Origin of the sequence: Laedolimicola ammoniilytica (genome assembly GCF_025567165.1) — a bacterium.
GTDB lineage: Bacteria > Bacillota > Clostridia > Lachnospirales > Lachnospiraceae > Laedolimicola > Laedolimicola ammoniilytica.
Window position 1 is genome coordinate 1 of sequence record NZ_JAOQKC010000025.1, and the last position, 50914, is coordinate 50914.

General features: G+C 47.2%; 52 protein-coding genes and 1 riboswitch. Of the genes, 13 read left to right on the top strand and 39 right to left on the bottom strand.

Features of this window, described 5'->3' with window-relative positions; genetic code table 11:
* Positions 1–96 precede the first annotated feature (96 nt).
* The 4 genes from OCV63_RS14525 to OCV63_RS14540 form a co-directional block, all read right to left on the bottom strand.
* A complete protein-coding gene (locus OCV63_RS14525) occupies positions 97–306 on the bottom strand; it encodes a hypothetical protein (protein ID WP_158365028.1) in 210 nt (69 codons plus the stop codon).
* 447 nt (positions 307–753) lie between these two features.
* Positions 754–1935 carry a MalY/PatB family protein gene (locus OCV63_RS14530; protein WP_158365029.1) on the bottom strand — a complete coding sequence of 394 codons (1182 nt, stop codon included), beginning with the start codon at positions 1933–1935 and terminating at the stop codon, positions 754–756.
* A 12-nt stretch (positions 1936–1947) separates the two neighbouring features.
* The gene (locus OCV63_RS14535; RefSeq protein WP_158365030.1) at positions 1948–3054 is read right to left on the bottom strand and encodes a trans-sulfuration enzyme family protein; all 1107 of its coding nucleotides are present in this window, start codon (positions 3052–3054) and stop codon (positions 1948–1950) included.
* Positions 3055–3087: 33 nt separating this feature from the next.
* Entirely contained in the window at positions 3088–3690 is a 603-nt protein-coding gene (locus OCV63_RS14540) for an HD domain-containing protein (protein WP_158365031.1), read from the bottom strand.
* A gap of 196 nt (positions 3691–3886) precedes the next feature.
* On the opposite strand from OCV63_RS14540, the gene OCV63_RS14545 reads away from it, so the two are divergent.
* Both OCV63_RS14545 and OCV63_RS17680 read left to right on the top strand, forming a co-directional pair.
* Positions 3887–6142 carry a DMSO/selenate family reductase complex A subunit gene (locus OCV63_RS14545; protein ID WP_158365032.1) on the top strand — a complete coding sequence of 752 codons (2256 nt, stop codon included), beginning with the start codon at positions 3887–3889 and terminating at the stop codon, positions 6140–6142.
* Positions 6143–6619: 477 nt separating this feature from the next.
* Positions 6620–6826 carry a mobility-associated LCxxNW protein gene (locus tag OCV63_RS17680; protein ID WP_158365070.1) on the top strand — a complete coding sequence of 69 codons (207 nt, stop codon included), beginning with the start codon at positions 6620–6622 and terminating at the stop codon, positions 6824–6826.
* 243 nt (positions 6827–7069) lie between these two features.
* Here the strand turns inward: OCV63_RS17680 and OCV63_RS14555 are convergent, their stop codons facing one another.
* Entirely contained in the window at positions 7070–7939 is an 870-nt protein-coding gene (locus OCV63_RS14555; protein WP_158365033.1) for a D-psicose 3-epimerase, read from the bottom strand.
* 558 nt (positions 7940–8497) lie between these two features.
* Complete coding sequence (locus OCV63_RS14560) at positions 8498–9496, bottom strand: LacI family DNA-binding transcriptional regulator (protein ID WP_158365034.1); 999 nt, start codon at positions 9494–9496, stop codon at positions 8498–8500.
* A gap of 353 nt (positions 9497–9849) precedes the next feature.
* On the opposite strand from OCV63_RS14560, the gene OCV63_RS14565 reads away from it, so the two are divergent.
* Positions 9850–10056, top strand: coding sequence for a mobility-associated LCxxNW protein (locus tag OCV63_RS14565; protein WP_158365035.1), 207 nt, complete (start codon positions 9850–9852; stop codon positions 10054–10056).
* Positions 10057–10357: 301 nt separating this feature from the next.
* Here the strand turns inward: OCV63_RS14565 and OCV63_RS14570 are convergent, their stop codons facing one another.
* The 12 genes from OCV63_RS14570 to OCV63_RS14625 form a co-directional block, all read right to left on the bottom strand.
* On the bottom strand, positions 10358–10825 hold the full coding sequence (locus OCV63_RS14570) for a Swt1 family HEPN domain-containing protein (RefSeq protein WP_262670890.1): 468 nt from the start codon (positions 10823–10825) through the stop codon (positions 10358–10360).
* 26 nt (positions 10826–10851) lie between these two features.
* Positions 10852–11118, bottom strand: coding sequence for a DUF5343 domain-containing protein (locus tag OCV63_RS17790; RefSeq protein ID WP_262670891.1), 267 nt, complete (start codon positions 11116–11118; stop codon positions 10852–10854).
* A gap of 162 nt (positions 11119–11280) precedes the next feature.
* The gene (locus tag OCV63_RS14580) at positions 11281–12150 is read right to left on the bottom strand and encodes a KilA-N domain-containing protein (protein ID WP_158365036.1); all 870 of its coding nucleotides are present in this window, start codon (positions 12148–12150) and stop codon (positions 11281–11283) included.
* A 569-nt stretch (positions 12151–12719) separates the two neighbouring features.
* Positions 12720–13097 carry a hypothetical protein gene (locus OCV63_RS14585; RefSeq protein WP_055039029.1) on the bottom strand — a complete coding sequence of 126 codons (378 nt, stop codon included), beginning with the start codon at positions 13095–13097 and terminating at the stop codon, positions 12720–12722.
* 141 nt (positions 13098–13238) lie between these two features.
* Positions 13239–13454 carry a hypothetical protein gene (locus OCV63_RS14590; protein ID WP_158365037.1) on the bottom strand — a complete coding sequence of 72 codons (216 nt, stop codon included), beginning with the start codon at positions 13452–13454 and terminating at the stop codon, positions 13239–13241.
* An 86-nt stretch (positions 13455–13540) separates the two neighbouring features.
* On the bottom strand, positions 13541–13861 hold the full coding sequence (locus tag OCV63_RS14595) for a helix-turn-helix domain-containing protein (protein ID WP_158365038.1): 321 nt from the start codon (positions 13859–13861) through the stop codon (positions 13541–13543).
* A 244-nt stretch (positions 13862–14105) separates the two neighbouring features.
* Positions 14106–14414 (bottom strand): hypothetical protein, encoded by a 309-nt coding sequence (locus OCV63_RS14600; RefSeq protein WP_158365039.1) that lies wholly within the window; start codon positions 14412–14414, stop codon positions 14106–14108.
* 15 nt (positions 14415–14429) lie between these two features.
* The gene (locus OCV63_RS14605) at positions 14430–15770 is read right to left on the bottom strand and encodes a plasmid recombination protein (protein ID WP_158365071.1); all 1341 of its coding nucleotides are present in this window, start codon (positions 15768–15770) and stop codon (positions 14430–14432) included.
* Between the two features lie 231 nt (positions 15771–16001).
* Positions 16002–16970, bottom strand: a complete 969-nt coding sequence (locus OCV63_RS14610; protein ID WP_158365040.1) for an AAA family ATPase — start codon at positions 16968–16970, stop codon at positions 16002–16004.
* 107 nt (positions 16971–17077) lie between these two features.
* Complete coding sequence (locus OCV63_RS14615) at positions 17078–17449, bottom strand: plasmid mobilization protein (protein ID WP_158365041.1); 372 nt, start codon at positions 17447–17449, stop codon at positions 17078–17080.
* The gene (locus OCV63_RS14620; RefSeq protein ID WP_158365042.1) at positions 17450–18511 is read right to left on the bottom strand and encodes a site-specific integrase; all 1062 of its coding nucleotides are present in this window, start codon (positions 18509–18511) and stop codon (positions 17450–17452) included.
* Between the two features lie 12 nt (positions 18512–18523).
* Positions 18524–18727 (bottom strand): ICEBs1 excisionase, encoded by a 204-nt coding sequence (locus OCV63_RS14625; RefSeq protein ID WP_440322897.1) that lies wholly within the window; start codon positions 18725–18727, stop codon positions 18524–18526.
* A 154-nt stretch (positions 18728–18881) separates the two neighbouring features.
* Between OCV63_RS14625 and OCV63_RS14630 the strand changes: the two genes are divergently transcribed.
* The gene (locus OCV63_RS14630; RefSeq protein WP_158365043.1) at positions 18882–19409 is read left to right on the top strand and encodes a helix-turn-helix domain-containing protein; all 528 of its coding nucleotides are present in this window, start codon (positions 18882–18884) and stop codon (positions 19407–19409) included.
* A 146-nt stretch (positions 19410–19555) separates the two neighbouring features.
* Here OCV63_RS14630 and OCV63_RS17795 read toward each other — a convergent pair whose 3' ends face one another.
* Together OCV63_RS17795 and guaA are read right to left on the bottom strand one after the other, a co-directional pair.
* Positions 19556–19672 carry a putative holin-like toxin gene (locus OCV63_RS17795; protein WP_416862063.1) on the bottom strand — a complete coding sequence of 39 codons (117 nt, stop codon included), beginning with the start codon at positions 19670–19672 and terminating at the stop codon, positions 19556–19558.
* Between the two features lie 254 nt (positions 19673–19926).
* The gene (gene guaA, locus OCV63_RS14635) at positions 19927–21504 is read right to left on the bottom strand and encodes a glutamine-hydrolyzing GMP synthase (protein WP_158365044.1); all 1578 of its coding nucleotides are present in this window, start codon (positions 21502–21504) and stop codon (positions 19927–19929) included.
* A gap of 364 nt (positions 21505–21868) precedes the next feature.
* On the opposite strand from guaA, the gene OCV63_RS14640 reads away from it, so the two are divergent.
* Positions 21869–24409: a cation-translocating P-type ATPase gene (locus OCV63_RS14640; RefSeq protein WP_158365045.1), complete on the top strand. Its 2541-nt coding sequence runs from the start codon at positions 21869–21871 to the stop codon at positions 24407–24409.
* Here OCV63_RS14640 and OCV63_RS14645 read toward each other — a convergent pair.
* Positions 24398–24958: a manganese efflux pump gene (locus OCV63_RS14645; RefSeq protein WP_262670892.1), complete on the bottom strand. Its 561-nt coding sequence runs from the start codon at positions 24956–24958 to the stop codon at positions 24398–24400. The genes OCV63_RS14640 and OCV63_RS14645 overlap by 12 nt on opposite strands.
* 59 nt (positions 24959–25017) lie before the next feature.
* On the opposite strand from OCV63_RS14645, the gene OCV63_RS14650 reads away from it, so the two are divergent.
* On the top strand, positions 25018–26580 hold the full coding sequence (locus OCV63_RS14650) for an MATE family efflux transporter (protein ID WP_262670893.1): 1563 nt from the start codon (positions 25018–25020) through the stop codon (positions 26578–26580).
* Here the strand turns inward: OCV63_RS14650 and OCV63_RS14655 are convergent.
* The 3 genes from OCV63_RS14655 to fba form a co-directional block, all read right to left on the bottom strand.
* Positions 26577–26969, bottom strand: a complete 393-nt coding sequence (locus OCV63_RS14655) for a hypothetical protein (protein ID WP_262670894.1) — start codon at positions 26967–26969, stop codon at positions 26577–26579. The genes OCV63_RS14650 and OCV63_RS14655 overlap by 4 nt on opposite strands.
* Before the next feature lie 186 nt (positions 26970–27155).
* On the bottom strand, positions 27156–27662 hold the full coding sequence (locus tag OCV63_RS14660; protein WP_158365047.1) for a DUF2752 domain-containing protein: 507 nt from the start codon (positions 27660–27662) through the stop codon (positions 27156–27158).
* Between the two features lie 239 nt (positions 27663–27901).
* Complete coding sequence (gene fba / locus OCV63_RS14665) at positions 27902–28840, bottom strand: class II fructose-1,6-bisphosphate aldolase (RefSeq protein ID WP_158365048.1); 939 nt, start codon at positions 28838–28840, stop codon at positions 27902–27904.
* A 235-nt stretch (positions 28841–29075) separates the two neighbouring features.
* Here fba and OCV63_RS14670 point away from each other — a divergent pair, with 235 nt between their 5' ends.
* Positions 29076–30482, top strand: a complete 1407-nt coding sequence (locus OCV63_RS14670) for an amidophosphoribosyltransferase (RefSeq protein WP_158365049.1) — start codon at positions 29076–29078, stop codon at positions 30480–30482.
* Positions 30483–30768: 286 nt separating this feature from the next.
* On the opposite strand, the gene OCV63_RS14675 is transcribed toward OCV63_RS14670, so the two are convergent.
* From OCV63_RS14675 to agaV, 3 genes are all read right to left on the bottom strand, one after another.
* Entirely contained in the window at positions 30769–31590 is an 822-nt protein-coding gene (locus OCV63_RS14675) for a PTS system mannose/fructose/sorbose family transporter subunit IID (protein ID WP_158365050.1), read from the bottom strand.
* Positions 31580–32389, bottom strand: a complete 810-nt coding sequence (locus OCV63_RS14680) for a PTS mannose/fructose/sorbose/N-acetylgalactosamine transporter subunit IIC (protein WP_158365051.1) — start codon at positions 32387–32389, stop codon at positions 31580–31582. The genes OCV63_RS14675 and OCV63_RS14680 overlap by 11 nt, the downstream gene beginning before the upstream one ends.
* A 67-nt stretch (positions 32390–32456) precedes the next feature.
* Entirely contained in the window at positions 32457–32933 is a 477-nt protein-coding gene (agaV, locus tag OCV63_RS14685; protein ID WP_158365052.1) for a PTS N-acetylgalactosamine transporter subunit IIB, read from the bottom strand.
* Between the two features lie 218 nt (positions 32934–33151).
* On the opposite strand from agaV, the gene OCV63_RS14690 reads away from it, so the two are divergent.
* The gene (locus OCV63_RS14690) at positions 33152–34351 is read left to right on the top strand and encodes an AraC family transcriptional regulator (protein WP_158365053.1); all 1200 of its coding nucleotides are present in this window, start codon (positions 33152–33154) and stop codon (positions 34349–34351) included.
* Positions 34352–34425: 74 nt separating this feature from the next.
* On the opposite strand, the gene yajC is transcribed toward OCV63_RS14690, so the two are convergent.
* From yajC to OCV63_RS14705, 3 genes are read right to left on the bottom strand one after another with little or no spacing between them, the layout of a single operon-like run.
* Positions 34426–34710: a preprotein translocase subunit YajC gene (gene yajC / locus OCV63_RS14695; protein ID WP_158365054.1), complete on the bottom strand. Its 285-nt coding sequence runs from the start codon at positions 34708–34710 to the stop codon at positions 34426–34428.
* A 2-nt stretch (positions 34711–34712) separates the two neighbouring features.
* A complete protein-coding gene (locus OCV63_RS14700; RefSeq protein ID WP_158365055.1) occupies positions 34713–35147 on the bottom strand; it encodes a PTS sugar transporter subunit IIA in 435 nt (144 codons plus the stop codon).
* An 18-nt stretch (positions 35148–35165) separates the two neighbouring features.
* A complete protein-coding gene (locus tag OCV63_RS14705) occupies positions 35166–36344 on the bottom strand; it encodes an SIS domain-containing protein (protein ID WP_158365056.1) in 1179 nt (392 codons plus the stop codon).
* Between the two features lie 223 nt (positions 36345–36567).
* On the opposite strand from OCV63_RS14705, the gene nagA reads away from it, so the two are divergent.
* Both nagA and OCV63_RS14715 read left to right on the top strand, forming a co-directional pair.
* Complete coding sequence (nagA, locus tag OCV63_RS14710; RefSeq protein WP_158365057.1) at positions 36568–37707, top strand: N-acetylglucosamine-6-phosphate deacetylase; 1140 nt, start codon at positions 36568–36570, stop codon at positions 37705–37707.
* Between the two features lie 111 nt (positions 37708–37818).
* A complete protein-coding gene (locus OCV63_RS14715) occupies positions 37819–39114 on the top strand; it encodes a class II D-tagatose-bisphosphate aldolase, non-catalytic subunit (protein WP_158365058.1) in 1296 nt (431 codons plus the stop codon).
* A gap of 67 nt (positions 39115–39181) precedes the next feature.
* On the opposite strand, the gene OCV63_RS14720 is transcribed toward OCV63_RS14715, so the two are convergent.
* From OCV63_RS14720 to OCV63_RS14755, 8 genes are all read right to left on the bottom strand, one after another.
* Positions 39182–40387 (bottom strand): hypothetical protein, encoded by a 1206-nt coding sequence (locus tag OCV63_RS14720; RefSeq protein WP_158365059.1) that lies wholly within the window; start codon positions 40385–40387, stop codon positions 39182–39184.
* Between the two features lie 162 nt (positions 40388–40549).
* Positions 40550–41398 (bottom strand): C39 family peptidase, encoded by an 849-nt coding sequence (locus OCV63_RS14725; protein WP_158365060.1) that lies wholly within the window; start codon positions 41396–41398, stop codon positions 40550–40552.
* Positions 41399–41533: 135 nt separating this feature from the next.
* Entirely contained in the window at positions 41534–42439 is a 906-nt protein-coding gene (locus tag OCV63_RS14730) for an ROK family protein (protein WP_158365061.1), read from the bottom strand.
* Positions 42440–42458: 19 nt separating this feature from the next.
* A complete protein-coding gene (locus OCV63_RS14735; RefSeq protein WP_158365062.1) occupies positions 42459–43166 on the bottom strand; it encodes an N-acetylmannosamine-6-phosphate 2-epimerase in 708 nt (235 codons plus the stop codon).
* Between the two features lie 3 nt (positions 43167–43169).
* Positions 43170–44138 carry an ABC transporter permease gene (locus OCV63_RS14740; protein ID WP_262670895.1) on the bottom strand — a complete coding sequence of 323 codons (969 nt, stop codon included), beginning with the start codon at positions 44136–44138 and terminating at the stop codon, positions 43170–43172.
* 29 nt (positions 44139–44167) lie between these two features.
* Positions 44168–45646 (bottom strand): sugar ABC transporter ATP-binding protein, encoded by a 1479-nt coding sequence (locus OCV63_RS14745; protein WP_158365063.1) that lies wholly within the window; start codon positions 45644–45646, stop codon positions 44168–44170.
* A gap of 39 nt (positions 45647–45685) precedes the next feature.
* Complete coding sequence (locus tag OCV63_RS14750; RefSeq protein WP_158365064.1) at positions 45686–46681, bottom strand: sugar ABC transporter substrate-binding protein; 996 nt, start codon at positions 46679–46681, stop codon at positions 45686–45688.
* A 37-nt stretch (positions 46682–46718) separates the two neighbouring features.
* On the bottom strand, positions 46719–47435 hold the full coding sequence (locus OCV63_RS14755) for a GntR family transcriptional regulator (RefSeq protein WP_262670896.1): 717 nt from the start codon (positions 47433–47435) through the stop codon (positions 46719–46721).
* A 192-nt stretch (positions 47436–47627) separates the two neighbouring features.
* Here OCV63_RS14755 and OCV63_RS14760 point away from each other — a divergent pair, with 192 nt between their 5' ends.
* Together OCV63_RS14760 and OCV63_RS14765 are read left to right on the top strand one after the other, a co-directional pair.
* A complete protein-coding gene (locus tag OCV63_RS14760; protein ID WP_158365066.1) occupies positions 47628–49316 on the top strand; it encodes an ABC-ATPase domain-containing protein in 1689 nt (562 codons plus the stop codon).
* Positions 49317–49381: 65 nt separating this feature from the next.
* Positions 49382–49660, top strand: a complete 279-nt coding sequence (locus tag OCV63_RS14765) for a hypothetical protein (RefSeq protein ID WP_158365067.1) — start codon at positions 49382–49384, stop codon at positions 49658–49660.
* A 156-nt stretch (positions 49661–49816) separates the two neighbouring features.
* Here the strand turns inward: OCV63_RS14765 and spoIIID are convergent, their stop codons facing one another.
* Entirely contained in the window at positions 49817–50074 is a 258-nt protein-coding gene (gene spoIIID, locus OCV63_RS14770; RefSeq protein ID WP_158365068.1) for a sporulation transcriptional regulator SpoIIID, read from the bottom strand.
* A gap of 111 nt (positions 50075–50185) precedes the next feature.
* Positions 50186–50282: riboswitch (purine riboswitch) on the top strand.
* Between the two features lie 101 nt (positions 50283–50383).
* Between spoIIID and OCV63_RS14775 the strand changes: the two genes are divergently transcribed.
* On the top strand, positions 50384–50914 hold a 531-nt coding region (locus OCV63_RS14775; RefSeq protein ID WP_262670897.1), incomplete at its 3' end, for an IS607 family transposase.

Sequence of the window (50914 nt, forward strand, 5' to 3'; positions counted from 1 at the left end):
TTTTTAGAGTCAACTCCCAAAACTCTAATCAATAGTTTACATGCAACAGCCAGAAATTTCGATACACCCTCTTATTGGACGCTTACGTTAAACTCTTTATTCCGGCATTACCCAAGTCCAGTAAATTGTTCCATCTTCTGCTTTTTCTTTATCTGATGTTATACCCAGCTTTTTCTTTGCCGATAAAAGAGTATTTCTCTTAATGCTCCTCTTTGCAGCTTCCATCATTATTTCATGGGTTCGTGCTTCGGTATTGTAATCGGCATACAGCCCTCCTTTCTGGTGTCCGAAATAGCAACAGTGCATTTTCTATATTTTCCGCTTTCACTACCTGAATCTTTTTCCTGTCCTGAACTAGACTAAAAAAATCGAGCACTGCCTGAAATCCTTTATCGTTGCTGATAATCGCAATCTGTTCTTCTCCCCTCTCACTTACTATCCCGCACTCTGTCGCAATATAAAAAGTATGCTTTATTGCCCGTACTTTTCATTGTAACGTTGATTTTTTGTATGGAATTTCTGATTCCATGAACGATGATTATATCATCATTTCCCGAAATGACTCTCCGGCACTGTATACGCTTACCCATGAGATGGATAAAAACAGTGTTATGAAAAAACGCATCCTAGCTTACGCTGAAAAATTAATCGAAAACAAATCCACAGAAATCGAATAATATAACTTCGCTTTCTGCAAAAAATATAGCGGTAAGCTGATATTTACTGTACCAGCTTACCGCTATTTCTATCTTTTTATAATGCTTTTTCTATCCTCTCCAGCGCCTCCTGAAGCGTGCTTCTCTGACACGCCGCATTCATTCTCTGGAAGCCCTCGCCGGATGTGCCGAAGATACGTCCACTGTCCAGCCACAGACCGGCTTTATGAATAATCAGATCCTCCAGCTCGTCCGCACTGAGTCCCAGCTTTCGGAAATCCAGCCAGAACAGATAAGTCCCTTCCGGCAGATTCATTCTGACATCCGGAATGCGTTCATCGATAAAGTTCTTCGCGTAACATATATTTTCCCAGACATATTTTTTCATGGCCTCATACCATTCGTCGCCGTGATTATAGGCTGCCTGTGTCGCCGCGATTCCAAAGGTATTGGGTTCGTCCAGGCCGGACACCTGATACTGTCGGATAAAAGCTTTCCGGATTTTCTCATTGGGAATGAAAATATTCGACTGCTGCAGCCCGGCCAGATTGAAGGTTTTGCTGGGGGCCGTCGCCGTCATCGTAAACTCCCGAAAAGCAGAATCCACCTCCTGGAACACGTGGTGCTCCCCGCTCCAGATAAAATCGAAATGAATCTCATCGCTGAACACCAACACCTGATGTTCCCGGCAAATGGTTCCAATGCGCAGTAGCTCTTCCTTCGTCCACACCCGGCCCACCGGATTGTGCGGGTTACACAGGATGAAAAGTTTCACCTGATTCTCCACGATTTTCTGCTCAAAATCCTGAAAATCAATGGTATAGCTTCCATCTTCTCCACACACCAGATCGGAGCTGACCCGTTTTCTTCCGTTTTGCAGAATAATATTACTGAAAGGATAATAAACCGGCTGGTTAATCAGCACGGCATCGCCCGGCTCCGTCACTGCCCGAATGGCATTTGCGATAGCCACGCACACGCCCGGCGTCTTCACATGCCATTCCGGCCGGACTTCCCAGTTGTGGTGCCGTTTCATCCAGCCTGCCACCGCCTCAAAGAAGCCATCGCCGGACTGGGTATTCGTATAGCCGTAGATATTATAGTGCGCCAGCTTGGCAAGCGCGTCCTCCACATAAGAGGTGGTTCGAAAATCCATATCTGCCACCCACAGAGGCAGCACGTCCTGGGGATATCCCCGTTTCACTGCAAAATCATATTTCAGGCATTTTGTGCCCTTTCGATTTATTTTTTCATCAAAATTCAGATTTCTTTCCGACATATTTTTTATCCTTTACTTTCCCGCATTTTCAAACGCCTGTCTCAGATCCGCTATGATATCGTCCGGATTCTCGATTCCCACGGATAACCGAAGCAAGGTATCGGTAATTCCCAGTTTTTCCCTCTGCTCTTCCGGCACATCCGGATGAGTCTGCACCGCCGGATAGGTCAGCAGGCTTTCCGTGCCGCCCAGACTTTCCGCGAAAGTAATCAGACGGATATTTTTCAGAATCGCCACCGCCTTTTCCGGTGTCGTTACCGTAAAGGAAATCATGCCGCTTCCCGCATAATACACACGGGAAACCATATTCTGCTCCCGCAGCCACTGGCTGACGGCCTCTGCGTTGCTCTTATGCCGCTCCATGCGAAGAGCCAGCGTCTTCAGGCCCCGCAGGCAGAGCCAGCTTTCAAAGGGGCCCAGGGTTGCGCCTGTGGTTTTCGACAAAAGCCGGAACCGATCGGCCAGTTCCGCATTGCCACTGCACAGAAATCCGCAGACCGTGTCATTATGTCCGGCAAGGTATTTCGTACCGGAATGCACCACGATGTCCGCGCCCTCTTTCAGTGGATTTTGAAAATAAGGCGTCATAAAGGTATTGTCCACGATCGTCAGGGCGCCCGCCTGATGCGCGAGCTCTGCCACCGCCCCAATGTCCGTGATCCGCATCATCGGATTCGTCGGCGTCTCGAAATAAATTGCCTTCGTATTTTTCTTCAACGCCGCTTTCAGCAGAGCCGGATCCGTGGTATCCGCAAATTCCACCTCGTAGCCATTTTTCCGGCAGACCTGCTCGATGAGTCTTACCGCGCCCCCGTACAGATCTTCCCCGCAGATGATATGGTCTCCCGGTTGAAAATACTCAAACGCCGTGGAAATCGCTGCCATTCCGGACGAAAAAGCAATCGTATCATACGCGCCCTCCAGGGAACTCAGCGTTTCCTCCAGGTACGCCCTTGTGGGATTGGATTCCCGGGAATAATCGAAGCCGTTGGGATTGTGTCCCGGCGTCAGATGGGAAAAAGAGGCAGTCTGATAAATCGGGTAACTGATTGCGTGATTTTGATCCGGATTCCCGTGTCCCTCACCGTGAATACATCGTGTGTCCATTGCGTATGCCATAGCCTGTTCTCCTCATGTCTGTATCTATTTCGCTTACTGTTCCGCTTCCAGCTCCCGGTTGATCTCGTCCTCGCTGTCCGCCATAGCCTGAAGCGTCATGGTCAACAGCTTCTCCAGCGGCCAGCCAAGCCGTTCCGCTCCCTGCTCGATGACTTCTCTGGAGCAGCCTGCGGCGAAGCCCTTGCTCTTGTATTTCTTCTTCAGGGATTTCAACTCCATGTCCTTGGTACTCCTGGAGGGACGCATTAAGGCAGCCGCCCAGATAAGGCCAGTCAACTCGTCCGCCGCGAACAACACCTTTTCCATCTCATGCACTGGCTCTACGTCCAGGGTCACGCCGCACTCGATTGTGATGCCATAGCCATGGGACACGACCGCGTGAATGATATCCTCCGACACGCCGCCCTCCCGCAGAAGCTCCGGCGCTTTCAGGCAATGCTCCGTCGGATACAGTTCAAAATCAATATCGTGCAGCAAGCCTATGATACCCCAGTGCTCCTCTTCGGCGCCGTAGCCCAGCTCCCGCGCGTACCATTTCATCACAGCCTCTACGGTCAGCGCATGCTGGATATGGAAAGGATCCCTGTTATACTTTTTTAATAAGGCAAATGCCTCTTCTCTGGAAATATCGTCCATTTTTCTTCTCCTTGTGTTCCGTCCGGAAGCTCTGTTGGCTGTCGGAACGTTTCTTGCAACTTCTATATTTTATTCATCATATACTTATATTCCTACTTTGTCAATAGGTTTAATATATAATAAATTCCTGTCGCAGAACATCTCCGGGTATGCTATACTCACTATTAGACATTTTCAGAGAAAGGTCCTGCATCCCATGAGTGAAATAAAAATCATCCCCACCACCGGGCGCAATAACTGTGGCGGACGCTGTATCATCTACGCCCATGTCCGCGACGGCGTGATTGAAAAGCTTTCCACCGAAACCAGGGGCACGCCGGATCATCCGGTTCCTTTATGCGCCTGCGCCAAGGGATTAAACTACCATAAAACATTTTTAGGCGAGGATCGGCTACGCTATCCCATGAAGCGGATCGGGGAGCGCGGCGAGGGGAAATTTGTCCGCATCAGCTGGAAGGAAGCGCTGGATATCCTTACCGAAGAATACATCCGCATCCGCGATACCTACGGCCCCGGTTCCCGGTATATCAACGACGGCTGCGGCATCAGCGCCATCATGTGCGGCGACCGTATGATGCAGCGGCTTCTGGCATTGGACGGAGGGTATCTCGGCTGCTACAATTCCTATAGCTCCGCCTGCATCCGCAACGCCACGAAAATCACCTACGGCACCTGCGAAACCGGCACCTACCCTTCCGACTGGATGAACAGCCGCCTAATTATTCTCTGGGGCCATAACCCGGCGGAGACAAAATTTGACAGCAGCACACTGTTCTATCTGAAGAAAGCGAAGGCCGCCGGAATTCCCATCATTGTCATTGATCCGCGGAAAAATGACACGGTACTGGCCCTGGACGCCGAGTGGATTCCCATCCGTCCCGCTACGGACAGCGCCCTTGCGGACGCCATGGCTTACGTAATTCTTAGGGAAGATCTTCAGGATCAGACATTTCTGGATAACTGCTGCCTCGGCTTTGATAGCGCCCACATGCCGGAGGGCGCGGATCCGTCCCAAAACTGCCGCTCCTATCTCTTGGGCGAACATGACGGCATTCCCAAGACACCGGAGTGGGCCGAAAAAATCACCGGCATTCCAGCTGGAACCATCCGGAGCCTGGCCGTCCGCTACGCCACAGCCCGGCCTGCTGCTCTGATTCAAGGATACGGTCCCCAGCGCAATGCTTACGGTGAGCAGAGCGCCCGGGGCGCCATTTTGCTTTCCTGCCTTACAGGAAATGTGGGTGTCAGCGGCGGCTATGCCGGCGGTACCGGAGACTGTTCCACCCATGAACAGCCCTCATTTCCAGTACCGGATAATCCATACAACCGGAGACTGCCCGTATTTCTCTGGACTGACGCCGTCGATCACGGCCTGAAAATGACCGAATACGACGGCCTCCGCACCTGCCATCAGGGGATTTTTGACAATCCCACCGGCCTTACCCTGGATTCCAATATCAAAATGATTTTCAATCTGGCCAGCAATACTCTGATAAATCAGCACGGGGATATTAACCGCACCGTGAAGCTGTTAAAAGATACTTCCAAATGTGAATTTATCGTCTGTTCAGATTTATTTATGACTGCCAGCGCCAGATTTGCCGATCTGCTTCTTCCCGGCGTCTCTATGTTTGAAGAGGAAAATATCACAAAACCGTGGCGATATACGGAATTTCTCGGATTTAATAATAAGGTCATCGAGCCCCTTTCTGAATGCCGGACCGAATACGACTGGATTCGGGAGCTGGCAGGACGTATCGGTCTGGAGGATGCCTTTACGGAAGGGCGGGATTATGAGCAATGGCTGCGCTATCTCTATGAGGATCTGCGTACCCGGGAACCGGAGCTTCCGGAATATAATGTCTTCCGTGAAAAAGGCATCTATAAATACGAGGAAAAGGGCTATCCCATTCCTTTTGAAAAGGAAGTCCGGGATCCAGCTCATCACCCGTTCCCCACGCCCAGCGGCCGGATTGAGCTTTTTTCCACAAAATTATGGCACGCGCCCCTTAAGGACTTTATACCGCCTATCCCCAGATATGTGGCGCCTCCCGAAGGGCCCGAGGACCCACTGACCCGGCGGTATCCGCTGCAGTTGTCCGGCTGGCATACCAAAGCCCGCAGCCACACCGTCCACGACAATAATCCCAGACTTCGCAAGCTGGACCCCCAGCAGCTCTGGATTCACTCGGAAGACGCTGCTACCCGCGGTATCCAGGACGGTGACCTGGTCCTTATATACAACGACCGCGGCCAGATAAAAGTGCCAGCCAAAATCACAGACCGCATCGCCAAAGGCGTCACCGCCCTGTCCCAAGGCGCCTGGTATACCCCGGATGATAATGGGGTGGATGTACGCGGATCCATTAATGTGCTGACGTCACAACGGCCGACGCCCTTTGCGAGGGGAAATGGGCAGCACACGAATTTGGTGGAGGTGGAGAAGCTATAAAAAAGTTACGGGAATACGTTTTCAGTTTGTATTTCCGCAACTGATTTTATTTCAGGATTTATACTTCAAACCTATCGGATTCGATAGGTTTAAACTTGACATAATCCCCATATTCATCAACTAATTAGAGTCATTTTAGATCCAAACGCCATAAAAAGTCCCCGGAAATGCCGATTTTATCAGCATTTCCGGGGTTCTGTCTGTTACTCAAACTCGACAATCACTAATCAATTTTGTTTAGAGATTATTTATTGCCGTGTTTGCTTTTCTTTCGATTTTTTGATTTATCCATATTATCCTGCCTATATGGGCTAATGTTATCAGTTTGTTATCGCTGTTGATAACACTCGCTCCGTAACTGTGGATAATAGCAATATATTCCGACTCAGATCATAAGCGAGTTTGCTTAGGAAATCAATACCGTATCTGATTATAATCCTGTCACATATTTTGAAGAAGATGAATTTTAAGGGTTCTATGGAAAACTATTGTGCTTTTAGCAAAGATCATAAATGTATACTCTGGCTCGATTATGAACTTACAGGACAAGAATTAGAAGAATGCCACACGTTGTGCCGCGGAAACTGGATTGAGATTGAACACAAGTACAAATATATCCAAGAGCTACGACATCTCCTGGATGAACACGAAATCCCCTATCCAGAAGAATACGAAATAGACTAAATATTATTTAAGGGTCTGGTGTTATACCAGACCCTATCTCATACCCTCAAGTTAGTCCCTCATGAAAGCCCCTCTTCTCAGCCCCTCACGAAGAACCCTCAACAACTATGCTTTTTTTATGCCAAACCCTCACGAAAGACCCTCAACAAGTTTGGCAAACCCTCAAGAACTTTGATTATCCAGAAGTTCTCTCTTAGTTAACCAGTATATACTCAACGGTTAAAATTTCTATTAATCTGTTTTCTATTCCCATATTTCCCTTAAAAATCTTACCGATTCTGCCACATCCTGGTCTAGCTTTTCATCTGGACAATTATCAGATAAATCATGCCACATACGAATATCTTTTCCCACTGTTCCACCCATTCGCACAAAAGGTTCCATCACAACAGTGCCTGTATATTCTATATCATGTAGTGCTTCTCCAATCTCGTCCCACGGGATTCGTCCTCCCCGAAATGGCGGTCTTCTATTTGCCTCTCCTAAATGAAGATGACCCAGATATTTCCCCGCCATGCGTATTGCATCACCAAAAGAATCCTCTTCGATATTCATATGGAAGGTGTCTAACATTACCTTGACATTGGGTCGATCAATTTTTGATACAAAGTCCACGGCTTCTTCACAGGTATTTAGCATATACCCTTCAAAACGATTCAGCACTTCCATTCCCAGAGTAATTTCATATTCTGCTGCCATATCCGCAAGAATTCGAACATTCTCGATTCCTCTTTTCATATCTTCTTTTTTATTAAGTGGTAAGGAATAATCTACAGGCCAATAGGAATACAAGCTTCCTCCAAGCAGTTTAATTCCGGCAATATTCATTTTTTGAAAAGTCTTCTCAAATTTATCAAAAGCAGCTTTTACAATCATCGGATCTGCACCAGAAATGTTATGTGTTGAATCATTTCCATATCCGCCTGTCAAAATTATCCCTTCAGCATCAGCTGCTTCTTTTAACTGATACAGATACTCATTTTCTGTATCAGAAAAATTATGACATGCCACCTCCAGAATATCAAATCCTAATTTTTTAACTTTCCGTATATAGGGAATAAAATCTCCACCCCATTCCTTTTCCCAATAAGCATAATATATACCATATAACATATATCATCCACCTTTCCGTGAAAGTAACCACGAGATATGTGAATCCCATTATCCAACTCTCACTTTTCCATTTATTTATTTTTATACATCTTTTTTGTCATTTCTTTCCTTTCTGTATCAACTTTTGAAAACCACCCCTGTTCATAGATTGCTTTTTCATTGGAACCCTCCTTTTATTAACTCTTCGATATCTTTCATTTTATAGCAATCATCATGTTGCATTTGGGTAAACGATTACTCTATGGGTTTATTGTAATCGTTTACCCACTTCTTGTCAATATTTTTTTTCTATTTACAGTATTACTTGTAGTCATTTAATTACTTCAAAACAATTGTGCAATATGTCCTGTAAGAGTTTGCTAACTATGCAGCTTATACAATCATTTCTACAGGTAGATACCCGATATGAATATACTGACTCCTCTGAAATTCGTCTTGTACTCCAAGACATGCTTTTTATATGCATAAAATAAGATCTCCTGTGATTTATACATCTATATAATCACAGAAGATCTCCTATATCTTTAATATATTATTACATATGTTAATATTCTACTGCTATACAGTCTCCCTCTCAACTAACTCTACCGGCAAAATGTGCTTGGAATATCCCGTATCAGAATGTATCATTCGAATGATCGTATCTGCTGCCAATTCTCCAAATTCCATATAGTGTTGGTGCACGGTTGTTAAATTAGGTATCACTTGTGTACATTGCGGTATATCGTCAAAGCCTATCACCGCAATCTGCTCTGGTACCGATATTTTCCTGTCATAAAAAAACTTAAGTCCTCCAACAGCCAAACGATCCGATGAATAAAAAATGCCATCTACATCATGTATCTCTTCATAAATATAGCGAGTAGCCTGATATCCCTGTTCTTCATTTACAAAATCAACCCGTCTTACCAAGCTCTCATCATATGCCTGCCCGGCCTCTTTCAAAGCCTGAATATAACCGTTTAATCTGTATTCCTGTGTAGCAATTGCTTTATTTTGCAATACAATTGCTATCTTCTTTTTTCCAGCTTCTAACAGTCGTTTTGTTGCAATATATCCGCCTTGCCGATTATCACTCCCAATAAATGCTGCAAAATGTTGAGAATCTGCAAAATTAGGCTGACGGTCTATATATACTGCCGGAATATTTTCGATTGGTTTTATTTTTTGATCACCACTAACATATATAATGCCACCAATTTGCAGAGCTTTCAACATTTCTATATATTCTCCCTCCAGCTCTACCTCATCGTTAGTATCACAGATAATTGCCATATATCCCTTCTTTATCAGTTCATTCTCAATTTTCTTTACAATATGTGCAAAAAATTCATTTGTGATATCCGGAACAATAACCCCAATGACCTGTGCTTTATGGACGCGAAGTCCTCGTGCCAGTTCATTCGGTCTATAATTATATTGTTCTATAATATCCAATACTTTCCTTTCCGTTTCTTTTGAAAAACGGCCATTTTGATTGATCACACGAGATACTGTCGCAACAGATACTCCTGCCAGCCTTGCAATATCTTTAATAGATAATTTATTTTCTTTCATATGGGTAATCCTTTACTCATTTTTAATAATTCTACTAAAAAAAAATACGGTTGTAAATACATAATTGAATAACTGATTGTTACCCTAAATTTTTTATTTAAATTCCACCGCCCGCTTATGCGGTGGAATCTACTCTCGCACAGTCGATATTTACTCTTTCATATAAAAGTGATAGGCTTGATTATTCCGGGGCTCTCTTGAGCCACCTGTCCGGACTTTGAGAGCCACCATTCCGGAGAATGAGAGCCATATATTCCGGTAATTCATAGCCACCTTATTAGGCTCTATTACATATATTTCCTTTATACTGTAAATACACACCTTTGGTGTGAATACAGATAAAGGAGGATTCTATGGAAAACTATTGTGTTTTTAGCAAAGATCATAAATGTATACTCTGGCTCGATTATGAACTTACAAGACAAGAATTAGAAGAATGCCACACGTTATGCCACGGAAACTGGATTGAGATTGAACACAAGTACAAATATATTCAAGAGCTACGACATCTCCTGGATGAGCACGGAATCCCCTATCCGGAAGAATACGAAATAGACTAAATATTATTTAAGGGTCTGGTGTTATACCAGACCCTATCTCATCCCCTCAAGTTAGTCCCTCACGAAGAACCCTCAACAACTATGCTATTTTTTATGCCAAACCCTCACGAAAAACCATCAACAAGTTTGGCAAACCCTCAAGAACTTTGATTATCCCATGAATACAAGCTTCCGGCATTTTAATTTGTTATTCAAACTCTTGGGCGGAGAGATTTATCTGGCTGTTTCTCGGTACACATTTGTGCATTTTATTTTTCATATTCATCTTATTTCGCATTTTTGTGTACCTCATCTAAAATTTTTAGAGCCAAAATGGAGCCATATAATACCTGTATTCCAAACTCCTATGACTTATGTATAGCATAAAAGTAATTCCTTTTCGCCCCAATTCCCCACTATGCATTATTACATTTCGAGAACGCTCAATCGTTTGAAAAATCTGCCTTGCCCAATCTATGGAGACAATATGGACTTCAAAAAGTTCATAATTTTGGCTCATTATAGAGGCTAAATCTCCAAATTCAGTATAGTTAATCATGGAATCACCACGAGGTGTATGCCATCGTATTTTTTCCTCCTCTTTTTTTCGGCTATCTGCAGTTTTCCTAATCTTTTCAGATACGCACTCTTCCCACCAATTTTCGCCTTTATGCTCTAACAATACTTTAACTATAAATTGCCTAACAGTGTTTTCAAAAGCTGCAATTGCAGTATATACCGTTGCCATAAGCTTAGCTGCATTAACTTTTTCGTCATCTAGTAAATCCAATGCTAAACACTCGACATATTCCTGTGCTAACATCTCAGAAGATGAACAGCTAAAACTTTTCCCATCTCAGCTTGGTCTAAAAGTTGATGATATCTTGAAGTAGGAGAGTTATTCTCATCAAGCAACCCTAACGCCTTGAAAAGGCCGATATATAACCTATCATTCGAACTCTTAAACCCCAAATCTTCTAAAAACTTGTTCGTGAACCGCTCAGGAGCTTTCGCACTAATAACAGAATTTATAATACTATGTAAATTCTTTGTAGTCTGTAAATAAGCATTTGTAAGTGCCATCTTATTCCTTTCGTCATTTTTATTCTGAGGATTTAAACTTTTATCCCATGCGACATATACTGGTTATTACTATGCCATTACCTATATTGACAACAACACTTAATCATCATACATACCAACCATATATTCTGACAAATATCATAAACACTCTTGTTTAAATCATCAATTACCTACTTCCGTACCTTCAATAAGATTTTTCTTTAGTACCTCAATCGTATCTTGGTTCTTTTTCAAAAGTTCTAATTGTCTATACGCTTTCTCTCGTAATATTTTTAACCTTTCAATTTTAGGCACTTCCTGTCTTATCAAGTCTGCATTCGTATCTTCCAGATTGATAAGCACAACCAATTCTTCCGCTGAAGCAAAATCTCTGATATTAGGAGTTTTCCCTTTTATTTCTTTTTCGCTTCTCCATTGTGCTGCTGTTTTTCCAAACAAAGCCATATTTAAAATATCCGCTTCTGAAGCGTATGTATATGCCATTTCCTGCGGAGATAATGTGGGAGTTATTAAAAATTCTTTTACTGCATCTGTATGGATACGATAGTTTATTTTTGAAAGTTCTCTCTTTACATCCCAGCCAATCGCTAACCGATCTGCTTCATCTTTCTTTAATCGCTGATAATCTTTGATGATATAAAGCTTAAACTCCGGTGAAATCCATGAAGCAAACTCAAAAGCAATATCTGTATGTGCATAAGTACCGCCATATCGTCCTGATTTTGATACGATACCGATTGCATCTGTTGCTTTTATCCACTGTTGTGGTGTCAATGTAAAAGCATTATCTCCCGACTCTGCTTTAAACCTATCGAATTCGATAGGTTTAAAATTAGGATTGTGAATCTGTTCCCACAATCCTAAGAATGAAATTGTAGAATGGTTACGCATCCAATTGGCAACTACAATAAAAGCATTATCCGGATTTTTATACTTGGCAATATCTGTAAGAGAAATATATGCATCTTCATTAACAACATCGCCCATCACTCTGATTTCTGTCCCATTGGCATCTATTTTCATATTCTTCATATTTTCTCTTCACCCCTCCCATTCTATTTTTCAAATATGCTCTACACTTGTGCTACAAGTATATCACACACCATCTCATAAATAAATCCACAGTTAAAATTTTACGTTGATAACGAATTTCAATGTCTATTTCCTTAAAATACAACCTAATAGAAAAACAACAGGCAATCTCATAGACTGCCTGTCATCTAAAATAACCCATATAGAATTTTAATTATTCAAACTCCTCGGCGGATAGCTTGAATTGAATTATTTTCCTTGTGTTATTGTAATTTTATTCACTCTATTTTTCCAAAATCACTCTTATATTTATGCCATTCTATATTTTTAGAGCCAAAATAGAGCCATTCCCACAGCAGTGAATTTCCCCTTGTTGGTTTCTGTCACATGGTGCCAGCACCATGTTTATACAATTCCCAACTGATACCCCTATAAACTTGAATTTTATCGTTCTTTCATACAATACACATAAGTCTGTACAATATTACGCATATAAATAAACTGATTATGTTTGCTCTATTTGTTTTATAGTTTGCATTTGTCGGATTTCATTTTTTTATTTTGTTATTTCAAGTAAAATCAAATACATGCAATGGGACAATAACAATAATAAGACTAAATAGTAAAGTCACTATCTTTAATATTTTACTTTTTTTCCAGAAAAAATAGTACATTGCAAACTGCAATATTATACTTATTGTAAAATAAAGTATCCACTTTAATTCCCATTGCACAATAGCTATTATTGATTCATAATCAAATTCAGTAAAAATTATGCATACAATAAATATCCAAAGAAAAAGTAAAAATACAATAAATTCGTATCCTGCTAATGCAAGTACTTTTTTTCTTATACTTGCATTTCGCATAAAAAAAACAACCCCAATAGATAATATACACAATAAAAATGTTCTATAATAATCCGAAAAAATTATTTCTGTTATCACATTCGTGTCTCCTATAAAAACTTCTGTTAAATCAGCACAATTTTTCAAATATTGATAGCAGCAATATTCCGATTTTACGCTCTCTGCAACTTCCCGACAAATTCCGATTTGTACACCCCTATTCTACTACAAAACCGTCCTTTATGAAAGCCTCTTAATCTTCTCCCTGGCCTCATACAACTCCTTATCCTTCGTCATCAGGTATTGCAACAGAAAACTATAATCATCATCTGAAATCAAGCCACTGGCACCATATCCAATAATCAATCGAATGAATCGCTGTTCATTTTCCGGTAAGGAATCAAGGGTCTGCCAAAGCAGATATCCTTCTATTGTTAATTCTAATTCTTTTTCCATTTGTCTATCCTCCTGCTTATTTTTCCTTTGCGCCCGTTCTCTCCTCTCATACAAAAAAGAACAGCTCAATCCTAGTTGAACTGTCCTTACTTCTTTAGGCTTCTGATAAAGGATAGGAATATTTCCCGTTCCTTTGTCTCCAAGCCATCCCATATTTCAAGTATCTCGTTTTGCTCTTCTGTCAGATTTAATCTGCCGCCATCTTCGACAAAGAACTGCGCTAATGTAATGCCGAATGCTTCACAGATTCTCTCTAGTGTCACAACAGTTGGTATACTCTTCTGGTTTATAATATTTGCTAACGCTGTTTGTGACATGTCTGTAAGTTGAGATAGGCGATACTTGGTATATCCTCGTTTTTCGCATAACTCTGTTATTCTCAATGGAATATACTCTTCTACACGCAAGCAATATACACCTCTCCTCTGGTCTATGATACCTACATTGTACCGATAAACCAAAAGATTTATTAGTCGCATACTACTTCACTATATACTCTATTATACTTTAGTATATGGGTAAAAAATAAAATTCAGCTCAAACTATTCAGTTTTATGTATTATTTTACCTGTCTCCTCCTCTACTGTCAAACAGCAAATACATTGTCAGCTATAAGGCGCAGCACATACTGCCACGCCCCTGCATTCATTATTACATCGCTTTTTCTATCCGACGCTGCCGCTCTTTTAAATCATTCTGCTGTTCAAATAGATTATCCCGTTCCCTACAGACCTCTTTCATACGTTCCAGCTTCTCTCTCACCCCCTCCCTGCAGCCCGATTCTATCTGCTTATATTCCCCGGTCAGTTCCCGGATTCTATTGTTATTCTTCTTTATCTGCCCCGACACGCAAACCCAGTCTATCAGGTTCTGCATTTCCGGATCTGTCACATAAAGTTCTGTTTCCGCCACAATTTTAGTACATATCCTCATCAGGACTTTCTTTTCCATATCTGTCATACTCCCGCTTCCTCCCTATCTGCCTCTTCCATAGTAACGTTCCTTTTCTCTGTCGGCCTGCTCTTTTGACCTTGCGTATTCCACAATCCCCTCTACCTCACTTTTACCGAGGTAATCTTTCAAATACTCAAAATTCGTTTCTTTCTCCTCCAGCTCCTCGATTCTGTCTTGCTGATCTCTGTTTTTCTCCCGTAGATATCCCACCTGCGATTCCAGCGTATCTACCCGGTCTGTCAGCCTTTTCACCGTCTCTGCAAGCTGTACACTTTTGATCGTCAGGTTCTTTACCAACTCTTTCAGTTTTTCCAGCAGCGGTAACGCCTTCTTGTCCCGATAGGCCTTGGCGCTCATTAAAGCTCCCGGCTCCGGAAGCTGCCACCGCAATTCTTCATCATAAGCATGGATATTTCGTTCCATGACCTCTTTCGATTCCACCATTTTATCCAGTTCCCGTTGCAGCTTCTTCTGCTGTTTCTCCAATTCCTCATTGTCTGACAGCAACTGATTTCTGGTTTCCTTTAATGCTTCTGTATCGGAATGAAGTTCTTCACTGGTAGCAAATAGCTCGTCTATTTCATCCTCTAATCGCTCCTTTCTTTCACGTGTACGTTCTATCCGTTCTCTTGCTTCGTCCTGCCTATCATAGATGTCCAGCAGGTCTTCCCTGCTCGACGTAATCGTCTGCTGCAGCTCCCATAATTCTTTCTCCCGTTCCTGTTTTTCATAATTCAGTACCGATAAATGCTTGTTATGGGTTCCGAGCTGTTTCCACCGCACTCCGTACTGCTCCATGACCAGAGCAAGCTCCTGCTTCTCTGATTCTATCCACTGATTCCATTCCGTATCGCCCCGTGTGCCGCCCCGGAATCCCTGCTCCGCCAGTGCGCCTTTCAGTGATACTCTGATGTCAAGGCCACGCTTGCTGTTACGGATAAATGGGACAAAATCTATGTGGACATGCGGCGTCTCCTCGTCCATGTGCAGGTGTGCCGAAAACACATAGAGGTTCGGATTCCGCTCCTGAAAATCCTGCATGAAATCTACCAGTATTTCCTTTGCAAGCTGTCCCTCCTCGCTTTTCACATTGGTATCGTCCTTATTTCCAATCTGGAAAATGACCTCATGGAACAACTTTTCCTGCTTGCTCTGCCGGATTTTCTCATAATAGCTGTCTATCTTTCTATCACTCCGTTTCTGCTTTGCGTTGTACCGTTCCAGGGCTTCGTCGAAAAGTTCATGGTATACTTTTTTGATACTCTTATGGCAAAAATTCACGTTGTTGACACTCCGCTCTCTGTCCACATTCTTCGCGCTAAATGCTCTCGTATTGTGGTTGACCGAGCCTTTTCCCATCATTCCGCTGATTGTTCTCTCCAATAGGCATCTCTCCTTTTATCTGTCTTATAAGCGCCGGAAACGGCGCAGGCTTTGTTACTTTCGTCGAAAGTAACGCAAAAGCACTTTTGACAGACACAAGTGTCCATCAAAAGCTGCTGTTGCGCCCTGCCGGGGGCTTTTCTGCTTCTGCCATTCAAGATAGCAAGATCACCCTGTCTATAGAAAAGGGAATCTTGCCATCTTCCCCGGCTACAGCATCCAGTACCACTGACTTCCAACCTTTACGCTATCAATATTCAGTTCCTTTTTTGCGTTCCAGAGTGTTTTCTTTTTGATACCTTTCTCCTTTGCTGCGTCCATGATTTCATTGCAGGATTTCTGACCATCCGCCAGAATCTCCAACAAAAAAGATTTTGCGCCCTTTGTTTTCTCTCCTTTACTCGTCCCGGAAAGCAGTTCGTCCACCGTGATATCACAGGGACCTTCCCAGCGAAAGCCATTCTCCTTGTCCAACCGGAACGCAATCGAAGCTCCCTCCGGTGCAAGGCTGCTCTTGTCATGGGCGATTACACGCAGGGTCGGATCGTTCTTTACCCGGCCAACCACCAACACACTCCGGGCCATTGCCTGAAAATCTATCGAACCAAGCCCCCGGTAAGTAGATTTGCTGCCGCTGGCCTTGTTCATGTGACCGATAAGGATAATAGCGCAGTCGCATTCTTCGGCTATCCTTGCCAGCCGTTTCAGAACCGCCCGGATCTCATTTGCCCGGTGCATATCCACGTTAGCCCCCAGATAGGCCTGTATCGGATCTAAGACTACCATTTTCGCCCCTGTTTCTTTAATCGCTCTGACCAGCCTTTCATCCGTCATGGTCAGGCTCTTAAGGCTTTCGTCTATAACCATCACCCGGCTGCAGTCAGCTCCTGCCTCCAGCAGGCGGGGCTTTATGGTGTCTTCCAGGCCGTCCTCTGCGTTCTGATATATCACGTTGATAGGTTCCCTGAGATTCTGTCCCTCCTCCCCCGGAAGCGGTTCTCCCTTTGTGAGCAGCGCCGCCAGCCGCAGGATAAATGTTGTTTTTCCCTCTCCCGGATCGCCCTGCACAATCGACACTTTTCCATAAGGAATATAGGGATACCACAGCCAGTCTACCTTTCTGGCCTCCACATCATTCATATTGATTAAACGATAATTTTTCTCTCTTTTTTCTTCCATTTACACCCTCCACTAAAACATTCCATTGAGTTTCAGCAGAGCTTTTGTTATACTATATTTGCGAGATATAGTTACATAGGCTCTGCCTTTGTAGGGAAATGTCCTTGTCAATCGACAGGGACATTTTTCTCTTTATCTTCCCATAGATATCTGGCCCCATCCAGCATCCACAGAATAGCCTTTAACATGTCCAGACAATCATTTTTCATATCCTGCATCCCTTCTTCAGACAGGATAACCTCTGATTGTTCAAATTGTTCTGTCACTTCCTGAATATTTGTCTGCATATCCTTCACTTCTTCTACTAACTGATAAATCACTTCCTTTTTTCCAACCACACAGACTTGATTGTAAATACAGGAACGGACAAAATAGTCTTTCTTGGATAAACCACTGGCTAAAATTCTGGCTTCGATCTCCTCCCTCTCTCGGGGTGATACTCGAAAGCTGATGGTCGAATATTTGTGAACACCACTCATTTACATCTCCTCCTTACTGTTTTCCTCTTCCAACCTATCCGCAAGCTCTCCTTGTTTATTGGGATACAGATGGGAATAAGTGTTCAATGTTGTCTCGATTTTTTCATGCCCCAATCGCTCCGCAATCGCCAATGGTGTAAATCCCATCTCTACCAACAGTGAAGCGTGGGAATGTCGTAGATCATGAAGCCTTATTCTTTTTACCCCGGAAGCCTTAATCCCTCGAACCATCTCATGCTCCATATAAGACTTTGTAAAACGAAACATTCTTTCATTCTCCATAACTCCATACAAATGTGAAATATATTCCTCCAATTCTTCTTTCAGAAAGTTCGGTATCGTAATGATCCGTTTACTTTTCGGTGTTTTGGGCGGTGTAATAATGTCTTTGCCTTCAAGACGCTGATATGACTTGTTTACGGAAATCGTACGTTTTTCAAAATCAATATCTTTATAAGTCAACGCCAACAATTCCCCGATTCTCATACCTGTCCAGTACAGAATCAAAAAGGCCATCCTCGTTTCTGGCTTATCTTCTACTGTGGTAAGAAATTCTTTAAATTCCTGCTTCGTCCAAATTTCCCTCTCTCCTGCATGACTTTTTCCAATGGTTCCAGCCTTGCGACACGGATTGTCTTTCAGATCATAATATCGCACTGCATAGTTGAAAATGGCCGCTAACTGATTGTTGACTGTTTTCAGATATGTTTCCGAATACCCTTTCTTTATCAACATATTCTGCCAGGCACGGACATCCGAAACCTTAATATCACACACCCTCTTTTTCTTGAAATACGGAATAATCTTTAAATCAATGATAAACTTCTTTGTCCGCATGGTATTCTCACGCAATCGATGTTCCATATCCTCATAATAAATTTGAACGAAGTTCTCAAAATTGATATCCAGATTTTTCTCCTGTTGCTGTCGAAAATCCCGTTCCCACTGTTCCGCTTCTGCCTTTGTCTTAAATCCCCTCTTGTTCTTCTTATGACTGACGCCCTGCCAATCCTTATAATAGAACTGGCTGCGCCACATCTTCCCATCTCTTGTTGCCGGCATAAAACCACCTCCTTACACAGCTACCGTCAATCCGTAAAACTTTTCCTCAAAATACTTCGTAGGAACCTTACCGCTGATTGTCCTGTATCCTTTCGCTTTCAGCTCGTCATTCAACCCCCGAATGATTTTATAAGCATATCCATTAGATACTCCCAGCAGCTCCGCCGCTTCCGTTGCAGTTACATACATTTTCTTCGTATTTTCCATTCTCCTCATTCCTTTCTCCTGTTATTTTCCGGTACACTTTTGTGTTCCTTTATTCGTATTTTATAGTACACATTTGTGTCTGTCAAGTGTTTTTTAATTTTATGTGCACAAATGTGTTCTTTTGTGATAAAATAGGAATATCAAACCGAAAGGAGCCATTTCCATGACTACTGGAGAAAAGATTAAATATTTTCGGAACATGCGTGGAATCTCACAGGATATGCTTGGACAACTGTCTGGTATAAACCCTGCAACTATCAAGAAATACGAATATGGTATACGCAACCCAAAACCAGATCAGCTTCTGAAAATTGCAAATGCGCTGGGTATCAGTATCAATATTTTCATGGATTTCGACATTGAAACCGTATCTGATGTCCTGTCCCTGCTCTTTAAAATGGATGAACAGACAGATATGCATTTTGAGGCTGAAAAGGATAGGAATGGAAATTACATTCCCTCCACTCTAAAAATTTCTTTTGTTCATCCTGCCATTAACCAGAAATTATGTACATATCTTCGTGCTAAACAGGTACAAGCAGATTTTGAGAATAGTGAAGAAAAGCCCTCCATTGAAGAACGCCAGGAATTTGAAAATAACATGGAAGAAATCAGAAATCATTTGCTGGATGATAGCATGATAGTGAAAAAGGGGACTACTGGGATTTCTGTAAAACTTTATCCGAATTAAAGAAAACCCTTGAATTATCAGACATAAGATGCTAGTATTTAAGTAAACAGAAAGCACCCACTCCAATGGTGGATGCTCCGAGTTTAGGCTAAAGAAATGTCCTTACGGACACCGCCTATCCTGTGGGTCAGACAGGATAGGCATTTTTATTTTCGCTTGTTTCTCTTATCGAGAAAGGCAAGCAACGCTACAATCAAGCTTCCAAAGGACATCAATAATGCTAATATCCCAATGAAAATCGAAACGATCTCATAAGCTGTCATCGGCGCCACCTCCCTTCCTATGTATTCCGGTTGCCCGGTATCATAAACTCGGGAGGCTACCTCACCCTGTCATAGGCACTTTCTGTAGATGTATTGTAGCATGAAGATTCAGGAATAGCAATCATTCTTTGCAGGTATCATGATACCCGCCATAACCCCAGTATTCATCACCTAATTAGAGCCATTTTAGAGCCAATCCACATAAAAAGGCCCCAGAAATGCCCATTCTATCAGCATTTCCAGGGTTCTGTCCGTTACTCAAACTCAATCGTTCCAGGCGGCTTGCTGGTCAGATCATAGAATACTCTGTTCACTCCCCGCACTTCATTGATAATTCTGCTCATGACGCTCTGCAGCACCGCAAACGGTATCTCTGCTGCCTCTGCGGTCATAAAATCAATGGTATTCACCGCTCTTAACGCTACGGCATAATCATAGGTTCTCTCGTCACCCATAACGCCTACGGAACGCATATTGGTCAGAGCTGCGAAGTACTGGTTCGGCAGCCACTTCGGGTTCTCACCATGTTCCTTCTTGTAAGCTGCGGCCGCCTTGTCTACCTCGTCCCGGTAGATGAAGTCAGCGTCATGGACGATACGTACCTTCTCGGCATTGACCTCGCCGATGATACGGATACCCAGACCGGGACCCGGGAAGGGCTGACGGAATACCAGGCTTTCCGGAAGGCCAAGCTCCAGACCCGCTTTACGGACCTCGTCCTTAAACAGGTCCCGCAGAGGTTCAATGATTTCCTTGAAATCAACGAAATCCGGAAGACCGCCTACGTTATGGTGGGACTTAATCACTGCGGATTCTCCGCCAAGACCACTCTCTACCACGTCCGGGTAAATGGTTCCCTGGGCCAGGAAATCCACAGCGCCGATCTTCTTCGCCTCTTCCTCGAAAATACGGATGAATTCCTCGCCGATGATCTTACGCTTTGCCTCCGGTTCAGTCACGCCTGCCAGCTTCTTATAGTAACGCTCCTGGGCGTTGACACGGATAAAGTTCAGGTCAAACTGGCCGTTCGGTCCGAAGATCTGTTCTACCTCATCACCCTCATTTTTACGAAGGAGACCGTGATCCACAAATACACAGGTCAGCTGCTTGCCGATGGCTCTGGACAGAAGTCCTGCCGCCACAGAGGAATCCACGCCGCCGGACAGGGCCAGCAGTACACGGCCGTCGCCAACCTTCGCACGGATGTCTTTGATCGTGTTCTCTACGAAAGCGTCCATCTTCCAGTCGCCTGCGCACTGGCAGACATTCTTCACGAAGTTATTGATCATCTTCGTTCCCTCAGCGGTATGCAGCACCTCCGGATGGAACTGAATCGCATAAAGCTTATGCGCCTCGTCCTCGGCGGCTGCCACCGGGCAGTCTGCGGTGTGGGCTGTGATTTCGAAGCCGGGCGCTATCTTTGAGATATAGTCAAAATGGCTCATCCAGCAGATGGTCTTCGGGCTCACGCCCTCAAATACTTTGGATGCTGTCTTGTCGATGAGCACCTCAGTCTTACCGTATTCTCTTACGTCCGCGCGCTCCACCTTGCCGCCGAGCACATGGCTCATGAGCTGAGCGCCGTAGCACAGACCCAGAACCGGAATACCAAGCTTGAACAGCTCGTCTGTGTAAGTCGGTGAATCCGGCTCGTAGCAGCTGTTTGGTCCTCCCGTCAGGATGATTCCCTTGGGATTCATGGCTTTGATCTTCTCGATATCGGTCTTGTAAGAGTAGATTTCGCAGTATACATTACATTCTCTGACGCGGCGCGCCACCAGCTGATTGTACTGGCCGCCGAAATCGAGAACGATAACCATTTCTCTATTCAATCCGTATATCCTCCTGTTTTATGATAACGTACGTTCAGCGCGCCTTCGCAAAAAAACGTTACTGCTCACTTCGTTCGCCGTAACACGCTTCGCGATGCACAGGTATCACGCTTTCGCGTAATTTCGCATATATGCGGAGCTCCCCGCTGCTGCGCAGCTCATTTTTGCTTATATCATGGCACTTAGTGCATACTGCTATACAGCCAGATTCTTATGCAAGCATAAAATCTGGCTGCACAGCAGTATGCCTGAACTGTTTCTATTACATTATAGGCGATCAACCCACCCTTGGCAACCCCGAAATCTGGTATACCTTTGTCCTTTTTTTCATATCCTAAGACAAACAGGAAAGGATACTTGCCCTATGAAATACGCTGACAGCCCCGCCGCGCCTGGGCGCGGACAAAATATTCTCATCGACGGCCACCGGAAAACACCCATCGAAACCTTTCTGGAGCAGTTGAACGACCCGCTGATCTTCGTACTCTTCATGGCTGCAGCCATTTCCATGCTCCTTTCGGAGTTCAGCGACGCCGTCATTATCCTGACCGTTATCCTGGTAAATGCGTGCGTCGGTGTCGTGCAGGAGGGCAAGGCCCAAAAGGCCCTGGACGCCCTGAAGCAGATGACCAGCCCCACCGCCCTCATCCGGGAAAATGGGCGGATCGTGGAAATCCCGGCCCCTGATCTGATTCCCGGCGATATCGTCTGCCTGGACGCCGGACGACAGGTTCCGGCGGATCTGACCCTGACCTCCGTCACCAACCTGAAAATCGAGGAATCCGCCCTGACCGGCGAATCTGTCCCGGTGGAAAAGGATCTGGCCGACCACAGCCAGGCATTTATGTCAACCAATGTGACCTACGGCCGGGGCGAGGGCGTCGTCACAGCCATCGGCATGAACACGCAGGTGGGCCGCATCGCCCGTCTGATAGGAAATGAGCACACAGAAACCACGCCGCTTCAGCACCGCCTGGCCGACCTGGGACGCGTCTTAAGCATTGTCTCTGTGCTCCTCTGCGCCCTGCTCTTCGCCATTGCCGTCCTCCAGCAACGGGATATCCCGGAAATGCTGATTACGGCCATTTCCCTGGCTGTGGCCGCTGTTCCCGAAGGTCTGCCTGCCGTGGTAACCCTGGTGCTGGCCTTAAGTGTCTCCCGCATGGTCCGCGTCAATACCATCGTGAAGCGTCTCCCCAGTGTGGAAACCCTCGGCTGTGTCAGCGTGGTCTGCTCCGACAAGACCGGGACTCTGACCCAGAACCGCATGACCGTCACCGCCTGCTGGACCGACGGGCACATCCTGGAAGCCGCCAGACTCCATCCGGAGCGTGACTGGCTTTTTCTCACCGGACTGACCCTCTGCAACGACGCCGTCCTGGATACGGATTCCCGCCTGGGCGATCCCACCGAGCTGGCCCTTCTCGATCTGGCCGGACGCTTCGGCCTCTCCCGTCCTGCCTTAGAACAAGATCAGCCGCGCATCGGGGAAATCGCCTTTGATTCCGGGCGGAAAATGATGACGACCCTGCACCGCCGGGACAGCGGCTCCATTTCCTATACCAAAGGGTCTCCCGATGAGATCCTGCGGCGGTGTGACACCATTCTGCTGAATGGCCGCGCCGTGCCTCTGGATCCGCCCATGCGCCGGACCATCGAAGCCGCCCTGCATACCCTGTCTGCTCGGGCGCTTCGGCTGCTAGCCATCGGTATGCGCACAGGCGACCGGCGACCCAAGGAGCAAAATCTGACCTTTCTCGGCGCCGCCGGAATGATGGATCCTATCCGCCCAGAAGCCGTACAGGCTGTGCGGGATTTCCGGAAAGCGGGCGTGCGGACCGTCATGATTACCGGAGACCGACCCGATACGGCCTTTGTGATCGCCCGGGAGCTGGGAATCGCCACAAAGCCTGCGGACTGCCTGAGCGGCGCGCAGATCGACGCCCTCCCGGATCGGGAATTTGCCCGGAAGGCCGGGCGCTGCTCGGTCTTCGCCCAGGTGTCTCCGGAACATAAGATGCGCATTGTTCGGGCATTGAAGGCCTCTGGCCACATCGTGGCTATGACCGGCGATGGCGTCAATGACGCGCCCTCCCTGAAAGCCGCCGACGTGGGCATAGCCATGGGCGTCACCGGCACCGATGTGGCAAAAAATGCCGCCGATCTCATCCTGACCGACGATAATTTCGCCACCATCGCCAAAGCCATCGCCGAAGGCCGTGGCATCTACGCCAATATCAAGAAAGCTGTGCTCTTCCTGCTCTCCTCGAATTTCGGAGAAATCATGACCATGCTGGCGGCGATTCTACTGAATTTCAGCCCGCCTCTGAAGCCCAGCCACATTCTCTGGATCAATCTGATTACCGACAGCCTGCCCGCCCTGGCCCTGGGCGTGGATCCGGAGGATCCGTCTCATTTCATGCACCGGCCGCCCCGCCCGAAGGATGAGAATCTGTTCGCCGCAGGAGGACTTTCCTGCACGCTCCTCTACGGCTTTCTGATTGCCTTTATCAGCACGGCGGCCTTTCTCTGCCTGCCCGTGGCAGAGCTTCGCGGCAATGGGCTGACACTGAGCCTGACGAACCTGCGCCTGCTGCTTGCCGAGCCACAGCTTCTGACCCGCTGTCAGACCTACGCCTTCACGGTACTTGGCATCTCCCAGCTTTTCCACGCGGTGGGGATGCGGGACGTGGAAACCAGCTTTTTCCGTATGAACCATCTGGAAAATAAGCTGATGCTGGCCGCCTTCGCCATTGGCATCGGGCTGCAGGTGCTGGTGACGGAATTTCCGTATTTTGTGACAGCCTTCGGCACCTGTCGTCTGACCCCAGAAGAATGGATGCAGCTGATTCTGCTGGCGGCTGCGCCGCTGCTGGCCCATGAGCTTCTGATTTTAACAAAGTAATTTTAACACCGCCAGCACCAACAGCACCCCTCCGCCCACCTGACCTGGCCGGAACCTCATGCGGCCGCTGACGCATTTCCCGGCGTGTTCTCCCAGAAACAGAGCTGTCAGGCCGGTCAACACGCCGAATAGAAAGGCTGCCGCCAGGTATACTACTCCGCCCGTGCCTGCGCCCACGCCGCCCGCCAGACTGTCCAGTGACAAAGCTGCGCTCAGGGCCAGCGCCTCCGGACAGGTCACGAAGCGATCCTGATTTTTGTCCGCCCGGGTTACCTCCTCGTGGACGGAGCGGTCCGCCAGGTTCCAGACCCCCAGAGCTGCCAGCAGAATCGCCCCCAGAATTCGTCCGAGGATTTCCGGGAAATAACTTCCCGCTGCGCCACCAAGCCCCATGGACAGGGTCAACACCACCGCGGGCAGAGTGGTTAGAAGGAGCGCTGCCGCGGAAGACAGCCGGATCCCGCCCGCTCCATATGTGAAACCGGCGGCAAAGATATCGGCCGACAGGGCCGCCGCCAGTAGAAATATCTGTGCCAGAACAGAAAACATACTTCCACCAGATTCCATTTGGGTTACTGTATCATATTCCGGGGAAAGGAGCTGTGATTGTGGAAAAGGAATATTTACTTCGGGAAAAGCCCCTGCGGGCAATCTGGCTGTTCGCCCTGCCCATGATGGCGGGTAATCTGTTTCAGCAGTTTTATACCATGGCCGACTCCATGATTGTGGGCCGTTTCGTGGGGGAAGAAGCTCTCGCTGCCATCGGCGCTTCCTATGCCCTGACCAATGTGTTTATCTGCATCGCCATCGGCGGCGGCGTGGGCGCGGGCGTGCTGACCGGACGATATTTCGGCGCGCGGGAATACGGAAAGCTCCGGCTCTGCGTCCGTACAGCGCTGCTGGCCTTTCTGCTCTTAAGCCTGCTGCTGGCCGCCTTCGGCCTCTTTTTCTGTATGTCCATCCTTCAGACCCTGCATACGCCGGAAAATGTACTGCCGATGGCTTTCGCCTACCTGCAGATCTATTTCCTGGGCCTGCCCTTTCTCTTCCTTTACAATGTGCTTTCCGCCATGTTCAACGCCCTGGGGCGCTCCCGGGTGCCGCTATATCTGCTGCTCGGTTCTTCGACGATGAATATCGTCCTGGATCTGTGGCTGGTCTGTGGGCTGGAGCTTGGCATCGCCGGGGCAGCCTGGGCCACCTTGGCTGCGCAGGGCGTGTCTGCAGTTCTGTCCTTCGCCTTGTTTCGCCGGACGCTGAAGCAATGTACCACTTCAAATCCCCTTACGGATTCCTGCGATAAATCCATAGCGGAATCTCCTTTACGCCAAAACCCGGACTCTGAAATGCCTGTACATCCGATGTCCGACGGCACAGAGCATCACTCTGCCCTTTCCATCACCCTGTTCAGCCCCACCGAGCTCGCCGCCATCTCCCGCATTGCCCTCCCCTCCATCTTCCAGCAGGCCACCGTCTCCATCGGCGCCATGCTGGTCCAGGCAGTCATCAATCCCTTTGGCTCCCAGGTGCTGGCGGGCTATTCGGCGGCTTCCAGGGTGGAGAGCTTCTGCATCGTCCCCATGTCGGCCCTGGGGCAGGCCATGTCCGCCTATACTTCCCAGAATCTGGGGGCAGCCGGCAAAGCTGCTATCCGTACAGAGCTCTATTTTCAGACTTCTGCTACAGCTGAAAAAAGCCTCATATGCCCTGATCCAGATCTCGGGACTTCTTATCACTATATAAAAAGAGTACGCCAGGGCTACCGTGCCGCGCTCACGCTCACCGGTTGCTTTGCCGTACTCCTCTGTATCTTTCTTCTGTTATCCGCCCGTCCGCTGATTGTCTCATTTCTCGGCTCTGGCGGGACGGAACTCGCCCTGAAAATCGGTGTGCAGTACCTGCATTTCATCGGCTTCTTCTTCGCCCTCATCGGCCTGAAAATGTGTACCGACGGGGTTCTGCGCGGCGCCGCTGACATGGGAATATTCACCCTGGCGAACCTGGCCAATCTGACCTTCCGTGTACTCTTCGCCGCCATCCTGGCTCCCCGTTTCGGCGCTGCCTTTGTCTGGTACGCCATTCCCTTGGGCTGGTTCCTGAACTCTATCATCTCATTCCAGGAATACAGTTCCAACCGCTGGCTTCCAGTCGAATTTAAAAATCAAAACTAGAAATTCGCGTTCGCAATCGCGGAACTGATGGCCACGCCAAAGATAGCAATGGAAATGATGTAAATCACCAGAATAATCGCTGCAAAAATCAATGTAGCCTTAAAATAATTGGACTTGCTCCTCTTCTCCCTGCTGCTGAAGGCCCACACAAACATCAGCACAATATTCACACAGGGGATCAGCATCAGCAGCATGCTGACCAGCCATTCACCCACACTAACCGGCTCTTCCAGATCGGATTCCGGTTCCTGATACTGGTAACGTAACTGTTCCTCGACCGGACGCTGATACGAATCCTGACAGGGCTGCTGATAACCATTCTCAGCTGTGTTTTCTGTGTTATCTTCCATTGTGTGATTCACTGCGTCGTTATGATATATATCATCCATGGCGTTTCTCCCTCTTCTTCACAAATCTTGCGTCGCCCACATCCCAGGCGGCTGTTTCCTTTTGTATCTTTCCACAGTGTACCATGTTTCCTCTGTCTCGACAATACACTTCATAAAACCTTAACTTTTTGCAATTACTCCGCAGCCGATACCTGAATGCTTGCTGCCGGCAGCTCCCGGGGCGCCTCACACAGTCAGGACTTCATACAGGGTTCGCCCCGGATCTTCCACACTCACCGGGAAACCATGCAGCACCCGCCACAGATACAGTCCGACGCCCCAGACCAGCAAGACAAGCAGAACCCATATCCACATTTTCGCGCGTCTGGTCCGCTGCTTTTCCACATCCGAGGAACCTTTTCCACTTTCCATTTCCGCAGAACCGGCACACTCTGCCCCCACGCTATCCACCAGATATCGCTGTATTCCAAAGCAGGCGCCCGCCACGATCCACCCGTACACCGGCGGCTGTAAGCTCCAGGCCGCCGCAAAACGCCCTGTCAGAACCAGCATAAATGCCCGGGTCATCCCGCACCCCGGACAGGGCAGTCCCAGTAAAATCTGCATGGGACAGAAGCGGTCAAACAGCAGATGCGTCACGAGCCAATACCACGCCAGCGCCAAAATCGCCGGAAGCAGTGCGCGAATGTCCTTTCCAAACAGCCTGACGCCACACCTGATACGCTGAATCATAGAGTTCCTCCCAATCACTCATTTTCCCCGCTATAAAAAAAAGAATGTGCCATTGGCACATTCTCGCGCCGAGGCGCGGTTGCCTTGGCAACCATCTACCACTGCGCCGAGTGCGCATCTTTGCAAGCTTTGCTTGCTTTTATGGAATAGGGAATTCTATCGGAATTTCCTATTCCATAACAAAGAGGACCGCAGATTCTTCTGCGGTCCTCTGAAATATTCGGTTTCGTCAGTAAGACTTAAGCCTTTCCTGCACTTCCCAGAACATCCTGGATCTTGTGAGCTACAACATCCTTTACGTTCTGACGAGCTACGGTCAGGTACTGTCTCGGATCGAAGTAGTCCGGATGAGCGAACATAACCTCGCGGATACCTGCTGTCAGGCCCAGACGAAGGTCGGAGTCGATGTTGATCTTGCAAACTGCAGATCTTGCAGCCTCACGCAGCTGATCTTCCGGAACACCGATAGCGTCCTTCAGAGCTCCGCCGTTCTCGTTGATGATCTTTACATACTCCTGCGGTACGCTGGAAGCGCCGTGAAGAACGATCGGGAATCCCGGGATCTTCTTCTCAATCTCATGCAGGATGTCAAAACGAAGCTGCGGCTTTGTGCCCGGCTTGAACTTGAATGCGCCGTGGCTTGTACCGATAGCGATTGCCAGAGAGTCAACGCCAGTCTTGTCAACGAACTCCTCAACCTCTTCCGGCTGTGTGTAAGAAGAATCCTCAGAGGAAACCTTTACATCATCCTCGATACCAGCAAGCTTACCAAGCTCTGCCTCTACTACTACGCCGTGAGCATGTGCATACTCAACAACCTTCTTTGTGATCTCGATGTTCTCCTGGAACGGATACTTGGAAGCATCGATCATAACGGAAGTAAATCCACCGTCTACGCAGGACTTGCAGATATCGAAATCTGCGCCGTGGTCCAGATGCAGAGCGATCGGAATATCCGGGTTCTCGATCACTGCTGCCTCAACAAGCTTTCTCAGATAAGTAGCGTTTGCATACTTTCTTGCGCCTGCGGAAACCTGCAGGATAACCGGGGACTTCAGCTCGCCAGCTGCCTCAGTGATAGCCTGAACGATCTCCATGTTGTTTACGTTGAAAGCACCGATAGCGTAACCGCCCTCATAGGCTTTCTTAAACATCTCTGTTGTTGTAACTAATGCCATGATTATCTCCTCACTTTACATGATATTTTTAGGATCGTGCTTAGTATACTACAAAATTGTATTTTCATCAATGCAAAATTTGAAAAAAATGTGTAAAAACAGACTTTTCGTTCATATAATGATAAATATGTCATTTTTCCTCTAACTTCTGGACTTATCCATCAATCTGTGCTACCGTTATACATGTTGACACATCATTTTTACTATAATCATAAAGAAGAAAAAGGGAGAAATTATGGGAGGATTATTTGGCGTCGCATCCAAAGGCGACTGTTTGTTTGATCTGTTTTTCGGAACCGACTACCATTCCCACCTGGGAACACGCCGGGGCGGTATGGCCGTCTATGGGGAAAATGGCTTCGACCGTGCCATCCACAACATCGAGAATACCCCGTTCCGTACTAAATTCGACCGGGATATGCAGGAAATGAAAGGAAACTTAGGCGTAGGCTGCATCTCCGACTACGAACCCCAGCCGCTGCTGGTACGTTCCCACCACGGCACCTTCGCCATCACCACCGTAGGCCGCATCAATAACGCCAAAGATCTCACAAAGCAAATCTTTGACAGGGGAAATGCCCATTTTCTGGAAATGAGCGGGGGCGACATCAACCCCACCGAGCTGGTGGCAGCCCTCATCAACCAGAAGCTGAATCTGATCGACGGCATCCGCTATGCCCAGGAACAGATTGACGGCTCTTTAAGCTTCCTGATCCTAACCCCCAAGGGTATCTACGCGGCCCGTGACCGCCTGGGACGGACGCCTCTGGTCATCGGAAAGAAAGAGGAGGCCTACTGTGTCTCCTTCGAAGATTTTGCCTATCTGAATCTGGGCTACGATACCGAACATGTCCTGGGACCCGGCGAAGTGGACGTGATCACCCCGGAAGGCTACAAGACCCTAATTACCCCCGGAAAGGACATGAAGATCTGTACCTTCCTGTGGGTCTACTACGGTTACCCATCCAGCACCTACGAAGGCTTAAGCGTGGAGAAAATGCGTTATCGCAGCGGCGAGCTCATGGCAAAGCGGGATAACGTGAAGCCGGACACCGTGGCAGGCGTCCCCGACAGCGGTCTGGCAGCAGCCATCGGCTACTCCAATGCTTCGGGGATTCCCTTCTCCCGCCCCTTTATTAAGTACACCCCCACCTGGCCCCGCTCCTTCATGCCGACCATCCAGAGCAAACGGAACCTGATCGCGAAAATGAAGCTGATCCCGGTCCACGACCTGATCGAAGGCAAGAGCCTGCTGCTCATCGACGACTCCATCGTCCGCGGCACCCAGCTGGGTGAAACCACGGAATTTCTGTACCACAGCGGAGCCAGAGAAGTCCATATCCGTCCTGCATGTCCGCCTATCCTGTACGGCTGCAAATACCTGAACTTCTCCCGCTCCACCTCGGAAATGGAGCTGATCTCCCGCCGGGTCATTGAAAAACTGGAAAACGGCCATGTCACCGACGAGATCCTGAAGGAATACGCCGACCCCGAATCGGCCCGCTACGAAGCCATGCAGGAAGAAATCCGTCGTCAGCTTAATTTCACCACCCTACGCTTCAATCGTCTGGATGACCTCATCGAAGCCACCGGCCTGGACAAGAGTAAGCTCTGTACCTATTGCTGGGACGGCGAGGAGTAAGGCAAAACTCCCGAATCACCCAACTATAAAAACACACCCCGCCTGCGGCGCCAATTCGCCTGACAGACGGGGTGTGTTTTTCTGGCATAAAAAAGGAGTGCGCATCTTTGCAAGCTTTGCTTGCCTGCGGCAGGTCGCGTTAGCGGCATTATTTCACAAAAAGAAAAGGCGCCGCTCACCGGCAAGCCGGAAAACAGCGCCCTCTCTGGGATTTCAGGTTATCATAACCGTCGCCTATATCACTCTCCTGAGAGAAGCATAAGCCACTATGTAATTCTCAAATACCTTAGAAGATTCCTACCAGTGCTCCCAGCAGACCTACTACCAGCAGAAGTCCGATACAAGCTACCGGAGTCCAGCCTTTCTTCTTAATCAGGAAGTACAGGCCAAGAGTAATGCCAAGCGGAATCAGCTTCGGCAGGATGCCATCCAGAATGCTCTGGATAACGATCGGGCTATCGCCGTTCTCGATGGTCAGGGCAACAGTTGTTCCACCATAGTTAGATGTCAGAGCACCAACTACGAATACACCCAGCATAGAAGCTGCACGAGTGAACTCTTTTGCGTTAGCGGTCAGAATCTCGATAGCCTTAGAACCAAGTTCATAGGACCAGTTCATCAGGAAGAAACGCAGAGCCATCTGAACAATGTTGAAGATTAACAGGAACAGGATAGGTCCTGCAATAGAACCGTTGATAGCCATGTTCGCTGTAATACCTGCTGTAATCGGAACCAGAGTGAACCAGAAAAGAGCGTCACCGATACCACCCAGGGGTCCCATAGCTGCAACACGTACAGAACGAATCATGTTGATGTCTGCCTTCTGCTGCTCCAGAGAAAGTACAATACCCATTACGAATGTTACCAGGAACGGATGAGTATTGAAGAACTCCAGGTTGTGCTGCATAGAAATTGAAAGGTCATCCTTATCGGTATGGATTTTCTCCAGTCCCGGAAGGATACAGTAAAGCCATCCTGCTGCCTGCATTCTCTCATAGTTGAAAGAACCCTGCAGATTCAGAGAACGCCATACCATTTTGTTAAGAGTCTTTTTGTCAAGCGGCTGAGCCGGTGTTAAATTCTTGTAAGTTGTAGCATTAGATGCCATCCTCTTCACCTCCGTTTCCACCATTTCCAGCGTTCTGCTTAATAGCAACGCGAGTCTGGAAGTCGTACAGTGCAATTGCGATACCAACAAAAGCTACCAGAAGCAGAGCAGAACCGCTCAGATCCGGGATGTAGCCAATGATAGTAGCAAGTGTGAAACCTGCGAAATAGATTCCCCACAGGTCATTGGAAAGCATGATACGAAGCAGAATAGCAAATCCAACGAAACGCATCATTCCACCAGCGGTGCTGAGACCAGTCATGATCCAAGCGTATTTCTCAGAAATAGCGGTCAGAGTCTCGCCAAGTGCGCTTCCGCCAAGCAGACCAGCTACACAAACAATAGCGAACAGAAGTCCCAGAGCGCCCATAGCCAGGTAGTTCAGACGAACGATACCCTTTGCATCTGCCTTCTCAGCCATCTTGTCTGCTGTAGACATCAGCGGGGACATAACGGTGAACAGCAGAGTTACCATGTACTGACCGATCAGAGCGAACGGAACAGCAAGTCCAACTGCTGCGCTGGTGTCAAGACCAGAAGAGATAGCGAATACAGTAGCCATGATTCCACCGATTACGGCGTTAGGCGGCTGAGCTCCACCAACCGGCATGTTACCGATAGTCATTAACTGATAAGTACCACCTACGATAAGTCCTGTCTGCAGGTCACCAAGGATTGCTCCGATGACTGCTCCTGTTACGATAGGCTGGTACAGAGATTCCAATAAGTCGAACTGGTCGATGGCCACGATGAAGGACCATACAGCAACCAGTAAAATCTGAATTGCATTAAAACTCATGATTTATACAATCTCCTTTCCAATAAGTATAAAGCTGCTTAAAATCCCCCTCATAGGAATTCACAACTTATTTGAACAGCTTCTCAATGTTCTCCGCTGCCTCGGTCGGAACACGACGAATCTCGAGCTCCACACCCAGATCACGAAGCTTTGCAAATGCAGCCACATCTGCGTCGTCTACAGCTACAGAGCCTGCAACCTGACGCTTGCCGTCTGCCATATGCATGTTGCCGATGTTTACCTTCTTGATCGGCACGCCGCCTTCTACCAGCTTCAGTACATCCTGCGGATTCTCACATACGATGAAAATCAGCTGCTTATCAGATGCCTTGTGAATAGTAGAGATGGTCTTTTCAATAGTCCAGTAACGCATGGAAGCATATGCCGGAGCAGCCATATCCATCAGTCCCTGACGAAGCTTGTTTCCAGCTACTTCATCATTGGCTACCAGGATTAAGTTTGCGCCGATGGTTCCACACCACTGTGTGGCAACCTGTCCGTGAACCAGACGGTTGTCAATTCGTGTTAAAACGATATTGGGCATTTTCATTCCCTCCTTGTTATGATGTACCCCGAAAATCCCCTTCAAGGTGATTTTATTATATCTCGTTTGATTCATTTTGTATTTGTAGTTTTTAGTTGACTTCGTGTTGTTTTTAGTTTCTGTTAATCAAATTTATTCTTTTTTTAGAATTACTTCGTTGCTTTCTGGACATTTTGACAAAAAAACGCTATAATAGGTTTCATATATGGAGGTAATTTATGCAATTAAAGACATCCAGCCTGGAATTTGAACGTTTTGGTTCTGTCTACGATCAGCCTGTCTCTCCTGCGGACTCCGGCATGATCAGCCGCGATTTGCACCTGATTGCCAAGCGAAACCTCAATCAGCTTTACCATTTTGACTGCGAGGTCTGCCTGGAATTGCAGAGCGGCATGGCCGCCCTCGTGGTGGGCGAGACCCTTGATACGATGCATCTGCAGGAATTTGCCGTACACCGTAACGTGCGGCTGAAGCCCGGACTGTACTGGAATCTCATCGCCGTCACTTCCAACATCACCTGCAAGATGATTGCTACTACAGACTATAGCTACTCTTTGGACACACTCCCCTCCCCCTATATGTTCCGCCGGATTCTTCCCCGCGTGCGTATCAGCGAGATTCTCGGCTATTACTACAATATCCGGAATTCAGGCTACACCTTCAAGGGCGAGACTCATGGCTATTTTGAGCTGACTTACGTGGATCGGGGCGAGCTGATGACAGAAATAGACGGAAAGGAATATACGATTCGGGAAAAGGAGCTGATGATCTACGGACCTGGTCAGTTTCATAACCAGAATATCGCGGAAGGCCATTCCTGTTCCTATGTTACCATTATTTTCGATATGGAAACCATCGTCTACGATGTGGAAAGCACCCATTACGAGCTGCTGTTAAATAAGGTTTTCTCTTATGATAAGAAAATTTACACCCTGATCAAGACCTTCGTGTCTGAGAGCACGTCGGAGATTCCCTACATGAACAGCCTGATGCTCTGCCTGCTGCAGGAGACTGTCATCCGTCTGCTTCAGTCGGAATTTATCGGTCAGAAGTCTGAGAAGCCCGTAACGACAGCCCGGCAGCATTATGAAGATGAGCTTCTGGAAAAGATTCTCGCTTACATCGACGAAACTATCTACGAGCCCATCACCATTGCGGAGATCTGCCAGAAGTTCTCCATGTCCCGTTCTTCCCTGCAGATTCTTTTCAAGGAAAATATGGACATGCCGCCCAAAAAATACATCAACGAGCTGAAGCTGGAAAAGAGCCGCCAGATGATCTGCGAAAACAAGTACACCATCAGCGAAATTGCTCTGATGCTCGGTTTCAATTCCATTCACTATTTTTCACGGGCCTTTACCCAAAAGTACAACATGGCGCCCAGCGAGTATGCCAAAACGATTTACAAATCCAACTAAATATATGTTATTGAAAAGTACAAAAAACGGAGACTCTCTTATTTTAAGAAAGCCTCCTGCTTTTTTTGTACTTTTTAATTTTCCAGAGACTGGATCGCAAACCGGGAAATCTTAATGACGGTTCCCTTTGCCACCTCGACATTGACTGTCTCGTCTTCGATTCCTACGACCTTGCCGTAGATACCGCCGCCAAACATCACCTGGCTTCCAATCTTCAGCTCCGTATGCACCTCTGCAAGCTCGCCACGGCGCTTTTTTACATTTCTTGCGGAAATAATAGCCAATACCAGAGCAATGATGCCCATGATAAATGCCAGTGTAATGCAGGTCCATCCAATTACTTCCCAGTTAATACTCATACTTAGATACCATCCTCTTCTGTGTCGTCATTATGCTCGGCCAGCTCAAACCGGATGATGTAATCCTTTCCGGTCGGGATCAGAGCCTCTGCCATGTCAAGCGGGTTGTCATAGATACCCATGGACATGGAGCCTTCAATCAGCATCGGCAGGTTGGAGCCTGCGATCACTTCGATCTTCTGATCCGGTCTCGCAAACTTGCACTCTACCGCTGTCTTGAAGGGTGAACCTCCTGCCAGGTCGGAAAGTACCAGTACGCCGTCGCAGTCTTTCAGCTTATCAAATGCCTGATTCAGGTTATGTGCCAGTGTCTCTGTGGAATGATCTGCTTCAAAATCCACATACTCGATGTTCTCTGTATTGCCGGTAATCAGGCGCAGGCTAGAGCCCAGTCCTGTGGCAAAATGGCCGTGACCGGTAATCAGTAATCCTACCATAATCTTTGTCCTCCGAAATTATTTTACTGTGTACGGATACAGGGTTACGCCCTTCACGACACGGTTTACCTCACCTGTCGGGCAGGGGTTGTCCGGTGTGATACCTAAGGACAGAGACTTCAGGACTGCCAGAGTCTGTGCGAAGGTAATGTAGTTGAAGCCAAGCAGCACGTTCTCCAGAGACTGACCGATATGCATCTCTACGGTATAGTCTACCAGACCTTTGACTGCTTCGCAAGGAGTATTCATCACTGCTACGATGCGGTTCTTCTTTCTCTGGGGGCCCATTTCCTTGATCAGGTCGATCTCGTACTGTCTCTGATACTCGTTGTCGCTTAAGTATACGACAGTCAGTGTGCGATCATCAATAATAGACTTCGGGCCATGGCGGAAGCCAAGCGGTGTATCAAACATAGTTGCTACCTTACCGGCTGTCAGCTCCAGCATCTTCAGAGCGGACTCCTGGGATACGCCCTTCAGGCTTGCGGTTCCCAGATATACGATACGGTTGAAATCGAACTCGTCTACGATCGTCTTTGCGATGGTCCAGTTCTGATCCAGGAATACTTCACCTGCTGCAGCGATCTTCTCAACTGCCTCGCAGATCTCATCCAGGCGATCCAGGTTGAATGCCAAGTAAGTTGCCAGATACATATTGGAGAAGCTGGAGGTCATAGCGAAGGACTGGTCATGAGTCTCCGGCGTCAGGTTGATGGCAAAGCAGTTATGTCTGTCATTGGCCAGCTTGGAAAGTGTTCCCTCATGGTTGCAGGTTACGAACAGATGATACAGGTTCTTGCAGACTGCCTCAGCGTTCTCTACTGCGCCCAAGGACTCCGGTGAATTTCCGGAACGTCCGAAGCTTACCAGAAGAGTCGGCTTAGTTGCGGAAAGGAAGCACTCCGGTGACGGAACCAGGTCTGTAGTTCCGAAGGACTTTACCTTATAATTATACTTCTGATTCAGCGCCTGATACAGAGAGTTTCCTACGAACTCACTGGTTCCTGCTCCGGTCAGAACGATATCGAAATCATCCTGCTTTACAACCTGGTCGATGAACTTCTGAAGCTCATCCTTGCATGCCTTAATCTGCGCGCAGGTTTTTCTCCAGGTAGACGGCTGCTGATGAATCTCAGTCAGCGTAAATGTGGAAGATGTTTCTTTCATTTTTTCATCGGTTACATTGAAAATGGTCATCTCATTTTCCCCCTTATTTCATATTTGTTTTTTGTGGTTTCGGGCGCACCTCATGTGGAGTTCCCGTATCTGCTACTATTATATAGTACACCAAATTTAAAAAACAATACAGGTACTAAAACTCATAATCTTTGTCCTAAAAAATGCAAATTCATTTTAAAATCGGGTGTTATAATAAGGTTAGGCTACAATTCAGGAAATAAAACAGGAGGGAATTTTTATTATGTTGATTCAAAGTAAAAAGGTCTGGATCGCAGATCAGTTTATCGCTGCTGAAATTCAGATTGAAAATGGTAAGATTACAGAAGTGCTTCCTTATGGAAGCAAACCTGTCGACAAGGACTATGGCGATCTCCGCATCGTTCCGGGCTTCATGGATATCCACTGCCACGGCGCGTTCGGCTTTGACACCAACGACGCCAATGAAGAGGGTCTGCGCAACTGGACGAAAAACATCGTAACCGAGGGCGTAACCTCATTTCTGGCAACTACCATTACCCAGAGCGAGGAGGTTCTGACGAACGCTGTAGCTAATGTGGCAAAGGTCATGGACGAGGGTTACGAAGGCGCTGAGATCCTCGGCATCCATTTCGAGGGACCGTATCTGGATATGGTCTACAAGGGAGCTCAGCCCGAGCAATACATCGTAAAACCCACCATTGAGCAGTTTAAGCATTATCAGGAAGCTGCCAAGGGTCATATCAAATACATCACCATGGCTACTGAGACCGATGAGGATTTCGCCCTGACCCGTTACCTCACCGAGAACGGCGTGGTAGTCAGCATCGGACATTCCGCAGCCACCTACGAGCAGGCCGTGATGGCGTACGCACACGGCGCCCGTTCCATGACCCATGTATACAACGGCATGACTCCGTTCAAGCACCGCGACAACGGCCTGGTAGGCGCTGCTTACCGCCTGCGCACCATGTACGGCGAGATTATCTGCGACGGCAACCATTCCACACCGGCAGCCCTGAATAATTACTTCATGTCCAAGGGACCGGATTACAGCATCATGGTTTCCGACGCACTGATGGCCAAGGGTTCTCCGGCCGGAAGCAAATACATCTTCGGCGGAAATGAGATCATCATTTACGAGGACGGAAGCGCCCACCTGACCTCCACCGGCGGTCTGGCAGGCTCCACTCTGTGCCTGAATCAGGGCTTACGCATCCTGGTAGAGGAAGCCATGATTCCGTTCAACTACGCTCTGAACGCCTGCACCATCAACCCGGCCCGCTGCCTGGGTCTGGACGATCACAAGGGCGCTATCGGCGTAGGATACGACGCTGACATCGTAGTTCTGGAGAAAGATTACAGCGTGGCACAGACCTATTGCAGAGGCGAAGCGCAGCTGTAAATTCAGTTTATAACAACTAACTTTTTGATTGCATTTTTCAGTCATTATGATTATAATAGGGCTGCATTTATACCGTTTATATTACCCGTTTATATAAGGAGGATTATCACCATGAAACACCCACTTCAGAAAATGATGGAAGACCGCAGAAATGGCATCAAAGCCGGCATTCCTTCCTATTGTACCGCCAACCCGCTGGTGCTTGAGATGGCACTGCGCCGCGCGAAGAAGCTTGGCAGACCGGTGCTCATCGAGGCAACTGCCAATCAGGTAAACCAGTACGGCGGTTACACCGGAATGGTGCCGAAGGATTTCTATAAAATGGTTCTTGAGATGGCAGAGAAAATCGGCGTACCGGAGAATCAGATGATTCTGGCCGGCGATCACCTGGGACCGCTGACCTGGCAGAATCTGCCGGAGAAAGAGGCTATGGAGAAATCCATTGAACTGGTATATGAGTATGCCCGGGCAGGCTTCACCAAGATTCACCTTGACACCAGCATGAAAGTAGCTGATGATCCGGAAGGACTTCTCTCCACTGAGACCATCGCCCGCCGCGGCGCCATCCTTTATAAATCCGCTATGAAGGGCTACGAAGAACTGAAGGCAGAAAAGCCGGACGCTATGCGCCCCGTCTTCGTCATTGGTTCCGAAGTACCTATCCCGGGCGGCGCTCAGGAAGCAGAGGATACCCTGGCAGTTACCAGCCCCGACGCATTCCGTGACACCGTAGCCACCTACCGCCGCGTCTTCAAGGAAGAAGGCATCGAGGATGGCATGAACGACGTCATCGCAGTGGTCGTACAGCCCGGCGTAGAGTTCGGCGACGATCAGGTCTTCCTGTATGACCACGACGCAGCCGTAGACCTGTGCGCAGCTCTGAAAGAATACCCGGAGGTATGCTTCGAGGGACATTCCGCAGACTACCAGAGCCCCGAGAGCCTCCGCAACATGTGCCAGGACGGCATCGCCATCCTGAAGGTAGGCCCGGCCCTGACCTACGGTCTCCGCGAAGCCCTGTTTGCTTTAAGCTTCATGGAGAAGGAGCTGGTTCCGGAAGCAGAGCAGGCACACTTCATCGAGACTCTGGACGAAGTCATGCTGAAAAACCCGGCCAACTGGCAGAAACACTACCACGGCGACGACAAGCAGCTGGCACTGGCCAGAAAATACAGCTTCTCTGACCGCGCGCGCTACTACATCGGCCAGCCGGAGGTAACGGAAGCTATGGATAAGCTTTTCGAGAACCTGCGTAAATACCAGATTCCGATGAACATGCTCCACCAGTACATGCCGGTATCCTACAATAAGGTCCGCGACGGCGAGCTGGAGCTTGACCCGAGAGAGCTGGCCATGGACGGCGTGACCAACTTTATGATGGACTATGAGTACGCAGTAGCACTGTAAGCTTTTCTGAAATCTGAAACTTTAAAAATGCTGGAGATTCCAATAAAAACGAAATCTCCAGCATTTTTTACTTCATCTCATCCTTCACATGAGCCATCACTTCATCAATATTATTGTGAAACCCATTCGCATTCAGCCAATCCATCCTGTCACTATCCAGTCGGAAGCTATACCCCATATTCCGGTAAAGGCGCACCTCATTGCTGATCCGATTCCCCGGTTCGCCGTATAAATCATTATAACTGCAGATGATAATCACATCTTTCTGCCCGTCCCCGTCATAATCCTGAAAGCTGACCGCCAGCACCTCCTGAAACAACAGCGGATCCCGATAGCCATTTTCCGTAATTCCCGGAAAATCATAGATTTCCGCATTATCCTTTACCAGGGAAAAGCTCACGTCCTGATTGCCGTACATGGTCTTTCCCGGCGCATAGGAGGTAAAAATCACCTCGCCCCAGCTTCCGCCCAAATCTACCTTAAAGCTCTGGTTATCGATCCGGTAAATGGATCTGGAATAAGTCAGGCTGTCGTCAAAGACATTGGAAAGAATCCGGTAATCCTCTCCATCCTCCTGTAAGGTCAGGTGACAGGAATGCACATATGGCCGGTAATTCTCATCTCCCGGTACACAGTCCAGCTCATAGACGCCCGCCGACAGCTCCCGTCCGCTGACGCAGGTGAAGTTTACATAATTCGTGTCTCCATGCTCCGTGACCCAGACCTTTGCCTTCTCCAGATAAAACCACGGCAGCTCCTGGCTCATCTCGTCCAACGTACAGCCAAGCCTTTTGGTCAGAACACAGTTAATCTGTTCTGTCGTAAGCCGGACACAGTCTGTCTCTATATCTTCCCGACCGGATATCTTCAGATATTCCTGCCTCTCCGCGGCTGTCAACGGCTCTGTGGCCATGCCCGCGCCCGAATAAAAGATTTCCCCCAGATCAGCATCCTTCGGATCCCGGTAATCCGATAGCAGAAAGCCATAGTTGCCACCGTTATCGCCCTCGTTGATCCAGTCGGTGAATTTCTGCAGCTCGGCAGTGGTCAGATCGCGGGCGTCTGAGGCATCTGCTGTGTTGGATGAACCTGCCTCCGCTGAAAATGCCTCCGCTGTATCCGCCGAATCTGCTGTCTCTCCTGCATCGCCCTTCAGAACTGTGTCTGTATCCGTGTCTGCATTGCCTGTATCCGATTTTTTTGAAACTGCGCAGCCGCCAAGGGCTACCACTGCGCACAGGCTCCATATCAGAGCATTCATTTTTCTTTTCATGCAGACCCTCCTTTTATCCATGCACCCGAGCTTTTCAGATTTTCCGCATTTTCATTACGGATTGCTGTGAAATTTTCCTATTTTTCTTATTGTAACGTATTTCCTATCTTCTGGCTATCTTTTCTTTCTGCTTTTTGTACTTTTGTACTTTTTAGCAGGTCACTACACACGGTAGGACCACAAGTTTTTCATCTGATTCATCAGCTTCTGTACATCCCAGTGTTGTTTCGTCCGTTCCACGCTGTTCGGATCCTGCAAAATGATGTCGCCCTCCTGATCCACGCCTGTCAGCACCAGAAAATGTCCCGCGTCCGTGAAGTCGCCCGGGCCCATCACGCAGATAATCGGCTGGCCCGCCTCCAGGGTGGAACGGATATGCTCCGTATCAAAAATCACGCTGGAGACGGTAAGCCCCAGCTTTTCCGCTCCGCTGCTCATCAGCTCCCAGGAAGAGCCGGAGCCGTCCACATAATAGCCATTGTCCTCAGCCATTTTTGCCACCTCGTAAGGGTTCCATTTTGTATCGCCGGTCAGCCCACATACCACCATAGACAGGCTGGTAGGACCGCAGCCGGTTACTGCCAGAAAATCGCTGCCATAGGTCTCGTATCCCCAGCGCTCATCCCATTGCAGGAAATGTGGAATTTCTCCCTTTGTCACCTCTTTTGAAATGTCAATTTCTTCCAGGCCCTTGTATTTCGGATAATCCAGCACAAAATCCTTCGTCTCCGGGTTGCGCTCCACCAGCGCAATCAGGCTTTCCGGGTAACCCTGCTCCCGCAATTTCTGCGTATTCACTTTTCCAAACCCGCAAAAAAGATTTAACGCTGTATAGGCCACCAGAACCAGCAGGACTGCCCCCAGAAGCGTACCCAGCATGGACGCCAGAAAGCAGATGCGGGCCTTCCGCCGATTCCGGCGGCGTCTGCTCTTTCTCTTCTCATTCCATTCCTTTCCCGGCTCTGCTCCCCTCTCATCCCGGTAGCCTTCTCTGTGCTTCTGTCTGGTCATGATAGTCCCCTCTTCTTTCGTTCTATGGGTTCAGTATAGCAGAGAAAAAGAAAAGAGATATTTAGATTTTCTTAATAAGAATTAAAAAAGGACCTATATTTCCTATAAGCCCTTTCTTTTCTACCTATTTCCGTACTATTTTAAAACATCAAAAGCAAGTTTTGCCGCACCCAGAATTGCTGCCCGGTTTCCCTGAGCTGCCTTAACGAGCGGAATATTTTTTGTATGGGAATTTCCGTATAATGAATAAGTTTTCTTCAACTTGTCCCACCAATATTCACTGGTATCCGCCAGACCGCCGCCAATCAGACAAATTTCCGGATCAAACAGGTTAGCCGCATTTACGATACAATAAGCCAGGTCGTTCACAAATTCCTCCAGCACCTTCTGCGCTGTCTCATCGCCTGCTGCATACAGATTAAAAAACTCATACCCTGAAGTAATTGTCGCTTCCGGCTTTTTATCCCGATACAGATTCCACAAGGCCGTTCCGGAAACATACTGTTCTACGCAGCCTCTCTGCCCACACAGGCATTTTTTTCCGCCCGGGTGCAGAATCATATGTCCAATTTCCGCGTTCCCGCCACGATATCCGCGTATCATATGTCCTTCCGTATAATAACCACCGCCAACACCTGTCCCCAGGATAATACCAAATACATCCTTTGCGCCCCTGGCTGCTCCCATCCAGTGTTCTCCGATTACTGCCGCCCGACAGTCATTGGTAACCTCCACCGGAACTGCAAACTCATTTTCCAATATCTTTCCTATCTGAAGGCCAATGTAGTCTTTGTAAATATCCACTGCGTACAGAACCGTTCCGCTCTCTTCATCAATCCGGCCACCGGCCCCGATTCCCACAGCGCTGATTTCATATTCACTGTCCAGTTCCCAGATCAGCTTTCGATAGGTATCCATAATAAAGGAACCGTTTCTTTCTGTATTGGGGATTCGTATTTCTTTTAATATATTACCTTTTTCGTCAACTGCAGCTCCCACAATTTTTGTTCCGCCTGTATCTATCGCTGCTACTATCGGCATCTCCGGTTCCCCTTTCTTTTTACAGATATTCCTGAATATTATCTACGATCTTCTTGGTGATAATCTGCGGACGCGTAATTCCTGCTCCGATTACCACATTGTGGGCTCCCGCCTTAAACGCTTCAATCGCCAGCTTATCGTCCCAGTATCTTCCCTCTGCAATCACAGGTACCTTCACCCGCTCTGTAAGATCTTTTACCAGCTTAATATCCGGCTCCCGAAGCTCCACAATTCGCGGATCCGCGTCATTTCTGGTATACTCTGTATATCCGGCCAGTGTAGTGGATACCAGATCACACCCCAGTTCTACCGCAGCCAGACCTTCCTCCAGTGTAGATACATCCGCCATCAGAATCACGTCCGGAAATTCTTTCTTAATCGAAGTCAGCAGCTCTTCTGTGGTTTTTCCTTCCGGCTTCGGCAATTTTGTTGCATCCACTGCAATAATCTCCGCGCCTGTTTCATATACATTTTCCACATCACGAAGCGTCGGCGTAATATAACTCCAATAACCTTCATATACATGCTTCACAATTCCAATAATCGGAATATGAATCATCTGCTTGCATGCCAAAATATCCGCAATTCCGTTGACTCTTACGCCTACTGCACCACCCATCTGCGCGGCATACGCAAATCTTCCCATAATATCGCTGTTGCGCATGGGCTCCTCCGACGTAGCCTGGCATGACACAATTAATCCTTTTTTTAATTCTTCTACCTTCATAGTTTATACTCCTTTTCTAGCACGCTTCTGGCTGAGTTTATCATAGCTGATTGCAAGTAACAATACGACTCCTTTCACCACTCTCTGATAGTAATCCGGAATATTCATCAAAACCATTCCATTGAGCAGTACACCTATCAAAAGAAGGCCTACGATTACATTGACAATTCGTCCTTCTCCGCCGCTTGTACTTACTCCTCCCAATACAACTGCCGTAATGATATCCATTTCATAGTTTTCACCGGCCTTGGGCTGTCCACTGTTTACCCGGCTCAATAATACCATTCCAGCCAACGCGGAAAACAAACCGCACATACCATATACCGCATAAATAACCTTCCGCACATTGACGCCACTCAATCTGGACGCCTCACTGTTGCTTCCAACTCCGTAAATATATCTTCCGAAAGCTGTCTTTTCCAAAATAAACCATCCGATTACAAAGCAAATAATCATCAGGATAACCGGAACTGGAACCGGACCGAAATATCCCTGTCCGATAATATTAAAGGATTTCGGAAGACCATACACCGGCAGACCTCCTGAAATAATATAAGTCGTTCCTCTTAAAATCGTCGATACTGCCAATGTAGCAATCATAGGAGGCAGTTCAATTTCATATACAAAGAATCCATTACAGATTCCGATAAGTAAACCTGCAACCAGTACGATCACCATTGCCACTATGGGTGATACTCCCATCGCCATCAGAGACGCGCAGCCTACAGATGCCACTCCCATAATAGAGCCTGTACTGATATCAATTCCGCCTGTTATGATAATCATTGTCATTCCGACGGCAGCAATGCCATTTACCGCCACCTGTCGTAATACATTAAATAGATTGGTCGGAGTCAAAAATCCGCTGGACGCAACTGAAAAAAACAGCATTAACACCACGAGCGCTATCCATATGGCAAATTTTGACATTCCCTGTGTTTTTCTTTTATTTTTGCCCTTATTGTCCTTCATGCGAGCCTTACCTCTTTCTTATGCATCTCTTATTCCGTTGCCAGTGTCAAAATTTTCTCCTGTGTAACTTCCTGGCGTGAAAGTTCTCCCATAATTTCACCGTCACGCATAACCATAATCCGATCACTCATACCGATCAATTCCGGCATTTCCGATGAAATCATAATAATAGCCTTTCCTTCATCAGCAAGTTGGCGCATTAACTGATATATTTCCGCTTTTGCCCCTACGTCGATTCCTCTCGTAGGTTCATCAAAAATCAGTACTTCTGAATTTGTTGCCAGCCATTTTGCCAATACCACCTTCTGCTGATTTCCTCCAGACAATGTCCCTGTCTTCTGAGATGGTGACCATGCTTTAATATTCATAGCATCCATATACTTTTTGGCCATCGCTTTTTCCTCTTTAGAGCGAATAACTCCTGCATGACTGACACGTTCCATACTGGCATACACCGTATTAAAATCTATGCCCTTATTTAATAAAAGCCCCTGATTCTTTCGATCCTCTGTAATGAGTCCAATTCCGCATCGAATCGCATCCTGCGGACAGTGTATCTTCAATTCTTTTCCTCTCAGATAAACCTTTCCCCCGGATACCGGATCCGCACCAAATATTGCTCTGGCCAACTCCGTTCTTCCTGCTCCTACAAGCCCTGCAAAGCCCACTATTTCACCTGCACGCACTGAGACGCTGCAATGTTTTACCCGACGGTTGGTCAGGGCTTCCACCCGCAAAACCTCATCACCAAGTTCTTTTTCGCGTTCCGGATAATCCTGACCCAGTTCCCGGCCTACCATATATCGAATTAATCCAGCTTTATCGATCTCAGAAATAGGCAGCGTAATAATATGCTTTCCATCCCTCAGCACGCAGGCTCGATCCGCAAGCTGAAATACTTCTTCCAGTCTGTGTGAAATATACAAAATTGAAACTCCTTTTTTTCTCAATTTTGCTATGATTTCAAACATTTTCTCGATTTCATTGTTTGTAAGAGGGGCTGTCGGCTCGTCCATAATCAGAAATTTTATATCTTCAGAAACCGCTTTCACAATCTCTATTATCTGTTGCTCCGCAATTGACAAATTGGACACTCTCTCCTGGGCGTCAATGTGGACGCCCAACTCTGCAATCATGGTTCTGCACTTTTCCAACATCGCTTTCTTGTCCAAAACCAGCCCTTTTTTCAATTCTTTTCCAAAGAAGATATTTTCCACTACCGTCAACTGCGGCATCAGATTTAATTCCTGATAGATTACGCCAATTCCCAACTGTTTCGCAAGAGACGGAGTATTGTGCTCTATCTTCCGACCCTCGAACCATAATTCTCCTGAAGTTGGCTCGTGTGCCCCTGTAATTACTTTAATTAATGTCGACTTTCCGGCTCCATTCTCTCCCACAAGCGTCAGAAGTTCTCCTTTTTCAATGTCCAGAGATACATCATCCAATGCGGTAACACCGGAAAACTTTTTTGTCACATGTTTTAATTCCAGCAGCTTTTCCGCCATTTTTTCACCTATTTATCCTCTCATAGTGAATCCCATTCTCTATTCATAATCACCAATATTGGACGCATTGACAACCTTCATCGGAATTACAATGGTATCCTCAATTGGTCCATTCTCCTTGACCTTAAGAAGAGTATCCACAAACAGTTTTCCTGTCTCATAAGGCTGGATATCTACGGTTGCTCGGTAGATTCCACCTTCTTTAATCTTATTTAAAGCTTCGGAAATAGCGTCCAGACCGCCGATAAATACACGATCACTGTCCTTTCCTGCCGCCATCATGGCTTCATATGCGCCCAGTGCGCCTGCATCATTTACGCATACGACAACCTCCACATTCGGGTTAGCCTGCAGAATATTTTCCATATTAGCCATTCCCTTTTCTGTACTGTTTGCACTCTGTCTCGCTACGATTTTCGCATCCGGCGCTACGCTTAAGATACCATCCTGAATACCGTTTCCACGATCGATAATAGATTCCAGTTCCGGGTAGTCGAAAATGGCTACCTCAGCTTTGCCATCCAGTTTTTCTTTAATCCATTTTCCTGCTTCTTCTCCAATGGTGAAGCCGTAATCATACTCCGGAACGGTAACGAAAGCTTCGCTTCCTTCTACAAACTGATTTCCGGAAATGACAGAAATTCCTGCCTCAACTGCCGCTTCCACAGAGGGAGTCAACGCCGTCTGATCAATGGGGCTTACAATAATACCGTCTGTGCCATCTGCAATCAGGTTTTCAAAGGCTGTGATCTGATTTGCCACATCTGCTTTTCCGTCCAGAATATTTACTTCAATACCCAGCTCATCGCATCTGTCCTTTACACCGTTGGCCACGTCAACAAAATAGGTATTGGTCAAATCCTGGCAGGTATACGCGATCTTCGAAACCCCACTGTCGGAAGACGCTTCTGTCGTCTCAGTGCTTGTGCTCTCTGTAGCTGTATTTGCAGTATCCTTACTTTCTCCCTGAGAGCACGCTGTAAACATCATACTTGCACACAGTAACATTGTGATTACTAAACCTTTTCTTTTCATCTTTTACCCTCCTGTAAAAAAACCTTCTTCTGCTGTTTCATTTCAACTCAACCTTGTAGCAATACTGCTGTCCCTTATAATAGCGGTAATTATACTCTATCAGCTTATCTCCGCTGTAGGTTTTTCTACACACCTTCAGTGATGCTGTTCCAGGCTGACTATTTAAAAGCCTTGCATCCTCTTCTGTCAGCAATTCCGCAGAAAAGGACTCCACCGCTCGTTCCGGTACAATGCCTTTCTGAGTTAATACATGATACAGTGAATTGTTGTCAAGTTCCTCCCATGTGATACTACTGCACACTGCTATTGGTATAAAAGAAAAATCCAATGCAATCACAACGTCATCTGCCATACGAAGACGTTTAATGAATGTAACCTTTTCACCTTCCGGGATTTCAAGTCCCTCGCTGATAAATTCATCGGCCTCTATCACCGACAACTCAATCATTTTGGACGACGGAACCATTCCCTGCTTTCGTACCTCTTCTGTAAATGAATAAAAATTTGACAGCTTGTGATCAATTTTCCTGCCCTGAACGAAACTTCCTCTGCCGGGTAACCGATACAGATACCCTGCCTTTACCATCTCGTCCAACGCGCGTTTGGCAGTAATTCTGCTCACATCATACATCTCACATAATTCATTTTCTGAATAGATTCTGTCGCCGGGCTTTAATTCTCCCGATTTAATCAGGTTTTCTAACATCTCCTTCAACTGGTAGTACATGGGAACCGGACTTGTCTTATCAATCATATCAATCACCTTTCTGTTTATTATTGGCATGTCAGTATATCGGTATATTGATATATCAATATATTATACCAAGTATCTGACTTTGTCAACTGTTATTTTTGATTGTATCATAAGTCCCCCGAGAATGCTTTATTTAATATCAATTTTTTGTTATAATTTTCTAAATCATATCTTTCTGCAAAGGAGTTTTTTATGAAATCATCAGAGGATTTGCGGAGCAGACTCCGCTCCATCGATCACCGGAGCTATCCGGCTTATAAAGATTTGAAAGGACAGTATGATTTCGGGAATTATACGCTGTCTATTGACCACGTACAGGGGGATCCCTTCGCAGCGCCCTCCCGGCTGTCTGTGATTGTGCCCGCGAAAAGAGCCGCATTTCCGGCAGAATATTATGACACGCTGCCGAAACGCGTCACCCTGCAGGATCACCTGACCCGGCTCTTCGGCGCGCAGATCGCCCGGGGCAGCAAGCAGGCGGGCGGCTCTGGAAAAAGCGGTCTCCTCGCCGTCTCACGCTGCGGCCAGGAGGTGCTGGAGCGTACCGCCTGCCGGGTAAATAAAGGGGAAGTGACGCTTCGCTTCGAGGCCGGTTTTCCGGCGCACGGACGGACTATCGACGCACGGGGACTGGAAAAGATGCTCTTTGACATTCTGCCGGGCTGCGTACTGAATAGTCTCTATTTTCGGAAAATTAGTCAGGAACGGCTGAAAACTGCTATTGAGCTCTGCGAGGATCAACAGTATATCCGCGCAAAGCTTCCTGAACTGGGACTCTGCGCTTTTCTGGCCAACGGCTCCATCCTGCCCCGTCAGAGCGGCGTTTCTGATAAGCCTATGGAGCAGGCGGTTCCGTTTCGCTCTCCGGCTTCCATGGAAGTGGCGCTTACGCTGCCTCACCGCGGAGCGGTCAGCGGTATGGGCATTCCAAAAGGCGTTACCCTCTTTGTGGGCGGCGGCTATCACGGCAAGTCCACGGTGCTGCAGGCCCTGCAAAATGGCGTCTACAACCACATTGCAGGGGACGGACGGGAGCTTGTCATTACTGATGAAAGTGCCTGGAAGCTGCGCTCCGAGGACGGCCGCAGCGTCACAGATGTGGATATCTCGCCGTTTATCCGGCAGCTTCCGGGAAGAAAAGACACCGTTCACTTTTCTACCGAAGACGCCAGCGGAAGCACTTCTCAGGCCGCCAATCTGATGGAAGGCGTCGAAAGTGGAAGCCGGTTGCTGTTAATCGACGAAGATACCTCTGCCACCAATTTTATGATTCGCGACCGGCTGATGCAGCAGGTGGTTTCTCCGGAAGAAGAGCCGATTATCCCCTTTATCGAGCGGGTACGGAGTCTCTATGAAGATCTGGAAGTTTCCTCCATCATTGTAGCCGGAAGCTCCGGTTCGTATTTCTACGTGGCCGACCACATCATCCAGATGAAGGAATACGTTCCCCTGGACATCACAGAGAAAGCCAAGGCAGCTGCCGCAGACTTCCCGGTCTTCTCTGCTGCCCAGTCCGCCTTCCCCACCGTCCATTCCAGGCGCTGCCCGCGCCCAAACGCAGCCCTCAAAAAAGACGACCGCCTGAAACTGAAAGCCTCAGGCACCAGCGAACTCTCCCTGAATTACGACACCGTAGAACTCCGCTACCTGGAACAGCTCCGCGACAGCGAGCAGACCATGGCGCTGGCCTATATTCTGAAGTATTTGGAGGTGTCCGTTATGGACGGACATAAGAGTATGGAAGAGCTGGCGAAGCTTATCGAAGCGCAGATCGACAGCAAGGGACTGGAAAGCCTGTTTGTCGGGGCGGATGTGAGGGCCTCGTTGGCACGACCCCGGGGGCAGGAGATTTTGGGGTGTGTGAACCGGTATCGGATGTGAACTCACGGCCCCACACGGGGGCCGACACATTGACAAAGTAGAGAGATTAATGGGAGGTAATCAAAATGACTGATTTGGGACAGATGTTATATGATGATGGATGGAATGCTGGAGTAACACACGGCATTACCCAAGGTATTACTCAGGGTATTACTCAGGGTATTACAAAAGGACTTGTAGATGCTGTTCTGCTGTGTCTGTCTGAGCTTGGTACCATTCCACAGCAGGTAAGTAACCGTATCCAATCCACTACTGATGAAAAAGAACTCAAAACCTGGCTGAAAGCAGCCAAAAATGCAGATAGTATTGAGCAGTTTTGCAAAGATACCGGTTTTGAAAAATAATTTATACACCTAATAAACAACCAAATGGCACACGTCCCCGTGTGCCATTTTCCATCTCATTTTTCACTTAAATCCACCGCATCACCTGGCCCAGACTCTTCCATCCGTATCGGCAATGATGGGGCTTCTCCTGTATTCTGCAAAACACAGATTTTTCTATCTGCCATGCTGATGCAGATATTTTTCTCTGGTCGCCAGGCCGCCCCGGATATGTCGTTCGGATTTGTTCACATCAAGCACCTTCCGGGCCTGTCTTGCAAGGCCCGGATTGATATGCAGAAGGCGGTCTGCTACATCCTTATGTACCGTACTCTTACTGATTCCAAATTTCTTCGCTGTCTGCCGCACTGTCGCATTGTTTTCAATGATATAATTCGCTATATTTACCGCTCGTTCTTCGATATAATCCTTCAAGGTTTTCCCCCATAAGAACGTTTTTTACATCTTATGAAGGGAGCACTGCGGTTATACCCTGCCGGAAACAGATTCTCTATATAAGCAAAACCCGGTATTGAAACTCTGCCCCTTTTCAGGTATAATAAATTGGGTATAAGTCTGCAAAACGGGCAGACGTTTCTACCAACCGCCAAACTGGTTGACTACCCTGTCGGTAGTCATTTTTTTATTTCAGGAGAAAATGTTAAGAAATTAAAGCAATTGACAAATGTGATTGAATGTGTTTAAATATACTCAAAGGAGTAAGCTATTATGAACACACCAAATATCACAAATTACAAGCCAAAAGATTTTGCTGAATTGTTAGGCGTGTCTGTTAAGACATTGCAACGCTGGGATAGGGAAGGAACTCTAAAAGCAAATCGAACTCCAACGGATAGGCGTTATTACACTTACGACCAGTATCTTCAATTTAAAGGCATAAATACCGAAAATGACCAACGCCAAGTAGTTATTTATGCGAGAGTGTCTACGAGAAACCAAAAAGATGATTTACAAAACCAGGTCGCATTTTTAAGACAGTTTTGTAATGCCAGAGGAATCATTGTAGACCAATGTATGGAAGATTATGGGAGTGGACTGAATTACAATCGTAAAAAGTGGAATGAGTTATTAGATGAAGTAATGGAGCAAAAAATCAAAACTATAATCGTAACCCATAAAGATAGATTTATTAGGTTTGGTTATGATTGGTTTGAAAAATTCTGTATGAAGTTTAACACAACCATTGTGGTGGTAAATAATGAAGCATTATCACCACAAGAAGAACTTGTGCAGGATATTGTTTCAATACTCCAT

What these genes read in the sequence shown, in the direction of transcription:
- OCV63_RS14580 (WP_158365036.1), bottom strand. Translation starts at nt 12,150, where the DNA reads ATGAAGAATATGAAAATAGATGCCAATGGGACAGAAATCAGAGTGATG.
- OCV63_RS14715 (WP_158365058.1), top strand. Translation starts at nt 37,819, where the DNA reads ATGAAACACCCACTTCAGAAAATGATGGAAGACCGCAGAAATGGCATC.
- OCV63_RS14565 (WP_158365035.1), top strand. Translation starts at nt 9,850, where the DNA reads ATGGAAAACTATTGTGTTTTTAGCAAAGATCATAAATGTATACTCTGG.
- OCV63_RS14540 (WP_158365031.1), bottom strand. Translation starts at nt 3,690, where the DNA reads ATGGACGATATTTCCAGAGAAGAGGCATTTGCCTTATTAAAAAAGTAT.
- OCV63_RS14655 (WP_262670894.1), bottom strand. Translation starts at nt 26,969, where the DNA reads ATGGATGATATATATCATAACGACGCAGTGAATCACACAATGGAAGAT.
- OCV63_RS14600 (WP_158365039.1), bottom strand. Translation starts at nt 14,414, where the DNA reads ATGACAGATATGGAAAAGAAAGTCCTGATGAGGATATGTACTAAAATT.
- OCV63_RS14720 (WP_158365059.1), bottom strand. Translation starts at nt 40,387, where the DNA reads ATGAAAAGAAAAATGAATGCTCTGATATGGAGCCTGTGCGCAGTGGTA.
- agaV (WP_158365052.1), bottom strand. Translation starts at nt 32,933, where the DNA reads ATGCCCAATATCGTTTTAACACGAATTGACAACCGTCTGGTTCACGGA.
- OCV63_RS14620 (WP_158365042.1), bottom strand. Translation starts at nt 18,511, where the DNA reads ATGCCGGCAACAAGAGATGGGAAGATGTGGCGCAGCCAGTTCTATTAT.
- OCV63_RS14740 (WP_262670895.1), bottom strand. Translation starts at nt 44,138, where the DNA reads ATGAAGGACAATAAGGGCAAAAATAAAAGAAAAACACAGGGAATGTCA.
- OCV63_RS14615 (WP_158365041.1), bottom strand. Translation starts at nt 17,449, where the DNA reads ATGAGTGGTGTTCACAAATATTCGACCATCAGCTTTCGAGTATCACCC.
- OCV63_RS17795 (WP_416862063.1), bottom strand. Translation starts at nt 19,672, where the DNA reads ATGACAGCTTATGAGATCGTTTCGATTTTCATTGGGATATTAGCATTA.
- OCV63_RS14545 (WP_158365032.1), top strand. Translation starts at nt 3,887, where the DNA reads ATGAGTGAAATAAAAATCATCCCCACCACCGGGCGCAATAACTGTGGC.
- fba (WP_158365048.1), bottom strand. Translation starts at nt 28,840, where the DNA reads ATGGCATTAGTTACAACAACAGAGATGTTTAAGAAAGCCTATGAGGGC.
- OCV63_RS14560 (WP_158365034.1), bottom strand. Translation starts at nt 9,496, where the DNA reads ATGAAAGAAAATAAATTATCTATTAAAGATATTGCAAGGCTGGCAGGA.
- OCV63_RS14755 (WP_262670896.1), bottom strand. Translation starts at nt 47,435, where the DNA reads ATGATTGATAAGACAAGTCCGGTTCCCATGTACTACCAGTTGAAGGAG.
- OCV63_RS14675 (WP_158365050.1), bottom strand. Translation starts at nt 31,590, where the DNA reads ATGGCATCTAATGCTACAACTTACAAGAATTTAACACCGGCTCAGCCG.
- OCV63_RS14630 (WP_158365043.1), top strand. Translation starts at nt 18,882, where the DNA reads ATGACTACTGGAGAAAAGATTAAATATTTTCGGAACATGCGTGGAATC.
- OCV63_RS14700 (WP_158365055.1), bottom strand. Translation starts at nt 35,147, where the DNA reads ATGGTAGGATTACTGATTACCGGTCACGGCCATTTTGCCACAGGACTG.
- yajC (WP_158365054.1), bottom strand. Translation starts at nt 34,710, where the DNA reads ATGAGTATTAACTGGGAAGTAATTGGATGGACCTGCATTACACTGGCA.
- OCV63_RS14690 (WP_158365053.1), top strand. Translation starts at nt 33,152, where the DNA reads ATGCAATTAAAGACATCCAGCCTGGAATTTGAACGTTTTGGTTCTGTC.
- OCV63_RS14680 (WP_158365051.1), bottom strand. Translation starts at nt 32,389, where the DNA reads ATGAGTTTTAATGCAATTCAGATTTTACTGGTTGCTGTATGGTCCTTC.
- OCV63_RS14730 (WP_158365061.1), bottom strand. Translation starts at nt 42,439, where the DNA reads ATGCCGATAGTAGCAGCGATAGATACAGGCGGAACAAAAATTGTGGGA.
- OCV63_RS17790 (WP_262670891.1), bottom strand. Translation starts at nt 11,118, where the DNA reads ATGGCACTTACAAATGCTTATTTACAGACTACAAAGAATTTACATAGT.
- OCV63_RS17680 (WP_158365070.1), top strand. Translation starts at nt 6,620, where the DNA reads ATGGAAAACTATTGTGCTTTTAGCAAAGATCATAAATGTATACTCTGG.
- OCV63_RS14610 (WP_158365040.1), bottom strand. Translation starts at nt 16,970, where the DNA reads ATGGAAGAAAAAAGAGAGAAAAATTATCGTTTAATCAATATGAATGAT.
- OCV63_RS14535 (WP_158365030.1), bottom strand. Translation starts at nt 3,054, where the DNA reads ATGGCATACGCAATGGACACACGATGTATTCACGGTGAGGGACACGGG.
- OCV63_RS14605 (WP_158365071.1), bottom strand. Translation starts at nt 15,770, where the DNA reads ATGATGGGAAAAGGCTCGGTCAACCACAATACGAGAGCATTTAGCGCG.
- OCV63_RS14705 (WP_158365056.1), bottom strand. Translation starts at nt 36,344, where the DNA reads ATGACCATTTTCAATGTAACCGATGAAAAAATGAAAGAAACATCTTCC.
- OCV63_RS14765 (WP_158365067.1), top strand. Translation starts at nt 49,382, where the DNA reads ATGACTGATTTGGGACAGATGTTATATGATGATGGATGGAATGCTGGA.
- OCV63_RS14525 (WP_158365028.1), bottom strand. Translation starts at nt 306, where the DNA reads ATGCACTGTTGCTATTTCGGACACCAGAAAGGAGGGCTGTATGCCGAT.
- OCV63_RS14670 (WP_158365049.1), top strand. Translation starts at nt 29,076, where the DNA reads ATGGGAGGATTATTTGGCGTCGCATCCAAAGGCGACTGTTTGTTTGAT.
- OCV63_RS14625 (WP_440322897.1), bottom strand. Translation starts at nt 18,727, where the DNA reads ATGAGGAGAATGGAAAATACGAAGAAAATGTATGTAACTGCAACGGAA.
- OCV63_RS14760 (WP_158365066.1), top strand. Translation starts at nt 47,628, where the DNA reads ATGAAATCATCAGAGGATTTGCGGAGCAGACTCCGCTCCATCGATCAC.
- OCV63_RS14745 (WP_158365063.1), bottom strand. Translation starts at nt 45,646, where the DNA reads ATGGCGGAAAAGCTGCTGGAATTAAAACATGTGACAAAAAAGTTTTCC.
- OCV63_RS14640 (WP_158365045.1), top strand. Translation starts at nt 21,869, where the DNA reads ATGAAATACGCTGACAGCCCCGCCGCGCCTGGGCGCGGACAAAATATT.
- OCV63_RS14590 (WP_158365037.1), bottom strand. Translation starts at nt 13,454, where the DNA reads ATGGAAAAAGAATTAGAATTAACAATAGAAGGATATCTGCTTTGGCAG.
- OCV63_RS14645 (WP_262670892.1), bottom strand. Translation starts at nt 24,958, where the DNA reads ATGTTTTCTGTTCTGGCACAGATATTTCTACTGGCGGCGGCCCTGTCG.
- OCV63_RS14530 (WP_158365029.1), bottom strand. Translation starts at nt 1,935, where the DNA reads ATGTCGGAAAGAAATCTGAATTTTGATGAAAAAATAAATCGAAAGGGC.
- nagA (WP_158365057.1), top strand. Translation starts at nt 36,568, where the DNA reads ATGTTGATTCAAAGTAAAAAGGTCTGGATCGCAGATCAGTTTATCGCT.
- OCV63_RS14735 (WP_158365062.1), bottom strand. Translation starts at nt 43,166, where the DNA reads ATGAAGGTAGAAGAATTAAAAAAAGGATTAATTGTGTCATGCCAGGCT.
- OCV63_RS14660 (WP_158365047.1), bottom strand. Translation starts at nt 27,662, where the DNA reads ATGATTCAGCGTATCAGGTGTGGCGTCAGGCTGTTTGGAAAGGACATT.
- OCV63_RS14725 (WP_158365060.1), bottom strand. Translation starts at nt 41,398, where the DNA reads ATGACCAGACAGAAGCACAGAGAAGGCTACCGGGATGAGAGGGGAGCA.
- OCV63_RS14555 (WP_158365033.1), bottom strand. Translation starts at nt 7,939, where the DNA reads ATGTTATATGGTATATATTATGCTTATTGGGAAAAGGAATGGGGTGGA.
- OCV63_RS14750 (WP_158365064.1), bottom strand. Translation starts at nt 46,681, where the DNA reads ATGAAAAGAAAAGGTTTAGTAATCACAATGTTACTGTGTGCAAGTATG.